Annotated in this window: 48 protein-coding genes and 2 tRNA genes (2 of these 50 cut by a window edge); 16 read left to right on the top strand and 34 right to left on the bottom strand. The window is 52.5% G+C overall.

Annotated elements, in window-relative coordinates; translation table 11 throughout:
• Positions 1 to 455: the start of a sensor histidine kinase gene (locus FOE74_RS13135; protein WP_149099074.1), read on the bottom strand. The gene continues 733 nt to the left of window position 1, outside the view; the window shows 455 of its 1,188 coding nt (coding positions 1-455); it begins with the start codon at positions 453 to 455; its stop codon lies off the left edge, out of view.
• A 182-nt stretch (positions 456 to 637) separates the two neighbouring features.
• Between FOE74_RS13135 and hemA the strand changes: the two genes are divergently transcribed.
• Together hemA and FOE74_RS13145 are read left to right on the top strand one after the other, a co-directional pair.
• Positions 638 to 1,912: a glutamyl-tRNA reductase gene (gene hemA, locus FOE74_RS13140; RefSeq protein ID WP_149099075.1), complete on the top strand. Its 1,275-nt coding sequence runs from the start codon at positions 638 to 640 to the stop codon at positions 1,910 to 1,912.
• 316 nt (positions 1,913 to 2,228) lie between these two features.
• On the top strand, positions 2,229 to 3,182 hold the full coding sequence (locus FOE74_RS13145) for a phosphodiester glycosidase family protein (protein WP_149099076.1): 954 nt from the start codon (positions 2,229 to 2,231) through the stop codon (positions 3,180 to 3,182).
• A 76-nt stretch (positions 3,183 to 3,258) separates the two neighbouring features.
• Here FOE74_RS13145 and FOE74_RS13150 read toward each other — a convergent pair whose 3' ends face one another.
• The 4 genes from FOE74_RS13150 to FOE74_RS13165 form a co-directional block, all read right to left on the bottom strand.
• The gene (locus FOE74_RS13150) at positions 3,259 to 3,945 is read right to left on the bottom strand and encodes a LytR/AlgR family response regulator transcription factor (protein ID WP_149099077.1); all 687 of its coding nucleotides are present in this window, start codon (positions 3,943 to 3,945) and stop codon (positions 3,259 to 3,261) included.
• Positions 3,946 to 3,965: 20 nt separating this feature from the next.
• Positions 3,966 to 5,456 (bottom strand): TlpA family protein disulfide reductase, encoded by a 1,491-nt coding sequence (locus FOE74_RS13155; protein ID WP_149099078.1) that lies wholly within the window; start codon positions 5,454 to 5,456, stop codon positions 3,966 to 3,968.
• Between the two features lie 51 nt (positions 5,457 to 5,507).
• Positions 5,508 to 6,191 (bottom strand): sensor histidine kinase, encoded by a 684-nt coding sequence (locus tag FOE74_RS13160; RefSeq protein ID WP_188686709.1) that lies wholly within the window; start codon positions 6,189 to 6,191, stop codon positions 5,508 to 5,510.
• 585 nt (positions 6,192 to 6,776) lie between these two features.
• Positions 6,777 to 7,085, bottom strand: a complete 309-nt coding sequence (locus tag FOE74_RS13165) for an ArsR/SmtB family transcription factor (RefSeq protein WP_048921996.1) — start codon at positions 7,083 to 7,085, stop codon at positions 6,777 to 6,779.
• Between the two features lie 697 nt (positions 7,086 to 7,782).
• Here FOE74_RS13165 and FOE74_RS13170 point away from each other — a divergent pair.
• Positions 7,783 to 9,009, top strand: a complete 1,227-nt coding sequence (locus FOE74_RS13170; protein ID WP_149099080.1) for a Glu/Leu/Phe/Val dehydrogenase dimerization domain-containing protein — start codon at positions 7,783 to 7,785, stop codon at positions 9,007 to 9,009.
• Positions 9,010 to 9,751: 742 nt separating this feature from the next.
• Here the strand turns inward: FOE74_RS13170 and FOE74_RS13175 are convergent.
• Positions 9,752 to 10,114 carry a hypothetical protein gene (locus FOE74_RS13175; RefSeq protein WP_149099081.1) on the bottom strand — a complete coding sequence of 121 codons (363 nt, stop codon included), beginning with the start codon at positions 10,112 to 10,114 and terminating at the stop codon, positions 9,752 to 9,754.
• Between the two features lie 73 nt (positions 10,115 to 10,187).
• Here FOE74_RS13175 and FOE74_RS13180 point away from each other — a divergent pair, with 73 nt between their 5' ends.
• Positions 10,188 to 11,300, top strand: coding sequence for a mechanosensitive ion channel family protein (locus FOE74_RS13180; RefSeq protein WP_149099082.1), 1,113 nt, complete (start codon positions 10,188 to 10,190; stop codon positions 11,298 to 11,300).
• Positions 11,301 to 11,604: 304 nt separating this feature from the next.
• Here FOE74_RS13180 and FOE74_RS13185 read toward each other — a convergent pair whose 3' ends face one another.
• The 4 genes from FOE74_RS13185 to FOE74_RS13200 all read right to left on the bottom strand — a co-directional run bounded on the left by FOE74_RS13185 (position 11,605) and on the right by FOE74_RS13200 (position 17,110).
• The gene (locus FOE74_RS13185; protein ID WP_149099083.1) at positions 11,605 to 12,441 is read right to left on the bottom strand and encodes a tellurite resistance TerB family protein; all 837 of its coding nucleotides are present in this window, start codon (positions 12,439 to 12,441) and stop codon (positions 11,605 to 11,607) included.
• A gap of 117 nt (positions 12,442 to 12,558) precedes the next feature.
• Entirely contained in the window at positions 12,559 to 13,734 is a 1,176-nt protein-coding gene (locus FOE74_RS13190; protein ID WP_149099084.1) for a serine hydrolase domain-containing protein, read from the bottom strand.
• A 143-nt stretch (positions 13,735 to 13,877) separates the two neighbouring features.
• Positions 13,878 to 14,387 carry a GNAT family N-acetyltransferase gene (locus FOE74_RS13195; protein WP_149099085.1) on the bottom strand — a complete coding sequence of 170 codons (510 nt, stop codon included), beginning with the start codon at positions 14,385 to 14,387 and terminating at the stop codon, positions 13,878 to 13,880.
• A gap of 203 nt (positions 14,388 to 14,590) precedes the next feature.
• A complete protein-coding gene (locus FOE74_RS13200; RefSeq protein WP_149099086.1) occupies positions 14,591 to 17,110 on the bottom strand; it encodes a YhdP family protein in 2,520 nt (839 codons plus the stop codon).
• Positions 17,111 to 17,284: 174 nt separating this feature from the next.
• On the opposite strand from FOE74_RS13200, the gene FOE74_RS13205 reads away from it, so the two are divergent.
• Positions 17,285 to 17,359: transfer RNA gene (locus tag FOE74_RS13205), tRNA-Val, on the top strand.
• Positions 17,360 to 17,564: 205 nt separating this feature from the next.
• Here the strand turns inward: FOE74_RS13205 and FOE74_RS13210 are convergent.
• A complete protein-coding gene (locus FOE74_RS13210) occupies positions 17,565 to 17,789 on the bottom strand; it encodes a hypothetical protein (protein ID WP_149099087.1) in 225 nt (74 codons plus the stop codon).
• Positions 17,790 to 18,145: 356 nt separating this feature from the next.
• Between FOE74_RS13210 and FOE74_RS13215 the strand changes: the two genes are divergently transcribed.
• Together FOE74_RS13215 and FOE74_RS13220 are read left to right on the top strand one after the other, a co-directional pair.
• Complete coding sequence (locus FOE74_RS13215; protein ID WP_149099088.1) at positions 18,146 to 18,349, top strand: hypothetical protein; 204 nt, start codon at positions 18,146 to 18,148, stop codon at positions 18,347 to 18,349.
• Between the two features lie 276 nt (positions 18,350 to 18,625).
• On the top strand, positions 18,626 to 18,865 hold the full coding sequence (locus FOE74_RS13220; RefSeq protein ID WP_149099089.1) for a hypothetical protein: 240 nt from the start codon (positions 18,626 to 18,628) through the stop codon (positions 18,863 to 18,865).
• 231 nt (positions 18,866 to 19,096) lie between these two features.
• Here the strand turns inward: FOE74_RS13220 and FOE74_RS13225 are convergent, their stop codons facing one another.
• The 8 genes from FOE74_RS13225 to FOE74_RS13260 form a co-directional block, all read right to left on the bottom strand.
• Positions 19,097 to 19,579: a GAF domain-containing protein gene (locus FOE74_RS13225; RefSeq protein WP_149099090.1), complete on the bottom strand. Its 483-nt coding sequence runs from the start codon at positions 19,577 to 19,579 to the stop codon at positions 19,097 to 19,099.
• 53 nt (positions 19,580 to 19,632) lie between these two features.
• Positions 19,633 to 21,060: an alkaline phosphatase family protein gene (locus tag FOE74_RS13230; protein ID WP_149099091.1), complete on the bottom strand. Its 1,428-nt coding sequence runs from the start codon at positions 21,058 to 21,060 to the stop codon at positions 19,633 to 19,635.
• Complete coding sequence (gene eboE / locus FOE74_RS13235) at positions 21,005 to 22,279, bottom strand: metabolite traffic protein EboE (RefSeq protein ID WP_188686707.1); 1,275 nt, start codon at positions 22,277 to 22,279, stop codon at positions 21,005 to 21,007. The genes FOE74_RS13230 and eboE overlap by 56 nt, the downstream gene beginning before the upstream one ends.
• A 23-nt stretch (positions 22,280 to 22,302) precedes the next feature.
• Positions 22,303 to 23,490: a 3-dehydroquinate synthase gene (locus FOE74_RS13240; RefSeq protein ID WP_149099092.1), complete on the bottom strand. Its 1,188-nt coding sequence runs from the start codon at positions 23,488 to 23,490 to the stop codon at positions 22,303 to 22,305.
• Positions 23,491 to 23,525: 35 nt separating this feature from the next.
• Positions 23,526 to 24,434, bottom strand: coding sequence for a UbiA-like protein EboC (eboC, locus tag FOE74_RS13245; RefSeq protein ID WP_149099093.1), 909 nt, complete (start codon positions 24,432 to 24,434; stop codon positions 23,526 to 23,528).
• The gene (locus FOE74_RS13250) at positions 24,434 to 25,375 is read right to left on the bottom strand and encodes a TatD family hydrolase (protein WP_225840805.1); all 942 of its coding nucleotides are present in this window, start codon (positions 25,373 to 25,375) and stop codon (positions 24,434 to 24,436) included. The genes eboC and FOE74_RS13250 overlap by 1 nt, the downstream gene beginning before the upstream one ends.
• Before the next feature lie 14 nt (positions 25,376 to 25,389).
• On the bottom strand, positions 25,390 to 26,289 hold the full coding sequence (locus tag FOE74_RS13255; RefSeq protein WP_149099094.1) for an EboA domain-containing protein: 900 nt from the start codon (positions 26,287 to 26,289) through the stop codon (positions 25,390 to 25,392).
• 341 nt (positions 26,290 to 26,630) lie between these two features.
• Complete coding sequence (locus FOE74_RS13260; RefSeq protein ID WP_225840806.1) at positions 26,631 to 28,118, bottom strand: PQQ-dependent sugar dehydrogenase; 1,488 nt, start codon at positions 28,116 to 28,118, stop codon at positions 26,631 to 26,633.
• Between the two features lie 1,753 nt (positions 28,119 to 29,871).
• Between FOE74_RS13260 and FOE74_RS13270 the strand changes: the two genes are divergently transcribed.
• Positions 29,872 to 30,288 (top strand): hypothetical protein, encoded by a 417-nt coding sequence (locus FOE74_RS13270; RefSeq protein ID WP_149099096.1) that lies wholly within the window; start codon positions 29,872 to 29,874, stop codon positions 30,286 to 30,288.
• A 111-nt stretch (positions 30,289 to 30,399) separates the two neighbouring features.
• On the opposite strand, the gene FOE74_RS13275 is transcribed toward FOE74_RS13270, so the two are convergent.
• On the bottom strand, positions 30,400 to 32,643 hold the full coding sequence (locus tag FOE74_RS13275; RefSeq protein ID WP_149099097.1) for a cation:proton antiporter: 2,244 nt from the start codon (positions 32,641 to 32,643) through the stop codon (positions 30,400 to 30,402).
• A 661-nt stretch (positions 32,644 to 33,304) separates the two neighbouring features.
• Here FOE74_RS13275 and FOE74_RS13280 point away from each other — a divergent pair.
• The 4 genes from FOE74_RS13280 (at position 33,305) to FOE74_RS13295 (ending at position 37,300) form a co-directional block, all read left to right on the top strand.
• Positions 33,305 to 33,553, top strand: a complete 249-nt coding sequence (locus FOE74_RS13280; protein WP_149099098.1) for a hypothetical protein — start codon at positions 33,305 to 33,307, stop codon at positions 33,551 to 33,553.
• A gap of 656 nt (positions 33,554 to 34,209) precedes the next feature.
• Positions 34,210 to 35,136: a TerC family protein gene (locus tag FOE74_RS13285; protein ID WP_149099099.1), complete on the top strand. Its 927-nt coding sequence runs from the start codon at positions 34,210 to 34,212 to the stop codon at positions 35,134 to 35,136.
• Positions 35,137 to 35,452: 316 nt separating this feature from the next.
• Positions 35,453 to 35,983 (top strand): DUF488 domain-containing protein, encoded by a 531-nt coding sequence (locus FOE74_RS13290; RefSeq protein WP_149099100.1) that lies wholly within the window; start codon positions 35,453 to 35,455, stop codon positions 35,981 to 35,983.
• A gap of 150 nt (positions 35,984 to 36,133) precedes the next feature.
• Positions 36,134 to 37,300, top strand: coding sequence for a hypothetical protein (locus tag FOE74_RS13295; protein ID WP_149099101.1), 1,167 nt, complete (start codon positions 36,134 to 36,136; stop codon positions 37,298 to 37,300).
• A 764-nt stretch (positions 37,301 to 38,064) separates the two neighbouring features.
• On the opposite strand, the gene coaE is transcribed toward FOE74_RS13295, so the two are convergent.
• The 8 genes from coaE to FOE74_RS13335 form a co-directional block, all read right to left on the bottom strand.
• Entirely contained in the window at positions 38,065 to 38,673 is a 609-nt protein-coding gene (coaE, locus tag FOE74_RS13300; protein WP_149099102.1) for a dephospho-CoA kinase, read from the bottom strand.
• Positions 38,674 to 38,676: 3 nt separating this feature from the next.
• Positions 38,677 to 39,657: a YbbR-like domain-containing protein gene (locus FOE74_RS13305; RefSeq protein ID WP_149099103.1), complete on the bottom strand. Its 981-nt coding sequence runs from the start codon at positions 39,655 to 39,657 to the stop codon at positions 38,677 to 38,679.
• 7 nt (positions 39,658 to 39,664) lie between these two features.
• Positions 39,665 to 39,994: a preprotein translocase subunit YajC gene (gene yajC, locus FOE74_RS13310; protein WP_149099104.1), complete on the bottom strand. Its 330-nt coding sequence runs from the start codon at positions 39,992 to 39,994 to the stop codon at positions 39,665 to 39,667.
• A 14-nt stretch (positions 39,995 to 40,008) separates the two neighbouring features.
• Positions 40,009 to 40,554, bottom strand: a complete 546-nt coding sequence (locus FOE74_RS13315) for a DUF1573 domain-containing protein (protein WP_149099105.1) — start codon at positions 40,552 to 40,554, stop codon at positions 40,009 to 40,011.
• Positions 40,555 to 40,584: 30 nt separating this feature from the next.
• Positions 40,585 to 41,583, bottom strand: a complete 999-nt coding sequence (locus FOE74_RS13320) for an isocitrate/isopropylmalate dehydrogenase family protein (protein ID WP_149099106.1) — start codon at positions 41,581 to 41,583, stop codon at positions 40,585 to 40,587.
• 11 nt (positions 41,584 to 41,594) lie between these two features.
• On the bottom strand, positions 41,595 to 41,900 hold the full coding sequence (locus FOE74_RS13325; protein ID WP_149099107.1) for a YtxH domain-containing protein: 306 nt from the start codon (positions 41,898 to 41,900) through the stop codon (positions 41,595 to 41,597).
• 220 nt (positions 41,901 to 42,120) lie between these two features.
• Positions 42,121 to 43,260: a transcription antitermination factor NusB gene (nusB, locus tag FOE74_RS13330; RefSeq protein ID WP_225840807.1), complete on the bottom strand. Its 1,140-nt coding sequence runs from the start codon at positions 43,258 to 43,260 to the stop codon at positions 42,121 to 42,123.
• A gap of 1,081 nt (positions 43,261 to 44,341) precedes the next feature.
• Entirely contained in the window at positions 44,342 to 45,442 is a 1,101-nt protein-coding gene (locus FOE74_RS13335; RefSeq protein ID WP_149099109.1) for a Glu/Leu/Phe/Val dehydrogenase dimerization domain-containing protein, read from the bottom strand.
• 144 nt (positions 45,443 to 45,586) lie between these two features.
• On the opposite strand from FOE74_RS13335, the gene FOE74_RS13340 reads away from it, so the two are divergent.
• The 3 genes from FOE74_RS13340 (at position 45,587) to FOE74_RS13350 (ending at position 48,261) form a co-directional block, all read left to right on the top strand.
• Entirely contained in the window at positions 45,587 to 47,374 is a 1,788-nt protein-coding gene (locus FOE74_RS13340) for an ABC transporter ATP-binding protein (RefSeq protein WP_149099110.1), read from the top strand.
• Between the two features lie 119 nt (positions 47,375 to 47,493).
• Entirely contained in the window at positions 47,494 to 48,048 is a 555-nt protein-coding gene (locus FOE74_RS13345; protein WP_149099111.1) for a hypothetical protein, read from the top strand.
• A 139-nt stretch (positions 48,049 to 48,187) separates the two neighbouring features.
• Positions 48,188 to 48,261, top strand: a tRNA-Pro gene (locus tag FOE74_RS13350).
• A gap of 113 nt (positions 48,262 to 48,374) precedes the next feature.
• On the opposite strand, the gene FOE74_RS13355 is transcribed toward FOE74_RS13350, so the two are convergent.
• The 5 genes from FOE74_RS13355 to FOE74_RS13375 form a co-directional block, all read right to left on the bottom strand.
• Positions 48,375 to 49,058: a DUF2490 domain-containing protein gene (locus tag FOE74_RS13355; protein WP_149099112.1), complete on the bottom strand. Its 684-nt coding sequence runs from the start codon at positions 49,056 to 49,058 to the stop codon at positions 48,375 to 48,377.
• Between the two features lie 180 nt (positions 49,059 to 49,238).
• Positions 49,239 to 51,260: a transglutaminase domain-containing protein gene (locus FOE74_RS13360; protein WP_149099113.1), complete on the bottom strand. Its 2,022-nt coding sequence runs from the start codon at positions 51,258 to 51,260 to the stop codon at positions 49,239 to 49,241.
• 97 nt (positions 51,261 to 51,357) lie between these two features.
• Positions 51,358 to 53,271 carry a DUF3857 domain-containing protein gene (locus tag FOE74_RS13365; RefSeq protein ID WP_149099114.1) on the bottom strand — a complete coding sequence of 638 codons (1,914 nt, stop codon included), beginning with the start codon at positions 53,269 to 53,271 and terminating at the stop codon, positions 51,358 to 51,360.
• Between the two features lie 30 nt (positions 53,272 to 53,301).
• Positions 53,302 to 55,326: a DUF3857 domain-containing protein gene (locus FOE74_RS13370; protein ID WP_149099115.1), complete on the bottom strand. Its 2,025-nt coding sequence runs from the start codon at positions 55,324 to 55,326 to the stop codon at positions 53,302 to 53,304.
• A gap of 384 nt (positions 55,327 to 55,710) precedes the next feature.
• Positions 55,711 to 56,985, bottom strand: a complete 1,275-nt coding sequence (locus tag FOE74_RS13375) for a carboxypeptidase-like regulatory domain-containing protein (RefSeq protein ID WP_149099116.1) — start codon at positions 56,983 to 56,985, stop codon at positions 55,711 to 55,713.
• A 102-nt stretch (positions 56,986 to 57,087) separates the two neighbouring features.
• Between FOE74_RS13375 and FOE74_RS21570 the strand changes: the two genes are divergently transcribed.
• Complete coding sequence (locus FOE74_RS21570) at positions 57,088 to 57,210, top strand: hypothetical protein (RefSeq protein ID WP_262713746.1); 123 nt, start codon at positions 57,088 to 57,090, stop codon at positions 57,208 to 57,210.
• Positions 57,211 to 57,401: 191 nt separating this feature from the next.
• Here FOE74_RS21570 and FOE74_RS13380 read toward each other — a convergent pair whose 3' ends face one another.
• Positions 57,402 to 57,671: the final stretch of an adenylate/guanylate cyclase domain-containing protein gene (locus FOE74_RS13380; protein WP_149099117.1), read on the bottom strand. 678 nt of this gene lie beyond the right edge of the window; 270 of the gene's 948 nt are visible here — the last part of the coding sequence; its start codon lies beyond the right edge, outside the window — the gene reads right to left on this strand; the stop codon is at positions 57,402 to 57,404.

Raw genomic sequence — 57,671 nt, forward strand, 5'->3', positions numbered from 1 at the left:
TAGCGCAGCTGGGTGAGCAACTCAGAATCCTTGTAAAAGATGTAGTTTTTGAATTCCTGCTGGTAAGAGACCACAATGGGCTTGTGCTGGGCCTTCATCTTCTCAATCTCCCGCTTTAAAAGCCTTTTTTTCCGGCTCTCTGAAATCTTTTCGGGGATATTAAGGTTCTTATAAGCGATGACGTTCTCTTTCTCATCGGTCTGGATCACCGGCACGGAGCGGTTGGCGTCAATGATTTCCTCCTGAATAAACACCAGGTTGTCTGAGTCTATTTCCGCGTTGATCATGTACTTGAGGCCCTTGGCATACAAGTCAATCAACTGCTGCTCGCGCTCAGAAAGCTTGGCTACCAGCAGGTTGGTGTAGATGACGGTAGCCGCGCCAATGACCAGGGCAATGGTCATGATGAGCAGCTTCAGCCTAGATTTCTTGGAATAAATGGAGGTTGGAATCATGAACAAAAACAACGCTAGAAGAGATACGCCTGTCTTCGGATTGAGTTCTCTCTAAACGAAGATAGCAGAAGAAGCGTCTATGCGCCGCAATTTGTAATGAGTATAAATAAAAGAAAGATCTAAAAGTAATTCATTCTTAAAAGATAGCGGCGTAATTTTGCATGCTATTTTAAAACTGCCGTATGCTTCACAATTTCAGAGCCGTCAGTCTTTCTTACAAAAAAGCTCCCTTAGACATAAGAGAGCTTATCGCCTTGGATGAGGGGTCGTGCCGACAGTTCCTGCAAACGCTCAAAAATTTCATTCAGGCAACTGACATTTTAGTGCTTTCCACATGCAACCGCACGGAGGTGTATTATACTTCTGATGATGACTACAGCCACGAGATCGTGAAGCTGCTAGGCATCAGCAAAGGCATTGCTAACATTTCCCAGTACCTGGATTATTTCACCATCGTGAACGAGCACGCTGATGCCGTGCAGCACCTGTTCAACGTGGCCATGGGCCTTGATGCGCAGGTGGTGGGCGACATGCAGATCTCAAACCAGGTGAAACAAGCCTACCAGTGGAGCGTGGACAACGAGGCCGCCGGCCCGTTCCTGCACCGCCTGCTGCACACCATCTTCTTCACCAACAAGCGCGTAGTACAGGAGACCTCGTTCAGAGACGGAGCCGCCTCCACTTCTTACGCCGCCCTGGAACTGGTAGAAACCCTCACCGCTGAGATCGCCAACCCCAACATATTGGTGGTAGGCCTGGGTGAGATTGGCGCTGATGTGTGCCGCCACCTTTCTGACTCCAACTTCCAGAACGTGAAGATCTCTAACCGCACCAAAGCCAAAGCCGAGATACTGGCCGAGGAGTGTGGCCTGGAGGTGGTGCCGTTTGAGAACCTGGTGGAAGCCATGAAGGCCGCCGATGTCATCATCTCCTCCGTAGCCCGCGACGAACCGTTCTTCACCAAAGAGATGGTGAGCCGCCTGAACGTGCTTACCTACAAGTTCTTCATTGACTTGAGCGTTCCGCGCAGCGTGGAGCCGCAGATTGAGCAGATCCCGGGCGTGTTGGTGTACAACATTGACGCCATCCAGAACAAAGCCTCTGAGGCCCTGCAACGCAGATTAGAGGCCGTTCCGCAGGTAAAGCAGATCATCAAAGAGTCCATTGCCGGATTTGAGGACTGGAGCAAGGAGATGAACGTGTCCCCTACCATCCAGAAACTGAAGAACGCCTTGGAGACCATCCGTCAGGAAGAGATGGCCCGCTACCTGAAGAAGCTTTCCCCGCAGGAAGCCAAGCACATGGATGACGTGACCAAGTCCATGATGCAGAAGATCATCAAGTTACCGGTGCTGCAATTGAAAGCCGCCTGCAAACGCGGCGAAGCCGAAACCCTGATTGACGTGCTCACAGATCTATTTGACCTGGAGAAGCAGTCTTCTGAGGCGCACGCTTAGACCCCATTTTCATAAAATCACCGTAAAAGCGGGACATTCCTCACAGAGTGTCCCTCTTTTTTATGCCTATGACAGATGTAGAGACTAGGTACCGCCTTGTCTCCCACGCATACCTGGTCCATGCTGGGATATACGATCAGCAGGGGCAATTCCTGGTGGTTGCCCTTTCCGTTCATCCCCGTGAAGGGCAACTACTAGGGATTGCCCCTGCATTTCAGGTCTCCTTTCTAAAATCAGACGGAAAACCAGCCCCACATAGACGAAGGTTTTACGCCACTGTTACCCAAACCACAAGGTTAGTCTTTATATTGGCGCCATGAAAAGATTGCTCCTCCCCTTTACTGCCCTCCTGGTCTCTTTTGCCGGTTTTGCTCAGGTGAAATGGACTCCCTCCGCGCAACATCAACAAGGCCTTCCGGCAACGGTGAAGGTATTCACCACGTCAGACTCCCTGGATGGCAAACCGTTTAAAGCCTATTATCTGGAAGCCGACCTGAAAGACCCTAAACTGGAGGTTCTTACCCAGGTAGGCAACGGCAAGCGGTACACGCCCCGGCAATACTATGAGCAGGAAACCGGCAACGTGCTGGCCACGGTCAACACTACGTTCTTCTCCTTCGCTGATAACCGCAACCTGAACCTGGTCATCAACAACGGCAAGGTACTGGCCCCGCAGGCATCGGTGCGCCGTAAGAACCCCAAGGGTACAGACACCCTCACCTTCCACCCCACTACCGGCGCCATCGGGTTCTTCCGGAACCGCACCGCAGATGTGGCCTGGGCCTATAACGTGGGCAAGAAAAAGAAAACCATGGCCTTGGCTGCGCCCTACAACATCAACGCAGGGGAGCGCCCCGCCCCAGAGCCGTCTAAACGCACCGTGAAAGGCATGAAACGCTGGAAGCCCCAAGTGGCCGTGGGCGGCGGACCGGTGCTGGTGCAAGACGGCAAACCCCATATCACCGCCGAAGAGGAGATGCGCGGCGGCGCTGGCTTTAGGGGGCTTAATCCGCGCACCGTCATGGGCTACACCCCAGATAATAAATTGATCATCCTCATGGTGGAAGGCCGCCACAAAGGCGTGGCCGAAGGTGCCACCTTGGACCAACTAGCCAAACTGATGGTGGACCTGGGCTGCCAGGAAGCCTTGAACATGGACGGCGGCGGCTCCAGTGCGCTCTACATCAAAGGCAAAGACACCATCAAACCCTCAGACAAAGAAGGCCAGCGGCCCGTACCGGCCGTGCTGGTATTGAAGTATAAAGAGTAAAGAATATCGTTACTTGAAATCCTAAACCCGTTTACTGCATGATTTTCAGAAAACAAGCCAAAATGGGTATTGGCGTTTATAACAGCCGTTGTAAAAGGCTTTCACGGTAGCTGGGCGACACGGGAATGCATTTACCCCCTAACGTGACTTGGTGCCGCTCAATCTTTTCTATCTTGTCAATGGCCACCAGAAAGGATCTATGCACCTTCGCAAACTGCTCCTCCGGCAGTTTCTCCTGCGCCTCGGCCAAGGTCATACGGGTAAGCGTGCGGCGTTGGGGCTCATGGAATGTGAGGTAGTTATCATCGGCCTCAATGTAGAGCAACCCCGTTAAATTGATCCGTTCCCAATCATAGCCCACTTTCACGAACAGATACTCAGGCGCGGGATCCCCGGTAGTTGCTTCTGACTTCTGCTGCTGTTCCTGTGCCCTAGTGCAGGCTTGCAAGAACCGCGGGAAGGTGATCGGCTTCAGCAGATAGTCTGTGACGGCCAAATCAAACCCATCCAGTGCGTACTCTGAGAAAGCGGTAGTGAAGATAATGCTGGTCTGCTTCCCTATCAGTTTTGCCACTTCTACCCCGGTGATGTCAGGCATCTTTATATCCAGGAAGATCAAGTCTATGGGGTGTTGTCGCAAATAGGCCAACGCTTCAGTGGCGCTCACGAAGGTGGCTTCTAATTGGAGAAACGGAACCTTCTGGCCGTGGTCCTGCAGAATGGCCAAGGCAATGGGCTCGTCGTCTAGGGCAATACAACGCATGCGGATGGACGGCTAAAGGGTTATAGCAAAGATTCAATTTGCCTGTACAGAGCTTCTTTGGCCGAGGGCCGTTGGGCTTGGATGGTCACGACATTTCCGGTTTTGTCAATGAGCAGGTAAGATGGGAAGATCATTGTTCCGTTGGCTGCATAGAGTTTCTGAAAGTACTGTTCCAGCTTTTTGTTGCCCAACACGTGCCTACCTGTTAACCCATAGAATTTGATGGTTTCCTGCCACGTCTTCTGTGGGTTGACGCTGTGCTCAAAAGCAATATACACAAAATCAACAGGCTTGCCTCGGAAGCGTTCGTGTAAGGCTTTCGCGTGGGCGAACTCCTCGCGGCAGGGGCCGCACCAGCTTCCCCATAGGTCCACGTACACGACTTTACCCTGGTGCGCTGGCAGAATATCCTCCAACCGCTGAAGGGAGTCGGAATACTGGGTCAGTTGGATGCCTGCTTCGTTTCCTTCTTTCCGGCTCTGCCAGAAACGTTGCATCTGTTGCTCTATATGCTTTCGGTATTTACTGGCCGGAAAACGCGCCACAAAATCATCGTACGCCTCCTGCTGATAGGCTAACTCCCCAGCCAGTATGCCGTTGTTCAGGAAAGAAGCCAGCCCACTTTCCAGCGCAGGTCCGCTTAGCCCGTGTACCAGCGCCTTGTATTCCCAAAAGCGTTCGCCCTTTTCCTTTATTTCGGTTAAAGCCACTGCGAAAGGTTTCTGAAAGATTTCTTCCACCACCTTCGCAAACTCCGCTTTGGAAGCTGCCGACACCTCTAGAAAGCGCGGATAATAGGCTAGCAGCTCTTGATAGAAATAGCTGGGTACGGCAGCGGCGTTGGAAATGGGCTGGGCGGCATGGGCTTTCTGCAATGCCTGTCGCCATTCCTCTCGGCCAGAAGCCGACCGGCTGCGGCCGCCCCACACATTGTTCGCATAGGTGAGGCGCCATAGTTTCGCGACCGGGTAATACTGGATATCGGCCTGGGTCATTTGTATAAACGCTGGGGAAAATACGCGCTTGCGGTTAGCTAATTGGGTAGCGACCATCCGCTGGTTCTGGCCTATGGCCAATAAGATCTGGGCAGGCGCGGTCAAAGTGTCATTCCAGGTCTCCGGCCCCAAGCGGTACCGCGTGAGTCCCAACTCCTGCCGGAATTGGTTTTCCTTTCTGAGACTGCCGCCAAACTGGATGTCCGCAGGAAAGGTTTTCCAATCAATAGAGAGTTCCAGGCTTTTCCGGGGCTTGGCGTACAGGTACACCCTATGACCAGCGTAGTCTAGGAAAATGACTTGGGGCTTTTGTACGGGTAGCGTTACAGCGAATTTACCTTGGGCATCTGGCTGCACCTCTTTGGAATTGGAAGCATGGAACCAAGCATCGAACGGCACGTTAACCGTTATTGCCGTTCCCGGACGGGCATTCTGAATTTGGCCTGAGAGCCGCAGTTGGGCTTGCGCCTGCCCAAAACAACAGCAGCAAGCCACTAGAAAGTAAAACAGTTTCATGACACAGGACTTTAGGTAAGGAAGAAGGGCACCTTAAGAAAAGCAAAAGAGTTAACTGAGGTCCAGATGTAAGCTGACAGTGAACGTGCCGTTTTGGGAGATCTGTAACTGGTGACGCCTTGGGTAGAGCAACTCCAGTCGTTTGCGCACGTGCGCGATACCGGCTCCGTGATCGGTTTGGCGTTCGGGAAGCAGTTGGTTTTCCACGAGTAGGTCCAGCTTCCGGCCTTTCACTTCCGCCCGCAGGCGCACAAAGCAATTCTGCTCCAGACTGATCCCGTACTTAAAGGCATTCTCCACAAACGGAATCAGCAACAGCGGGGCAATGGAGGCTGGTTGCCCGTCATACATGATGTCTGTCTGTAGGCTCATGTTGGCCCGGTCCGGTAAACGGATGCGCTGCAACTGTAGGTATTCCTCCAGAAATCGGAGTTCATGGGAAACATCCGTGAAATTTTGCTGGGCTTCGGTGAGCACGTACCGCATTATGCCTGAGAGTTGGGCTACGCTCTGGGCCGTTTTCTCGGCTTTCTCCTGCAGGGCGGTGCCGTAAAGGTTATTGAGCGTGTTGAAGAAGAAATGAGGATTCAACTGGGCTTTGAGGGCGTCTAACTCGGCTTGGGTGTGCTGGCTTGAGGTTTCTACCTGCCTTAGTTTCTGGTTGAAGGCATAACGAACCAGCGCGTAAAAGAAAGAATAGGCCAACAGCAATAGAAAAGGCACGATAAATTGCATCGCATGTAACCGTAGGTTAAAGGAAATGCCCCCTTTCCACCACACAAACAACACTCCCAGCACTACCCCCAACGCCAGCAATACGGAAGCTAGGATATACGCCCTTACACCTCTTCGTTTTAGAACCAGATGATAATTCACTTCTACCAGAAATGGGGTTATTACCAAGATGAATCCCCCGGAATCAAAGTTGGCGCTTAAGAACCTGTTCCAAGTTGTTAGAGGCGCACCCTCAGCCAGGAACAGAAAGTGTCCTTCTGTGGCTACCCGGTAGGCATACGCACCGGAATCATACAGATTGAATAAAAACCACACCAGAAAGCCATGAAGGAGGGCCTGTTGCCAAATTGAAAGACGGAGAAAGTTGTTGAGCTTCATTTGCTTTGAGGTTATCTGGTTCAAAGCAATCCAACTTTGGGCAGGTCTGCAACTAAATGGGGTGAAGCCCGGCAGGTCTGTGGCGAAATCTGCTTAGTAGAATGCAAAGGGCAAAATAAAACCGTTTCTGGCCTACTTTCTAGAAAAAAGGCTGGAAACGGTTCCGGGGAATACTTACTTGATGGGGGAACTAGGCAAGCAGGAAAGTTACAGGTCTCCGCAACACTCCTCCAGGCAGTCTATCACATCAATCAGCTTGGGGATAGAAAGGGAATAATAGATTTTGGTGCCTACCTTGAAAGACGAGAGAACCCCCTTGTCTTTCAGCGTGATCAGATGCTGAGAGGCAATAGCCTGCGGAAGATCCAGGTAATTATAGATCTCCGTCACAGTCATCTTATCTTCCTTACCCAGAAGATCCACTATGGCCAACCTTTTTGGGTGCGCCAACACTTTGAGCATAGACGCCGCCTTATCTATCTTCTTAGACTCCACTCTGGATAATAAACTTTTCATAAGGACACACTAAATCAGTACTACAAATAGACGCGCCAGCCGCGCCCTTAAACCCGCCCTACAACCCGGCTAGTTTCACACCTGAACATTACGTTACTTTAACGCATGGCGACTTTCCATGTTATAGGCATGACGTCCTGGCACTTCGCTATACGAGTTTACTTGGCTTATTGCAGATTTACGTATAAAGAAGATAATTGGATATATAAAATCCTTAATACTGAAACAGTTCCATATACAGATATAGTCAAAACCCATCAGGCAAGACCCTAGAAAAGCCAATTGGCCTTAAAAAATCTGCAATGGCCCTCTTCCAGGGCCTCTTTTCGCCTCTCCGGCAAAGGCCGCAGAAAGAAGTTCAGGAGCAAAAAAATTTGGGGAACACCTCCTCCCCTCCTTTGCTGGCTCCCTGGTTCCGCTTCTACAGCACGTTTGCCCTTTAAAAGGCACTGCAAAGGAGGTAACGTGCTCATGCCGGGCAAATTGCCCCCTGAAAACCGCCCCTTGTTAAAGTTGCTCATCCTTGCCGCAGTTACGCCCCAATACCTCGGGCTGCCACGCCCAGCTGTGCCGGGAAGCGCCAAAGCGGTTTAGGCCGGCCTTTTCCAGAATTACCCCTGAAACTTCTTTTCTCTTAAGAACAAACAACCGTTATCCTGTACCTTTGCCCCCATAACCCTAAAAACCTCTCCCCGCTATGAAAGACCTACTGACCAAGTTTGAGAACAAACGCCCTGAAATTGTTTTTGAGTGGAAAGATTCTGAAACCGAGGCCGAGGGCTGGGTAGTGATCAATTCCCTGCGGGGTGGGGCAGCCGGTGGCGGAACCCGCATGCGCAAAGGCCTTGACAAGCGTGAGGTAGAGTCTTTGGCCAAAACCATGGAGGTGAAATTCACCGTCTCGGGCCCCACCATCGGCGGCGCCAAGTCGGGGATCAACTTTGACCCAGCAGACCCGCGCAAGCAAGGCGTGCTGGAGCGCTGGTACCGGGCGGTGTACCCGCTGCTCAAGAACTACTACGGCACCGGCGGCGACCTGAACGTAGACGAGATCCATGAGGTGATTCCCATCACCGAGGAATACGGTCTGTGGCACCCGCAGGAAGGCATTGTGAACGGACACTTCAAGGCTACGGAGCCGCAGAAGATCAACAAGCTGGGCCAGTTGCGCCAGGGCGTGAGCAAGGTGCTGGAAGATGTGCATTATTCTCCTTCCCTGGCCCGCAAGTACACCGTGGCCGACATGATCACCGGGTATGGCGTAGCCAAGGCCGTAGCCCATTACTATGAACTGTGGGGCGGCGCCCTCCAGGGCAAGCGGGCCATTATCCAGGGCTGGGGCAACGTGGGCGCAGCCGCCGCCTACTACCTCTCTTCTGAAGGCGTGCAGATTGTGGGCATCATTGACCGCGCCGGCGGAGTGATCAAGGAAGAAGGCTTTTCTTTTGAAGAGATCACCGCCCTTTTCCTGAACCGGGTGGGCAATACCTTAACCGCCGATCACCTGCTTTCTTTTGAGCAAGTAAACGCCCGCATCTGGGACCTTCCCTCCGAGATCTTTATTCCGGCGGCGGCCTCGCGGCTGGTCTCTACTGAACAGGTGGAGCGCATGCAGCAGCACGGTCTGGAGGTGATCTCTTGCGGCGCCAACGTGCCCTTCAAAGACCCGGAGATTTTCTTCGGGGCCACCGGCGAGTTCGCCGACCAGCAGGTGTCTGTGGTACCGGACTTTGTGGCCAATTGCGGCATGGCCCGCGTTTTTGCTTACCTCATGGAGCAGGACGTGGAAATCACTGATGAAGCCATTTTCACAGATATTTCCCGCACCATCCGGCAGGCCCTGGAGAAAGCCCATGAGCGGAACCCCAAGAAAACGGAAATCGCCAAAACCTGCTTTGAGATTGCATTAAGCCAGCTATTGTAATTTGCAAGGCATCAGCAGTCTTATTTTATCTAATACCACCTGCCGTTTGAGAGGTCTTTTAAGAAAAAGGCCCCTCAAACGGCAGGCTTTTTTTGTGGCCTCACTTTAGTAGATCAGTGGTAGAGGAGAAGAATCCCTTTGGGAACTGGGTAATCAGGAAAGGAAAGGAATTACGCGGAAGGACAGAAACAACCATTCCTTGTATTCTTGTCCTTCTAGGTTTCCTTGTCTTCCTGATAGTACCTGGGCAACGAACGGTAATGGGGGCTTAGAAGAGCTTTTCTAGTTCGCCCACAAGATCCTTCCAGAATGACAGAAAAGGGAAATGGATGTATATAAAGATATAGTGTAACTTGTTTCCCAATATACCGCCTTTGTTGGTGTTGTCACCAACAAACCAAAAGGAAGGAACCATTCCGCTTGTTGGTGACAACACCAACAAGGGCAAAAATGCAAAGTGTTACCTGGTTGGTATAGTGTAACTGTTTGCCTATATAGTTGTCTTTCTGGTTAGGGCAGTAGCCTTGCGCGATCCTCTTTTTTTAAGGTGGTTTCCCAGAACTAGCCTGAAAATGTATTGGAGAGATTTCTCACCGCCGCTGGCGCACCAAGATCTTTCAGGCTGCTCTGGCGCTGGGCTTTCTGGATGCAGGAAAGCCTAACTCCTTCACTTCTTTTCTAATTTGTCTTTTGTTGGCCTTGGGCTACTCAGGTACTGGACCGCCCATAGCGGCGATGGGCTTTAAATTTTCTTGAACCCGGCGGCCACTAATTTGGCTACATCCGGCTCCATTACCTTTACTTTGAAGGTACGGCCGGTGGGGCAATGACAGGCGGCGCACGTAATAAGGCCTTCCTCCACCGTTAAGGTGATTTCTGCCACCGTGAACCCTTGGTCTTGGACATACTTTTTCACACAAACCTTGGTGTCTGGGGTATTGTTGCAGTACCCCCAGGGGTTGTTTCCGCACTGGACCTCGGCGTAAGCCAGCCACTGCCCTTCAGAAAGAACGCCCTCTTCCGCGCCAGTGCCTGACACCTGGCAACCCCAAAGGTTGAGGAACAGACCCCAGGCAAAAAGCTGCAATAAGGATTTTCGTTTCATAGATTTGCCCTTTCATTTTAGTGAAAGACCCTTGCCCCGCCTTATTGGTTGCAAAGGGCATAAAGTTTAACAGATGCAAGACCAGGTCATAGATATACTCCGTTTCACCTTTCTGGGGAACACTGTGCAGCAGTACCTTATCTTCATAGGGATCATGCTGAGCGGTTTCCTGTTCAAGACACTCGTTTCCAAGCTGTTTTCAGCTATTCTTTTTAAAGCCGTGGTGCAACGCTTCACCAAGGATGTCACCACAGAAGAGTTCAAGCGCCTGTTGGTGACGCCTTTTGAGGTGATCTCCTTTCTGGTGTTCTTTTACGTGGCTTTTGACCAATTGAACTATCCGCCGGAACTGGGACTACCCGGCAAAGAGGAACTGGGGCTCAAGCGTATTCTGCAGCGTATTTACAGCATTTTCCTTATCTGCGCCCTTACCTGGGTAATCATGCGCCTGGTGGATTTCATAGGCATGATGTTCTCCAAGCGGGCAGCCAGAACCCTCTCTAAACTGGACGACCAGCTGGTGCCTTTCTTCGTGGATTTCTCCAAGGTGATCATCGTGATCATTGGCTTCTTCGTGATTCTGGGCACGGTGTTCAAGGTGAACGTGGCTGGTCTGGTAGCAGGCCTGGGCGTGGGCGGTCTGGCCATTGCCTTTGCCGCGAAGGAAAGCCTGGAGAACCTGCTGGCGTCCTTCACCATTTTCCTGGACCACCCCTTTGTGGTGGGCGACCTGGTGCAGGTGGGCGAGATTACCGGGACCATTGAGAAAATCGGTTTCCGGAGCACCCGCATCAGAACGCTGGAGAAGAGCTACGTCACGCTGCCCAACAAAAGCATGATTGACAAACCCCTGGATAACCTCACCCTGCGCACCTTCCGGCGGGTGAAGTTTGATATTTTCCTCACCCATAGCACCACCGCAGAGCAACTCCAAGCCATTGTAACTGACATCCAGGCCTTGATAGATGGGTATCCGCGCACAAACCAGGACGGCCGCATCCGTTTCATCAACATCGGTCCATATTCCAAAGACATCATGGTGCTGTACTTCATTGACTCCGTTGACTATGACATCTACATAGACGTGAAAGAGGAAATCAACTACCAGATTGTGGAAATCGTGAAAAAGCACGGCGCTGCGTTCGCTTTCCCTACGCAGACGGTTTACCTGAAACGGGAAGAGTAGTAGATTTGGAGATGTGGGGATGTGGAGATGTGGGGATGTGGAGATTTGGGGATGTGAAGGTTTGGAGATGTGAGGAGGAATAAATCAGAACTCAGGATCAGTAGGGACCATCCCTTGTGGTTGCCCTTGTGCACGCTACCTCTATACAGGTTCGTGAAGAACACTTCAGCTTAAAGTCTTAAGGAAAGTTATTCCGGGCCTTGCCCGATGTAAAAGCAAAATCCCTGTTTGGGGCTTATTTTTGTGAAATAGGCCTCTAAACAGGGATTACTTTTTAACGCGGATTTTTTACGCGGAGACTGGTTTACCAGCCGGAGCCTCTGCGGCCTCCGCCCAGGATACCGCCCAGCAGGCCACCCAGGCCACCGCCGCCCATTCCAGAACCGTAGCCGCCCCGGCCGCCCAAGCCACCCAGGATAGAAGCCATGGAGCCTAAGCCGCCCATGCGGCCCCCGCCGTACATGCCGCCTCGGCCGCCCATCATACCGCCGGCCATTCCGCCGCCTAAGAGACCGCCCAGCAATCCGCCTAAGCCTCCGCCCATGCCTCCTCCCATCATTCCGCCTCCGTATCCGCCACGGCGGCGGTTCATCATGCCACTGATCACGATAGGGGCCAACACGCCTAGCATACCGGTCACCATGGCTGGCGAGATACCAGATTTCTTGAACATATCCCCGAACCCGCTTTTGTTCAGGAACGACTGGGAGGTTGGGTCTTCGCCCTTCTCCTGCGCCTGGTTGGCCTTGTCTACAAACTGGTCCAGGATGCTGAACTGGTTCTGGTCAATGCCCAGGTAGTTGCTCACCTCGGCAATGCGCTTTTGTTCATCACTGGTATACTGGCCGTCAGATTTGGCGAAACTGATGATATCAGTGATAAACGAGAACCGCAGGGGACTGCCTTTGAGAACGTCAAGGCACCGTTGCAGGCTTATCTGCGAGGGGTTCCTGGCAATAGAGATCACTTCCTGCTGGAGGTTCTCAGGCAGTTCTGCCGCTTCGCTGGTGAGTTGCAGAAACTGTATTTCGTCTTCAGACACATGCCCGTCTGCCGAGGCAATGGTCGCTAATGCGCCCAAATAGGCTCCTTTTTCCTGATCAGAGTAATCTTTCAAAAGAGCGGTGGTTTCTTCAGCCATAGTTTCAAGGGGTTGGTGTAGAATAACACAAACGACACGGCTTAAAACGAGTTGGCGTTTAGGACTGGTTTTTCTGAAAACCGGCCCTAAACGCCAATGCAGTTCCCTTTCTGGTTCTTACTTCTTTACGGCCGCCAGAATACGCTTGAAGAACTCGTTCCCGTTGGTGCCGTGCCAGCGCCAGACCACCACCAGGTCATGCTCCGGGTCTACCCAGATAGTGTTGGACCCGGCCCCCAAGGCGGCAAAGCTGGTGGCAGGCGCGTCTGGCCACTGTTTTTTCTGGGTGTTCAGCCACCAGAGGTACCCGTAGTCAGGGCCGTGCGGACCGGGCGTGGTGGCTTTCTTCACCCATTCCTTGGAGACCAGTTGCTTGTTCTTCCACTTGCCTTGGCGAAGGTACAGATAGCCGAACCGGGCCTCGTCTCGGGTATTGATCCACAGGCCACCGCCCCAGCGGGTACCGCCGCTCACGCTGGGCAGCTGTTTGCCGTTCACGTCTACGTACGAGTTCTTGTAGGGCAGGTACTGCCACGTGTCTGAGGCACCGATGGGGTCCATGATCTGCTCTTTCAGGACCTGGGGCAAGGGCTTCTCCCAGAGGCGCAGCAGCGACAGGGAAAAACGGTTGATGCGCACATCATTGTACTCATAGAAAGTACCGGGTTCTTTGAGTTCGCGGGGTTTACGCTCGCCGTTGCCAAATTCTTCCTTGCCCACAAAGGTGTGGCTCTTGCCGAAGAGTTCTCCCTCCCACTCACTGGTCTGCTGGGCATGGTGGTGCCAGGTCACCTTGCGGTTGTGTTCTGAGTCATAGCCGCCGTCTTTGATGTAATGGGCCACCGGGTCATGGACGTCTTTGATCAGGCCTTTGTCCAGGGTCACGCCCAGAAGGGTAGATAGAAAGCTCTTCGCGATGCTGTAGGTAGGGTCGGCGCGTTTGGTATCGCCCCACTCGGCCACAATGTAGCCGTGCCGCAAGATGATGCCGTTGGTGCCCGCCCGGTCTTTAGGGATAGGCCCCAGCAGCTTCCCGAAGGTTTCTTCCTGGGTAGAGAAATCCTTCGGCATCTTGGTTTCCTGGGTCTGGGCGTATAAGACCGCCTGGGCCAGCAGTTCAGGATCCAGGCCCACTTGCTCTGGTTTTCTCACCTCCCATTTATCGCCTTTCTCTGGGTAATAAACCTTAGAATTGGCCTGGGTGGTTTGGGTGCTGGTGCCGGGGTTGTTCTGGCAGGCGAAAAGCCCGAGCCACAAGAGAAAAGGAAGGAGACGGCAAGGGATCTTTTTCATGGATTAGGCAGATGCTAGGCGGTATACAATATAAGAAGGTTTGGGCAGTCCCCAGCAGAACAGACACTTTCTGCTTCTACGTGAAAAGCAGTTTTATCAGAAGAACAGGTGCTCAGAAGCAGGGCAACCGTCTGTCTTGAACCCTAACGGGTGATGGAGAACCGGTGTTCGTCCCAGATCTGGTCATTCTTGAAGATGGCTTTTTGAAAGACGCCCTCTTTGGTGTACCCATTCTTGGCCAGCACCCGCATAGAGGCTTCATTGTATTCAAAGATACCAGCGTGCAGGCGCATGAAGCCCAGCTGGTGCAGACCATACGCCGTGACAAGTTTAACGGCGGTGGTTCCAATGCCTTGGCCCCAGAACGGTTCGCCAATCCAGTACCCAATCTCAGCCGTCTTGCGGTAAACATCTGTTTGCCCTACCAACCCGATCACGCCACACAACTGCCCCTCATACGCTATAGCGAAGGTCATTTGCGGGTCTTCCTGCCCCGTCATCTGTATGAAGGCTTGGGCATCACGCACGGTATACGGGTGAGGCATCAGGTCCCGCAGGTTGTCCCAGATCTTTTTGTTGTTGGCTAAACTGGCCAGCGCTTCCTGGTCCTGGTCGGCCAACGGCCGAAGAATTATTTCCCCTTCCTGTAGCATAGGTATTTCTTGAAAGGTGTAACCGAAGTCTGGGCGTTTAGCGCGTGTTTTCCGGAGAAAGGCAGAAAACTGCCGGGTAAAAGCGACCCTGTTTCCTTTTTCCGGCCTTGTTTTTCAAAAGTCCAGCAAAACCGCGTCTGGTGCCGCAGCTTTGTTTTTAAGGCGTTACCTGAAAACCAGCAGTGAAACAACCAACCCGGTCTCTAGAACTCAAAGTACTTGGCCGCCGGCTTTACCTTTTTCTCTTCCGGCCTCTCTTCCGGTTTCTTTTTACCCTGGAAGATTTCCCTGATCTCCTTCTTCTCGCGTTTCAGGTCGGCGGCCACCTTTTGGCGGACCCGCTGCTGGTCATAGGCTACTTTGAAGTTACCTTCCTGGCCTTTGACGGTCAGGAACAGGTTGGGGTTGTTTTCTGCTCCCGTGGCAATCACCCCAAAGCGTTCGTCTTTGTCGGGCCGGTGGTTTTTGAGCGGAAGGCGCACGCGGTAGTCCATCTGCTGGTCAAAGGTGTGCGTGCCCGAGACCGTGATGGTGGACAAGCGCCCGGCGTTGGACTTGATCTCCATCTCCGGGATGTAGACCGTACGGTTCCGGATGTAGAAGTTGTTCTTTATCTCTGAGAACCGAAGATGGGCTAACTCCCCGCGTTTCACGAAAAGGCTGAGCTTTTGCATGGGCGCGAAGTTGAGCAGTTGCCCGTTCCGGAGGATGGTGTTGACCTCGGCCCGCACCAAGTCTGTGCGCGGCGACAGGTGGTGGTCAAAATAGGTCTCTGAGTTGATCTGCGCCGTCAACTCGCCGCGCAGGTGGCGCTGGGTGATAAACTGCTGCCCGAAATCCTCACACACATAAAACAGGCTGTCTACGTTGATGTTCTCCAGCGTGGCCACCGAGGTCACCTTGATCAGGGGCCGGCGGGCATCCATGCGCCCTTGCACCTTGAAACGCCCTCCTACGGCCTGTATCGCCAGGCCGGGCGTTGAGATGACCTGGTCCTTCAACTGGACCTTCCCCTGCAGCTGGCGCCCCTTAAACCGACGGAACTGCACCCTCTTCACCGTGGTGTTCAGGTCAAGCTCCAGCCGCGCCGGCATGTTGAAGCCATACGCCTCTGCTTTCCCTCCCCTACCGGCCGCCGCACCTGAGCTTTTGCCCTCAGATGCCGCCAGTACCTGGTTCAGGTTCAGGAACCGCGAAGAGACATCGGCCTCTATTTTGAGCCGCTGCCCTCTAAAGAAAACCCAGGCCAACGCGTTCCGGAAAGAGCCCTTGACCTGCACATCGGTGCTACCGAACATCCCTTTCAAGTCTGTGATAGCGATATCATTGCCCCGCAACCGGAAGCTGCCGGTAAGACCCGTGAGCGGCAACGGGTGTTGCCGGAACCGCAGGCTTACCTGCTGCAGCGAGGCAGTGCCCGCCGCCTTGACGCCAGAATGGTAAGGATTGGCCCGGAAAGCACGCAGGTTGCCCGCAAACGAGAACTGCACCTGCGCCTGTCCACTCCCGCTTCTGAGGTGTTTTACCGGAAAAAGGCCTAAAACGTGGGCTACGTCTACCTGCGCCCTGGCCTGCAACCGCAGCGTAGGATCAGTAAAGTTTTGGTACACCACTTCGCCGCTGAATGGTTTGCCGTGGAGGCGGCCCTGAATCTTGCGCAACTCCAGCAGAGAGGTCTGACTGCTGCGTTGCGCCCCATTGGTGAAGCGGCCCTCTAAGGAAACCCGCTCTATCTTCTCTTTGAGCTCTGGGTGGTAGAAGGTAGCGCCGCGCGCACCGAAGGCAAAATCCAGGAACGGGCTCTTGCGTGAAGACACCTCGCCCTTTACCTTCCCTTTGAAGTAGACTTCGCCGTTGCTTCGGTACTGACCCCACTGCCGGGAAATACGCGGCGGCAGCAAGGCCAGAATAGACTGCACATCTGTGTTCTTGCCGTTGACGTGCAGGTCTACCCGCGTTTTCTGGCTATAGGCAATCTGGCCGCCCACCTGGTACACGGCTTTGGCTATCTGCAGTTCTGAAGGCTCCAGGGCAATGGTCTTCTGCTGGGTGTCAATGCTGAGTTTGCTGGCCAGGGTAACCCGTTTCTCTTTCAGGTAGTCGTTCTGCCCTATGGCGAGGGTGTGGATGAAGGCATCTCCCTGGGCTTTTACCTGCAGCACCGGTCCCTCCAGGGCCAGGGCCGCGGTAAGCGCATGCGCCTGTACGCTGAACTTCTGCTGGCGAGGGGCATCTTGGTACACCACGTGCACGTTGCGCAAGCCTATGTGCTGCAAATCGAAATCCAGGGTCTCGTCCTGCACGGTGTCGGCGCTCTGGAAAAACCGGTAATTCACTTTCCCGTTCGGCAGCACCCTGGCGTACACCTCCCCCTCTTCCAGGTGCAGCTCCCTGATGCGGTAGCTGCGGCCCAACAGATCCCAGGGCCGGAACGAGGCATAGACCTTTTTCAGCTTGGCCAGAGGCACCGTGCTGCCGGGCACCGCCTCTGTCACTTCCACCTGCTGCAACCGGATGGCCACCTGCGGAAAATGCTCCCACCAGGTTACCTCTATCTTCTCCACCGTCACCTTGGTCTTGATGTGCTGGTTGGCCTCGGCTATAAAAAGCTGGATGATTTTATCCTGGTAAACCTGTAGCAAGCCCATGGCCAGGGCCACCATGAAAAAAAATCCGGCTACCGCGAAAAAAAAATACCGGACTAACTTTTTTCTACTTCCCACAAACTTTCTGATTTTCAGGCGTTAAATATACACCCCCTGGGGCAGGCCTCCAATGGTGAAACGGTTTTGCAGAAAATTTAAGTATTTTTTCAAAACAGGATTTGGTAGTTAAAAAAACAACCCCCATATTTGCATCATCAAAACGGGGACAAAAGGTCACCAAAACAAAAAGAAGGGGTGTTAGCTCAGCTGGTTCAGAGCATCTGCCTTACAAGCAGAGGGTCGCTGGTTCGAATCCAGCACGCCCCACTTCAAAAGCCTCACCTACCCGGTGAGGCTTTTTTTATGCTCGTTCTTTTTCAAACACTCGATCCATCCTTCCCTGGAAACAGCCGCCTTATCTTCCAATAAGAGTACCGGGCACCTTCCTTATTTTCCTGTGGCATTTAAGCTTATAAAGCAGGAAGCCTGTTCTTGTTGAACAGGCTTCCTGCTTTGATTCATTTTCCTTCCTCTATTTTACGTACTGCTCCTGCCCGGTCTTCCTGAGAAGGCCCAGGCCATGCAGGGTCTGTAGCAGGTTATCTATCTGTTGCAGGCGCTGCGGTTGCTGGGGTTTGGCCACGGGCTTGAACTGCTGGTACAAATCCTGGGCAGTGGCGGGGCGCTCCTGAGTAATTTTGCCAAAGACCTTGAGAAAACCCGGCTTGAGAATGAGAAGACCGCCAGGATCCTGCATGCGGATAAGGCCTGGGAGCGGCCCAGCGGGCTGAAGTGGGGGTCGCTAGGGAAGACGGGACAGGGATAGAGAGCCGTAGCTTCTATAACAAGGCTGCGGCTACGGCCTGGCTCCTCTCATAGCCTGCCCCACCCAACCTCCGTTAAGGCAATACAGATGTTCTCTGATTTTTCAACCTTGTACTCTAAAGAGACCGATAACCTTGTCCTGAAACCCATGGCAGAATGCGCCCCCTGTGAAACCAATCCTGGGTAAGGCCCGTCACCCATGTTGTTCGATGAAAATAAGGCTGGCATACCAAGAGAAAAGCCCTTCGATGCCAGCTGTGTAGTCATTAGCGAGAGGCCCTTAAAGCCGTGGAAGAGAACCTAAATGCCAAAGCAGAGGCATTTAGGGAGAAGAGATGCAGAGAAGCAGTAGTCACCCCGCAGACCCCTTATAGGGTGATGGACGGAGGGAGAATCCTTGGATACCTCGATTCCTTCTACAAGGCCCAGCAGTACGGGCTGTGCAACCTGATAGGCCAAGGGTTCACCGGAGAGAAGTACGGGGACTTATAGTAGAATACGTAGACAATTGCTTAACTAAAGTCAGATATAAGTATGAAACACAAACAAGGCTTTTGTTTGTGTGACTTTGTGTAAGGAGTCTAAGGTGAAGATGTTGGTAAAAGTCTCCCCTAGTATAAAAAGGCTTTTATCTGTGAAGGTAAAGGTGGTAGATTCCTGAATCTTGTAATTGGACGAAAAACATCTTCTTCCAAAAAGGCTATGCAAAATCGGAAGACCTGCCATCACCAAGCCTACAAATAAGTTGACGAAAGGGAAGTCTACAAGATGGCCTACTACGATTCGGAATACGCCACCATGAAATACTTTGAGCGGGGAAAGCTCGTCTTCATCCAGTACCATGCCTTCACGCCGAGCGAGGAACTGCGGAAAATACTGGCAGCCGTGTTAGAGTTGGTATCCACGAAGGAGGTGGTGTTGGGGCTGGGGGGCAGCCGCAACATGAAGGTAATTCGGCCCGCCGACAGAGTTCCAGGAAGTAGAGTCCACTGGGAAGCAATTCCTTAATACCCTTGCCCGCCGAGCGCAGCTAGGAGGAGGTATGTTTAGCAGTTCATTTTACCCTCGAAAAACTGCAGGCTTTATATGTCTCGCCCGGAAAAGTCAAGTGGGAACAATAACCACCTACCCAGTCCGACTCAGCCAATTCAAATGACTTCTGCCACCACCGCTCCCTCATTACCAACCATGCATATTGGCTTCCCTCTCGTTGTTGAGGTTAAAAAGAATGTCATTTATCTACTTACGACATGCAAGTAGTTGGATACGACGACTCATTTCTTCGCCAATCTCCAGCAAAGATTGCTTTTCATCTTCTGTAAAGTCATAAGGTACCGGTTTGGCAATCCCAAGGGTACCATAGAGTTCCCCATCCAGCAGCATGGGTACAGCAATAGACCCTTCTACTTTCGTTTCTTTTGCCGCAGGGCGGGCCACACCGGAGTCATCCTTCTGTAAGTTGCACATCTCTACAGCCAGTCTACGTTCTGCAGCTATTCCCGCCATACCTTTGCCTATTGGAATCTCAGTCATTTTAGGCAGTAAAAAGTCAGGTATGCCCTGGTGTGCCTGTAGTTTAAGAAGCTCAGATTCTTTATCCAAGGTATGGATAGTACCTGTAGAACAGTCAAAAGCGGATATTATATCAGATAACAGCTGCTGCCAGTTAAGCTTAGAATCATCTTGCCGGAGAGTTGCCAGAATAGTAGAGGTGGTTGCCATAAATTCTCTCTTTTTAATAATAGATACCTGATCGTCAATAAAAAAGTGGACTTCTATTTCTTCAACGGGCTTTCATGATACGTTGGACGGGATTCCTGTTGTTGCTTTACAGCCAGATGGGCCAGGATAAGCTGAAATACCTCTGTGGCCTGTATATCCGCCGAAGGTACCAGTTCTTTCTTATTTGAAAGGAATACGGGCCATTCTGCTGTCGAATCGGGGATACGCCCATGAGAGCCTTTTACCAAAGTGGCATCCAGTGGAATTATGTCCATTAGGGTTCTGAAGCCTAGCTTCTTTTTTAGCAACTTGCCCGCCACTAAGGGCAGCAGGAAGGTGATTTTCGGGTCGGCGAACATCTCCACTGGGTCATAGCCTGGTTTCTTATGGATTTCTACGGTGCGTGCGAAGTCAGGGGCTTTTTTGTCATCTAGCCAATAGTAGTAGGTAAACCAAGCTTCTTTGCCGGCTACCGCCACCAATTCCCCGCAGCGGTGGTGCCCCAGGCGGTATTTATCCCGTTCCCCGCCAGCCAATACCTCCTCCACGCCCGGGACCTGAGCAATAAGCTGTTTTATCTCCTCTATCCTGTCTTTGTCTTTTACATAAATATGGGCCACCTGATGGTCTGCTACGGCAAATGCCTCACTGGCACCTGCATCTAGTAGCTCAAGGCCACGCTCCTCACGAAGGGCAATAAGATTATGCGCCCGCAAGACCCTGTTCAGGTGTACAGGCTGGTTTACCTCAGAGATACCATACTCGGAAAGTACGACCACATTCGCCCTCCGCGATTCATAGAAGGGTATCAAATCAGCTAAGACGGCATCTATCTCCTGCAGGTCAGTGGCTATGCGCGGATCTCCCGGCCCTAGGCGCTGCAAATTGTAATCCAAATGGGGAAGATAAATGAGCGTTAAGGTCGGGTCATATAATTCATCAGTTATCTTGGAGGCGTCCGCTATCCACTTGCTGGATTTGATAGATGTTTTAGGCCCCCAATAGTTGAAAAGAGGAAACATCCCCAGCCGCTCCTGCAGAGTGTCTCGCAGGCCGGCCGGATGGGTATAGCAGTCGGGGAGTTTCCGACCGTCTGCCAAGTACTGCGGCCTGGGGGTGAGGGTGTAATCGGCGGTAGAATACATGTTGTACCACCAGCCCATGTTGGCGCAGGTAAAGGACGGATCCGCCGCTTTCGCCGTTTCCCAGACTTTCGCGGCCTGTACCAGTTTGTTCGACTGCCGCCAAAATTTTACTTCGCACTCCTCCCGGAAGTACCAGCCGTTCCCCACGATGCCATGCTCCTGAGGGGACTTTCCTGTCAGGTAGGTGGCCTGGGCGGTACAGGTCACCGCAGGGAAGACGGGCCGGATAGCAACCCCGTCAGCCTGCTTCGCCACCCAATCAGCCAGGAAGGGGGTATTTTTACCTATCAGGGACTGCGTGAGCCCCACTACGTTTAAGACTACCGTCTTTTCCATCCTCATCTAGGTTAATGGTTTTCATGACCCACTCCAACTCTCGCCGGATGGATTGCGCTAAATCTACCTTTAGTCCTTCGGGCAGCACTTCCCACGTATAGGTCTCTACCTCCAGGTGGTTCGTGACCTGTCGGCTCCGGAGATAAGCCAATACCTGCACGATATCCTCCTGGGTCGATTGCAGCCCCTTGAAGGAATCCGTGAAAAGGGGTATATGGAAATGTGTTCTCCATTCGATAGCGTCGCTCCCTGGAAGGGAATCCAAAGCAAGGCCCAGGTCGGGATAGTGGGTGAGGCTGCCAGCCGCGTCCCTGGCCACTACCTGGTGCAGGTACGTTGACTCGGCGAAAGGGGCAAGCATTTCCCGCAGTGTTGCCCTTCCGGTGCCATCGGCCGGAACTTGCGCCTTCAGGGCGGCGCTGAGCTGGATTTTCCCAATGCCTATCCCGGCTGCTGTTAGCTTGGCAAAAGCTTCTGCCGGCTGCTCATAGGCCAGCGCAAAGTGGCAGACATCATAGCATAATTTCAGGTGCGTTAATACTGCCTCTTTTGCCTGTTGCTCATTTAATCCTCTGGATAAAACCAAATCTTCAACTCCTGCTGGAAGCAGCCAGTCATGGAAATACCTAATTACTTCCCCACTATTCTCAAGGAAACCGTCCGGTTCCGGTTCAATATCAATATGAATTAATTTGCCTGTTTCTTCTTTGATTAGAAGCAACTCATTTACAAGGTCTATCAGGTGAGCGGTTGCACTACCTAATACGGCCTCTTTTTCCGAGGTGCCTGAATGCCAGGGCTTGTAGGACAGTGGGGAAGTAGAAATGCCTCCATCCACCCCTTCCGGCAGAAGCGCGGCCAGAATATGCGCCAGCCGTTTCGAATAATCTAACCGGGCAGAGGTTGTCCAGTCAGGTTTGTGCACCTCGTCCTTTACGACCTGGTTATGGAAACCTCCGAAGGGAAAGCCGTTCATGGTAAATATATAGAGGTCATTCTCCTGTAGCCAGGTACGGAAAGCAGTCAAAGTACTATTTTCGGAAAGTTCCCGGCTGGCCAGGTCTGAAAGGCGCAGCCCTATGCCAAAAGGTTTGTCCGGGGATAACTCTTTTTTCAGCGCCGGCAAGTACCTCACCAAGCTATCAAACACATCCCCCCAGGCCTCACCCGGGTGGATGTTCGTGCAATAGGTTAAATGAAACCTGTCTTGAAGATGCATCACTTGGAGTTAAAATGAAACGATTACGCCGTCACACCAACTAGACTGGAAGGTTGCCACTTCCGTAACTGGTCCACAGCTTCAGCTATCAGCGTTTCATTCAGGTGATGGACTTCAACCCCAACGCCAATCTTCTGAAGCAGCATGATGGTTAACTGCCCACCCAGGTGCTCCCTGAATTCCTCCAGCCCCTGCAGTATATGCAGCTTTCCGGCCGACGTTTCCAGACTCTGGGAGAGCGCAGGGATATAGAGGTCAAAGCCCAGTTCGCACAGCAGGCTAAGGATGTCATTGCATTCCTTTTCACTGAGCATGCCCGCCAATTTGGAGTACATCACATCTAAGGCAATGCCTATAGCTACCGCCTCCCCGTGGCGCAGCTTATAATCTGTCATCTGCTCGAGTTTATGTGCGGCCCAATGCCCGAAATCCAGCGGACGGGAAGAGCCGAATTCAAAAGGATCACCACCGCCTATATGCGCCACATGCATTTCTGCGCAGCGAAAAATCAGGTCTTGCATCGGTTCCATCTCCCGGGCAGCCAGTCTCCGTGCATTCTGCTTTATCTGGAAATAAAAGGAGGCATCTTTTATAAGGGCCACTTTGACTGCTTCCGCTATTCCGCCGCGCCAGTCACGGTCTTCGAGCGTGAGTAAAAACCCGCTGTCGTTTAGCACGGCGAAAGGCGGCGCAAATGTTCCCAGGAAGTTCTTCTTGCCGAAGGCGTTCATGCTGTTTTTGACACCTACACCGGAGTCGTTCTGGGAAAGAACAGTGGTAGGCACTCTGATAAGGCGGATGCCCCGGTGTGCGGTGGCGGCGGCAAAACCAACCATATCCAGCACGGCCCCACCCCCTATGGCCACCACGTAAGAATGCCTGCACACCCCAAAATCATTGATGGCCCCTAGGACCCGGCCCAAGAGGGCCGGGTCGTTCTTTGCGGCCTCCCCCCCCGGTACCAGTACAGGGGGATTCACAGCGGATATAGCAGCAGCATGATGTGCCGTATAGGCGGCGAGCTGCCCTACTAATTGTGGATGCGCTTGGGCCACCCCTTCATCCAGAACAACGAGCACCTTATGAGGCCCAGGGCTGTTTTGTCTCTTTATAAGGTCAACCAGCAATGGGTTATCCAGATGGAAGAGGCCTTCTGTAAAATACACTCCGTAGGTAAAGGGTACCTTAAATTCCTGTACAATTGATTTCATATGGGAAAGGGAGATTAGATGCCGTTCCAGTTAGCTTAAGTTATGGCGAATTTTTTGGCAATGAAGCGTGAGACTGGAAGAAGGAGAAGCACCAAAATCCCGTATTGCCAGCCGGCAAACCCAGCTGCCATGCTGGCATTCATGGCAATCAATGCCAGTACACCCGCCTTAACTGCCTGCATAACATAGGCAGGCTCTTTGGCTGGAATTGCTTTTAACAGTGGCGGGAATATGAGGTAGGCAAACAGCAACAGGAACGGCAAGCTGTATAACACGTTAAACTGCGGCAGCAGGGCCAAGCTGATGATTCCCCCTATAACCACGCCATAAAGTAAAACGGCTCCCTTGAGAGCAAACTGGTTGCCTCCGTGCACTTCTCCACGGCTTACCATGGTAATGGCGGAGATGTACACGACCGGAATCAAGGACAGATACCAGAATTGCTCTACAGCGGTTGGAATGGCACTGATGCCCAGAAGCAAGTTGCCCCCGCGGCAGGCGCCCATGTTCACAGGACCGAGAACGGGGTGGTGTTTCCCCTTCCAGTCATACAACAAGGCACAGGCGGCGATAGCACTGGCGATAAATGCGCTTAGCACAGATACCTGCCCGGCAGCCAGAATCCCAAGCGCCAAGAGCAAAGTCCCTAGCATGGTAGCTCCCAAAACGGTGGCTTTCCCGCTTGGGATTGGCCTTTCAGGACGCTCTATCCGGTCAAGGTCAGCATCGAACACATCATTAAACACAACCCCACCCCCGTAAAGGCCTATAGTGGAGAGCACCAGCCACAGGAGAGAGGCCAAGGCTATAGAGGGAAAGGAACTACTCTCCCAAACTGCAACCGTGACCAGCGCTCCAGAGGCGGCGAAACCCATCATAATGTCGGCTATGGCCGTCACGATATTGGCAGGACGCATTAGCCTGACATAGGCAAGGATTCCCATTACTGCACTATATTATCTTCCAACAGGTTCGTCGATACTATTTCTCCGACCACAGGCGCCTGCCCGCCCCGTAGGATAGAGTTATCCGAGAATTTATCGCGCTGGTCTATGGTTACCTGTTTCAGCCAATCAGACTCTTTCATCTGGCCGCTCTGCCCAAAAGCATCTAAGGCATTCTGGTAGCACACCAGGCGGACATCTTCTTTTGAAATGCCTCTTTCCAACATTAGCAAAGCGGTCTTAGGCACCGATAGCGGATCACTTACCCCCCAGTCAGCAGAGCTGTTTACGATAATCCGTTCTGTGCCATACTGCTTCACAATCTCTACCATCCGCTCGTTCCCCATTTTGGAGTTAGGATAAATCGTGAATGCTGCCCAAAAGCCTCCGTCTAGGGTGTCTTTCACGGTTTCTTCATTGTTGTGATCCACTATTACCATGTGGGGCTGAAGGCCATGCTCCAGGGCCACTTCAATGCTTTTTATGGTGCCCGCCTTCTTGTCGCGGTGCGGTGTGTGGATCTGCACCGGCAAGCTTACCTCTTTGGCCAGGTCCAGTTGCAGCCGGTAATACTTGTCTTCGGCGGCCGTCTGGTCATCGTAGCCAATCTCGCCTACGCCAACCACGCCTTCCTTCAGGACGAACAATGGCAGAAGCTCCATTACCTGCTCCGCCAATGCTTCATTGTTCGCTTCCTTTGAGTTTAACCCTATGGTACAGTAATGTTTGATGCCAAATTGGCTGGCCCTGAACCTTTCCCAGCCTAACAAGCTACTGAAATAGTCTTTAAAGGAGCCTACCTGGGTTCTCGGCTGACCCAGCCAGAAAGAAGGTTCTATGATGGCCACAATGCCGGCATCGCGCATCCGGGCATAATCATCGGTGGTGCGGGAGGTCATATGTATGTGTGGGTCTATATACATCATGGTTTCGGGAGTCATGGTTTAAGTAATGGTTAGATTGCCGTGAGTGATTTCTTGCCGATGTAATCCCAGCTAAGCTCGCCTGTTTCTATTCTTTTTTTCAGGGAAGGGCGCGCTTCCAGCAACTCTTTCGCCTTCACAAAACTGCCTTGTGAACAAGCCAGAGCCGCCGCTTCCTGTTGAAGGGGATCTGGGTGGGAGAATAACTTTTTGATGTCACCTAAGAGAGACTCGTTTATATAAGGTCCTACAAGCCTCCAAAGCTCAGGAGTTACCAGCCGGTTCGCGGCCCACCGCTCATGGGCGTAATCCGACAGGATACGGGCAAGCGTGGGATTGCTGCATTTTTCCAAGCCATAGATGCGGTACAATGGCTTTCCAGTAAACACCGTCTTCAGCACCATCTGGTTCCAGGCCCCCTCCTCCAAGTAATCGGCCGGATACGGGTTATCCAGGGCGATGGCATCGAATACGGTACCCATGTTGGTTCTGACTCCTTCTGCCGCCCTGAGCCTGAACGCCTCCGGATAGGGCAGCAAGGGCAAGCTGGCATATAAGGCCACCAGCTCGCCCATCTCCGCGGTACTGAACAGCTGATCTGTTTTGGTTAGAAAGGTGCCTTCGTCCCGGGATGGGGTGGCGAGCAGAAGGAGAGTACGGGCGGTCTGGGCCAAGGTCCAGTTGGAGGGGTCAAAGCCAGGGCGAAGGGCTTCGGCCTTTTCCAACTCAGCCTTCTCCGGGTGCAATAAGCCCCTGCCCGTAAAGCGGGGTGCAGCACTAAAGGCAAGGAATAGTTCCTTTGGGGAGTCGGCCTCACTTACCTTCTGTATCTTCTCCCCTAGCCAGCCGACCGCTTCCGGTGAGGCCTCCTTTTCATACAGGACAGAAATAAAACCAATGAGTTTCTCTATATCCGCTTGCTGCATATTCATAGGGAATCAGATTTAAGGTTACCTCAGTTCCGAAGGGATGACAATGAAATATAGGGTATCCTAATTTACCAGGCCGCTTTGTGCGCATACGGGCTAAGGTGCTCCGAGTTGGCTGCTCCTTCTTACCTGGTCTTGAGCCGTTTAAACGGAAGGCCGACCGCCAGAGCAGGCACGGAAAAGGCGATAAGAAAGGTAGTCCGCCCCTGATTCCGAAGTCTTTTCTACATGTCCTACTTCCAGGCACATACAGGTCTCTTCGTTGTCTGCCTTTTCCTTGGGATTGCAGGGAGACGGATTCCCCTGCACGCAGTGGTAAAGGGGAATCCAGGGCATATATCCCGCTACTTTTTAGGTTTCTGAACCCTTGGTGGCAAAGCTGAGAGGTCCGCTGGAGGCCCGGAGCCGGCTACCCCGGTTTTACTGATCCGCCAAATCACCCCTGTACCGGGTATTGGCAACGGGAAAGGCCCTGCCGCGGCCACATCGCCATGGATTACCCCTATGTCCACCACATAGAGAGCCTGTCCGTCGGAGGAGAATTTCGCCTCTACCGGGTGCCTTGGGCCGGCGGTGGAGACATGCTCAAAACCTTCGGGGCCCGGGGCCCCGTTGCTCAGGAACGGGGCTGCTTCCTTTGTCGCTGGGTCTATCCGCACCACCACATATCCGGTAGCGGGGTGCGGATCCCCTGTGATGGGAGTGGCTGAGCCGAACTCTGCCAGGAACATATGTCCTCTGTAGCCAAATGTATTATTGGTGCTGAAGTCGAATTTTGTGGAAGCCGCATTCTCGGGACGCGTGAGCCATGGTTTCTCGACAGGGGGGTGTTCGGCCATCAAAAACTTAAGTTTTGGCCCCCGCGCCGAGCGGAACTGCGGGTCAGTTACCGGGATACCGCTAGAGTAATCGGGGTAACCATACCAGCCATCCTGGCGAATCTGGTAGATGTTGTCTTTGGCGTTGGCAATGGGACGGCTGCCTCTTTCATCATAGCCGTTGTCTGTCACATACAGCTGGCCGTCCGGCCCCCACATCACCCCGAAGGGGTTACGCAGTCCCCAAGCATATACTTCCAGCCCTGACCCGTCAGCATTCATTCTCATGATGGTCCCACTCGCTTTCACTTGTCCCTTTACAGTGCGCCTGTGCTCGCCAAAGGGCTGGAAGCCCCGGGTGCGGACCAGCAGGGAGGTCTCCCTGTTCCGGTTAAAGATACTGGTGACGGCATACGTTACATTACTCCCCAGGCTGAGCAGGTTACCCTGGCGGGCCAGGACATTGCTGGGCTGCGGGGTCAGGAAGCTTTCGCGGCTCAGTTTGATGTCTTTGGCCGGAATGTCATAGACATCCGGCCAAAGCAGAAGCCATATATAGGGATAGGCGTTATCCAATCCCACCACCCCTGAGTTGGAAGCTACGCCCTGCCCGAAATAGATCTTGCCATCGGGTCCCACTGTCATCTGGTTGTTGAAGTGGTCCCCGTAACTCGGGAGGCCCGTGACCAGGTCTTTTACGACGCCATCGCTTCCCACCGTGGAGATTTTTCCCCGGTGGGAAACATACAGTGAACCCCTATTCCAGAGAATATCAGTAATTGGGCCCAGAAAGCCGTCAGCAAACAGGTTCATCTTCCCTTCTGGGGTGATTTGAAAGACCCGGGCCGGCGCAAACGGGTCCCCATACACGTAGCCGGCCTCTGCCACATACACGTTGCCGCCTTCATCAAAATCTATGCTGGTGGGCCAGTTCAAATCCTTTATAAACACTTCAGCCTTGTAGCCTGGCGGAACCTTGGCGGCTACCGCATCCGGCACCGGGACTACAGGCATCTCTTTGGTGAGGATACCTACCGGGACGGAAGGCTTTTGGACAGTACAGGCAACTGCTAGTGCGCAGGACAGAAACAGATAAAAGAGGTTCTTCATAGCTATATATAATTATTTGTATATATTATCATTCAATTTAATGGCGTATAAGCAGGTGGAAATATGGTATAAATGGTATAAGCTTTTAAAAGATATCAGCCTCTTGGCCAGGGAGTCAGATAGCAGAGCCGAATTCCAAAACAGCTCTATAATTTATACGGTTATCTAGGTGCTCCTCCTAAATGCATTATTGAAGCATCATATACTAGCTTGAACCTTACTATACGGAAACTCCAATATTAGTTTTCCAATAATACAAACTAATGCTGGAAACGCAGAATATAGGTTCATGGAAGGCTTATAAATTACAGTAAAAGCGATTTGTAAAAGCCTTCTTCTTGATGCGTCTCTAAATATACATTGGTAAAAGGATGCGGTGTGGCTACGCCTTCTTCCATGTTGTGCTGCACGTTCCACTGTTGGGCCTTTAGGCAGTCGGAGTGCACACGATACCAGCGCTACCACGTTAGCCTCTGAGAACCCATAGGCTGTTCTCCTTGAAACGGTAATCTGCTTTTAATTCAACAAAGCCTCCTCAAATTACTGAGTGTCCATATAGTTGGCGTACCCTCTAAAGGAATCGCTTCTCAAAGAAGTAATTAAGGAATCTGGTCTGGGTTTACACTGGCCACCTAAATCTACGATGGCAGATAATTTATGACGTGATTAGGAATACCTTCAGTTAGCACAGCACTATTGAGATAGCGCTGTACATCGGCTAGTACTTCTACTTGGAATAACTGCAACGCCTTTATCACCTCGTCTAAGGTTCGGGTGGAATGCCCGCCCATATGGTGTTAATGGATAACCCCTTGGTTTTATCTAGCTTGAATAGAGGTATACTGCACTTGCCACAAGAGGTGATGAGTACTCTGCCAGGCCCCCAATCTCCCTTTGTCCCCTGCAATAGCCCGGTTTACAGAAAAGGCCCAGGATTTTCATTTAGCCCAACTATTACCTATATTATTGCGGTGTGAGCCACCCTTATCCAACTAAATTTAGGCAACCTTGGAGGAGTTCAGCATGCTTACTGGATTATTACAGCAAGGTAGGCAAAACCCGTATCCTCTCAAAAATCTTAAAAACCAAAACTCTGCGGTTTTATATACGCCGGAATGGAGCCAACGAAAGGGAGTATCCTACTTGAAATCCAGCAATTCCTTAACGGGCATTTCCAACGCCTCACTGATAGAGAAAAGCAAATCAAGGATTAAAGCATTTCTTCCTTTCTCAATTCCTAGCCCCATCCTTCAACCCTAAGTTCCCGGTTCTTACGCTCCATCGCCATTTCAGGTGTTGAATCAATAATCCGCCTGGCAAACGCACCCGCACCTGTCAGCAGAAGGCTCCAAACCTGATATCCTCTTCCTCATCGCTCCCTGTAAGAAGTAAACCTCCCTCGCGTGACATTAGAGACATTATATACCAGGCATTGAGCCAAGCCTTGGAGGGAGTATGGGAAAGCTTCTGAAAGATGTTTATGGGCATCCTTTCATCCTTTTTGGTAAAAGATTAGTACCTTAAGATAGTAAGGACATAAAACTCTGAGGCAGTGACTAGTTCTGATATAAAAATCTTTCTGCCGGTGTTCCTGCTTGCCTTTACAGGGGTCTTCCTGATTTGGAGCTATACCTTCAAAAAAAGGATACAGAAGGGGATGGAATACTACGCCTCTCCTTTCCATCGGGTGAACCATCTGTTCCTGGCAATGCTGGGTTTGGCGGCTGTTATTGTGGGTGTCTATACCTTCATGCCAGAATACTATCTACTGTTGGTACCTATTGACTCCCTTGACAAGCCTCTTATCAATGACTTGGGCGGTCTCATTCTGCGGGTGGCTTTGTTCTGGCTTCTCTCTTCCATGATCCACACCTATCTCCTTTTCGGGACAATCAGTGCGGAGAACCCAAAGAAGTCAGTTGAAGTCTATGCCTACGCCCAGAAGATCGTCTTGGTCAGCATAGCTTTCATGTTAGTGGGCTTAGCGGTCACGATCTCCAGCGTGGGCGCTTTCCTTCTTAGCTTGATTGGCTTGTTCTCCTACTACCGGGCTTTTCTTAAAGGCACTTCCTGAGCATTGGAGCCGCTCCAACTACAGGGGTGATTTTTCTTGTTTATAAGTGCATTAGCTTTCTATACTGCTTCCATCAAGGAAAAGACTTATACCTGAAGTAAAACCAAATGCTTAGGCCTCAGTTACTGTTGGTTTCATGGCAGGTTCCTCTAAAAGCTTGATGCGGGAGGGTTTCCCAACAATCCACAGGATGTCCCCTTCCACAAAAGCTACCTTTGAATCAGGGTTCATCATCTTTTTACCCGCTCTTTCAATTCCCACAATCAAGCCATCTGTTAGCTCCCTGATACCAGATTCTCTTATGGATTTATTCAGCAGGGGAGAAGACGAAGATACTACCAGTTTCTGGAGCTTGACATCCTCTTTCACGGCCTTCATATTGACTCCTGGCGGGCTCTCATCCAGGACAAACAGCCGAAACGATTCTATGTTCTCGTCCACCCCAAATACATAAATCTTATCATAGGGGTAAATCCTTTCGTATCGGGTAGGAGGCATAATGGTCCGGTTTCCCCGCTCAATGACCGCTATGTTCACGCCGAATTTTTCCCTTATCTGGAGTTCCTCTAAGGTGCCGCCAATAATGGCAGAAGATGGGCTGATGAGGAAACTGGTCAGGTGCGCCCCCCAGGGAGCAATCTGGTGGTCATCGCTTATCTGACGGTCATTCAGGTTAGAGTAAAAACTATCTTCAATGCGGGTATAAAAATTCTGCACCTTCTCAGAGAAAAGCGCCAACAAGGCAATGATGCCCACCCCCGCCAAAATAGCGACCCACGTAGAGAAGAACTGGTTTAATAGAACCACACATATCAAAACGGCTACCCCAGCCCGGGCAAACTCCAGCACGATGATAACACTGTGGTATTTCCGGTTGGCCCAAAGCCGGCTATGCGCCTCTTTATGGGGGTGGTGCCGGGCCAGCGCCCACAGGAACGGGGCAATCAGCACCAGGGTCACGATCGTAGTCCAGATATCTGCCCGTATTCCTTTCTCCGCATTGGCCACTATAAAGGAATAAAGATATCTGTCTGCCAGCATGGTGATGGCAATGATGACAATGGCATACACCACCATGTTCCGGACATAGGATTTCAAAACCATTTTCCAATCACTGGTGGTATTGATGGTATAAGCCCCGGTACTATAGCGGTTCAGCAACGCCTTCCACCGCTCTGGCAACACTGACTCCACAAAGACATACAGCGGCTCAGAAAACCGGATCATATAAGGCGTAGTGAAAGTGGTAAGGGCCGAAACCGCCACCGCAATAGGGTATAAGAAATCACTCGTGACTTTTAAAGACAACCCCAGCGTGGCAATGATAAAGGAGAACTCCCCAATTTGAGGAAGACTCATGCCAGCCTGAACCGAGGCTTTGAGTCCCTGCCCGGCCAGAAGGCCGCCCCCGGCAACACTGAAAACTTTCCCTAATATGGTGATACAGGAAATAAGGGCAATAGGACCCGCATACTTCAAAATCATCTCCGGATTGATAAGGATGCCCACAGAGACAAAGAAGATGGCCCCGAACAGGTTTTTTACCGGCCCTACCAAGTGCTCAATCTTCTCAGCCTTGGTGGTTTCCGCCAGAATGGAGCCCATGATAAAGGCCCCCAGAGCCGGGGAAAAGCCCGCCTCGGTCGCTAACTTCACCATTAGAAAACAAAGGGCAATAGCCACTATCAGCAGGGTCTCATCATTCATGAGTTTACTGGCCCATTTCAGGAAAGTAGGTATCAGAAAGATTCCTCCCAGAAACCAGACGGAAAGGAAGAATCCTAACTTCAGCACGGCGGCCAGCATCTCTGTTCCGGCAAACTGCTGACTTACCGCCAGGGTAGAAAGGAGCACCATCAAGAGAATGGCGACTAAATCTTCCACAATGAGCACCCCAAACACCAGGCCGGCAAAGCGCTGCGATTTAATCCCTAGCTCTTCAAAGGCCCGGATAATAATGGTGGTAGAGGAAATGCATAGAATTCCGCCCAGGAAGATACTGTCCATGGTAGACCATCCCAAAAGCTGACCAGTGAGATAGCCTAGCAGGAGCATGATCACTATCTCTACCAGGGCCATTATAGAGGAGGCCCCGCCTACCTTCGCCAGCTTTTTAAAACTAAACTCTAACCCCAGACTGAAGAGGAGGAAAATTACTCCAATCTCGGCCCAGAGCTGTATATTTTGGATTTCTTTGATGGTGGGGAGGTGGGCGAAATGAGGGCCTATTAACATGCCCGCAATGATGTAGCCCACCACCAGAGGCTGTTTGAGCCGCTTGAAAATCAAGGTGGTAACTCCTGCTGCGGTAAGCAATAAGCCCAAGTCAGTTATGAGGGGAGGCAGGTGTACCATAACTTTCTAATAAATTAGAACCGTTCAGGGCTCCATATTTCATCCAAAAAGACCAAAATCCTTTATCCCTTCTTTTCAAAAAATAAAGCTTTTACTCTACAAAACGAGGCCATAGGTAGAAGACAGATTCCTGATTATCCAGAGATTTTTACGGAACGGCACCCAACCGTTCACGGCATTATCTAAATGGATATACGCAAAGTTATAGATTTAGGCAAACTACCTCTGCCCGCAAATAACCAGTTTTGCATCCTTTGTAGAGGAGCACTTACAGCGGACCAATCAGGAGGTGGTAAAAGTGTCTCTGAGAAAGTAGCGGGTCTTAGCACGTCTATCGGTGACCGGCCTGAATCACAAAAGGCAGTAAGAGCCAATAAGGTTACTCCCCGAGGATGTTCAGCCTATTTGTAACGATCCGCTCTCCAAGGCAAAAATAACACTAGAACCCCTCCGGTTGCGTTGCTTATGAGAACTGCTGATAAAAACTACTCTTTTTGGGGTACCGTACACCGGCGTCAATGGAAGAACTATCTTTTAGCCATTTGCTGGTTAATTTTTTACCGGGTTCTTCGTGGCAAGTACAGCGTCTATGGTTTTATTGACTTCTATGGACACTGTATGAGCAGTTCCCCCTATCTTTGAACTTTAAACTTAAGAACCCGTGAACTATTCCCCATTCCTCGCTCTATTTATTCTTGTGGGCTCCTCTTGTGATACCATCACAACAACGGCTACTGATGCCGCCTCCAAGGCGGCCAAAGATATCGCTAATACTGAGTTTGAACGCCATACTGGTATTGATTCAGTATCCACCAGAGTCGGCTCCCTGGACACGCTTGACGTAGAAGGTATCATCAAGCGTGAGGTGAACCGCGAAGTGCAAAAACAGGCAGATGAAATTTTGCGTTGATGGGCTAAGCAATAGTTTCTAAGGGGCCCTGCTTAAGGTATGGGTGTGTTAAGGCGAGAAGAAACCCAATTGACAAACGTACCACAAAGGCAGATCAGGATGTGACAAGACGGTCTGGCCCTATAGGCTCACCTGGCGTTTTCAAGGAGTTTTGTAAAAAGCAGGCTGAAAAAAGAGATGGCTACCAATGATATTCATCATTACCGTGGCTATTGTTTTGACGTCATTTGTCAACTCCTTCATCGCTTTTGTCAAAACGTCAGAAAATTACGTTTTGGGCACGCTCAACCATACTCGCCTACGGGGTGAAACCCCAAAGGAGCTCTCCTTGCAGGCACTACAATGGGAAGCGGTTCCTCATAGACTGCTTTCTTTTTTATGCTCTATAAGAAGGCTCGCCAGAGAAATGGAAGGCAAAAACCCGGGGACAGGGCGATTTCCGCTCACAGATACAGGACAGCGGCGCATGTGCAACTTCTGAAACCGAGACAGAAGCCATCCTTCCCAAACGGGGAGGGATACCACCATTGATCCTGCCTCGCACTACTAGCCCAGACCAGTCTACCTTGGCGCCCGCAGCGGTTCGCCTACGGCAGGGATAGTATCACCTACTTGTCAATCTATCGTTAACATCACCATTGAAATAAATTGTAAGAATGGAAGTGAATAGCACCTTTTGGATTGGGTTCAATCTTTTTGTCCTCCTTATGTTAGCCTTGGATTTGGGGGTCTTCAACCGCAAAGCGCACGTCGTGTCTGTTAAAGAGGCACTGATCTGGTCAGGGGTTTGGATCTCTCTGGCTTTGGTTTTTAACTCCCTCGTTTATTACTGGTTCGGGGAGCACAAGGCGGTTGAGTTTTTAACAGGGTATGTTCTGGAGAAGACTTTGAGCATTGACAACATCTTCGTGTTCGTGTTGATATTCAAGTATTTTCAGATACCGTCTATCTACCAGCACAAGATCCTATTCTGGGGGATTCTGGGTGCCCTGGTCATGCGCGTGATTTTTATTTTCGCCGGGGTGGCGTTGATAGAGAAATTCCACTGGTCTATTTACCTGTTTGGCGCCTTCCTCATTTATACCGGCTACAAGATGTTTGTGGAGAAGGATAAAGAGATGGAGCCAGAGAAGAATCCTGTCATAAGGTTCTTCCGGAAAATAATGCCTGTCACAGATCAACTGGAGGGTGATAAATTCTTTGTAAAAAAAGCAGGGAAGGTTTTTGCCACCCCCCTCTTCCTGGTGCTCATCCTGATTGAGATTTCTGATCTTATTTTTGCCGTTGACAGCATTCCGGCCATATTGGCCATCACCCAGGACCAGTTTATCGTTTATACCTCCAACGTTTTCGCCATTCTGGGCCTTCGCTCCCTTTATTTCGCCCTGGCCCATGTGATCCACCGGTTTGTGTTCCTTTCTACAGGACTGGCCTTTATTCTAATTTTTGTAGGGCTTAAAATGGTAACGATAGACATCTTCAAGGTTCCCACTTTCATTTCCTTGATTGTCATCGGGTTTATCATTACGGTAAGCATTGTATTTTCATTGATAAAGACCAAAGATGCAGATAAGGCCAGTTAGAGCGCTGGGCACAGCAGTATAGCACAACAAAAAGGCGCAGGAGCCCACCTGGCAGGCGCACGTATGGCTACAATAGGCAGGATTTTCATTGCTGGAAGGAGGAAAGGCAAGTTGAATGCAAGCCCAGACGACCAATTTCCTTTGCTGGGTTGCCCCCAGCAAGGACACTGGCCAGGGCCGGGAAACGTCACCGTGCGCTCGGGCAACATGGGTCGTGTAGGCCTTCCAGCAGTATAAAGAGGGAATAATACTTCGCCTACCGGATTTGGCCCTGCGCTGAAGAACTTTGTTACACCGCCTAACTACACCAACCCCCATGGAAGGAACCGACCGCACCATCTGGACCATTGGCCATTCTACCCGCAGCCCCGAGGAGTTTGTGGCCGCCTTGCAGTCTTTCCACATAGAGGTGCTGGTGGATGTGCGCCGATACCCAGGCTCTAAGAAATATCCTCACTTCAATGCCTCAGCCTTGGAGACGTACCTGCCCGAAGCCAGGATAGACTATAGGCCACAGCCCGAGTTGGGCGGCCGCCGAAAGCCCAAACCGGACTCAGCCAACACTGTCTGGCGAAGTGAATCGTTCAGAGGCTACGCCGATTACTCCGAGACCCCGGCGTTTGAGGAAGGGATAGAACGTCTGAAGGAAGTGGCCACCGATAAGCGCACGGCTTACATGTGCTCAGAGGCGGTGTGGTGGCGCTGTCACCGGGCCATCATCTCTGACTACCTGAAGGAAAGGGGCTGGACGGTGCTCCACATCATGGAGGCCGGCACCGTGAAAGAGCACCCCTTCACCGCCGCCTACCTGGAAACGCATCAAGCCGGTGGCAAGCCAGGAGAATAAGGACCTTTCTTCTCACAGGCCTCTTTTGCCAGGCAACCCAACCTGCTTTCCCTTTATGCTTTCAGGAAGTTTTTGCGGAATCTGCCGTAAATCAGGGCAGACGGGTGTGCCGCCAATTGCGTAGTTTTGCGTTCCCTAGCCCCACCTACTATGCACTTGATAGAAGTTAACAACGCGGCCACCGTCAAAGCCTTCCTGGACCTTCCTTCTACTATCTACCAGGACCACCCTAACTGGATTCGGCCCCTGGACAAGGACATTGAACAGGTCTTTGACCCTAAGCAAAACCCCAACTTTCAAAACGGCACCGCCATCCGCTGGATTCTGCAGAACGCCCAGGGGCAGACCATCGGCCGCGTGGCCGCCTTCGTGAACAACAAGACCAAAGACGCGTCTGAGTACGTGACCGGGGGCATGGGCTTTTTTGAGTGTGTGGAAGACCAAGCGGCGGCCAATACCCTGTTCACCGCCTGCCAGGATTGGTTGGCCGCGCAGGGCATGGAAGCCATGGACGGACCTATCAACTTTGGGGAGCGGGACCGGTGGTGGGGACTGCTGGTGCAGGGGTTCACGGAACCTAACTTCGGGATGTTCTACCACCCGCCCTATTACCAGCAGCTGTTTGAGAGCTTTGGGTTTCAGGTGTATTTCAAGCAATACACCTACTACATGGACACGCACGCGCGGTTCGGGGACAAGGTCTACCAACGCTCAGAGGCACTGGACGCTACCCCGGGCTACAGTTTCGGGCATCCTTCCAAGAACAACCTGGAGAAACTGGCGCAGGATTTCCTGGAGGTCTACAACAAGGCCTGGTCGGGGCACTCGGGTATCAACGAGATGACGCTGGAGAAAGCCATGAAGATGGTGAAGAGCATGAAACCCGTGATGGTGGAGCAGCTCATCAACTTCGTGTACTTTGAGGGCAAGCCCATCGCCTTCTTCATCATGCTACCGGAGCTGAACCAGATTTTCAAGCACCTGAACGGCAAGTTCAACCTGCCCGCCAAGCTCAAATTCCTCTACCACCGCTGGCGTTACAACAAACGCACCGACAAGAAGGTGTTTGGGGTCATTTTTGGGGTGGTTCCTGAGTTTCAGGCCAAAGGCGTGGATTCCTACCTCATCTGCCACGCGCAGGCGCCCCTGAACGCCTACGGAGCCCGCGAGATTGAGATGAACTGGGTAGGGGATTTCAACCCCAAGATGATGCTGGTGACCCGGGGCCTGGGTGCCCGCATCTACAAGACCCACGTTACCTACCGCAAGATTTTCGACCCGGCTAAACCGTTCACGCGCTACCCGATTATCAAATAAGCTTTGCTGTTTTAGTAGGGCTGATTTCTGAAAAACAGCCTTAGAATGCAATAGCCCCTATAGAATTGGGTTTTTGGTGAGCAGGAACGGCAAAAGATGCTTTGGATTGCGCAGGTTCAGCATCGCTTAAGACATGGTGCATGCCTTTTGCCATGGCTGGCGTAGCGACTGCTTATGGCAAGGGCCCTTATGCTACTCCGTTGCATAGCTGCCCTTCGTGCGCTCACGGCCGCGAGGCCCCGTCTTCCCCTCTCGCACTGCCCTTTCGGCCTGAGCTGTCTGTTCCGCTCAGTGATCGTCTATCCAGGGCCAAAAGCGAGGCGCGCTCGGGAAAGACTGGAACTGGGGAAAGTTAGTAAAGGCGGTAAGGAGAACCCTGTAGAGACAACGGCACCGCCTTGTCTCCCACGCATTCCTTTCTTTTGCCCCTACGCATTCATTCGTTGTCTCCTACGCTTTCCTTTCTATTGCTCCTTGGCATTCCAGATACTCCCTCTTTGAAGGAGGCAAAGGGGGATGTTTACACCTTACGAGTACTTCTTCCCTTGGCTGTTCCCAGGCTTCATACCGCCCGCTCAAAAGACCTTGTAGTGTCTGCAAGACCTGCGAGTGTCTGTGCCAATATCGTTTCAAGCCTATTTTCCCGAAACCACCGCTAAAACAAAGCCGTCTTTCCTCGCTCAGCACTTTTTAAAGGGCTGGAAAGAGAGTAATGTGGAAAAAATCTCCTAAAAGGAATGTTCTGAAAAAGTAAGCCAGAAACGTTAAGAAGCGTCTTTCTCTGAAGCCAACCTCAGGAAAGTCTCATGCAGTTTTACCACCTGGGGCAGCACCAACTGGGCATCATCGTTGTACAAAACGAACTGGGACCGGTGCACTCGCTCTTCTTCGGGCAGTTGCTTGGCCATGATGGCCTCCACCTCGGCAGGGGTGCGGTGAGGGTCGCGTTGCAGGGTGCGGGTCTGGCGCAGGGCTTGGGGAGCAGAGACGGTGAGCACGTGGTCTACCTGGGTATAGGCTGAAGACTCAAACATGAGGGCTGCCTCTTTCAAGATATAAGGGGTCTGTTGCTGCGCCACCCATTGGTAAAAGTCTTTGCGTACCTGCGGGTGCACCAGGCCGTTGAGTTTGGCCAGTTCTTGGGCGTTGTGGAACACTTTCTGGCTGAGGTAGGTGCGGTTCAGGTGCTGCTGGGCATCAAACGTCTCCAGCCCGAACGCCGTGATGAGCTGGGCCCGTAGTTCTGGATCATGGTTCATCACCCACTTGGCGCGGCTGTCAGAGTCATACACGGGCACGCCTAGCAGTTGGAAGCATTTGCAGACAATGCTTTTGCCAGATCCAATTCCGCCGGTGATCCCTATTTTGAGCATATGTTATTGGGGAGCCAGGGAGATCTTCACCTTGCCGGGCAGCACCGCCACCTGTCTGGTATGGGGCGACTTCTGCAGCACCGTAGGCACAATGGTGGAATCTGCTGAATTGAATTTCAGGAAATCCAGGGCCACCTGGAACAGGTCGGGCTGGAGCAGGTCACGGTTCTGGGGCAGGTACGAATACTGGAGCACCACAGGCCCGTTCACCAGCTTTAACCGGTATCCGGCGGGGAAGTTCTGCAGAATGGGCTGCATGGGTATCTCCTTCCGCTCCAGGGCGGTGACTTTGAACTCCACTTCTGCCTCGCTCACGTCTGCCTTCACCAAAGAAGTGAAGTCATGGATAAGCAGCACCTCTCCTTTGAAAGGGGCCGTCAGGCTTTGGTCAGGCGGGGATAACAGGAAAGGGTTGGGGAATTGGTCCAGGATCAGTTTAGGCCCGGTAAAGGTCACCGAATCTGGCCGTATCTTGACTGCCCCCGTGAAGGCGTGGCCCGGGGCAACGTTTATTTGTGTGGTATCAATGGCCAACGGGAACCTGCGGGTCACCAGTTGGTCAAAGTCAAAGCTGATGGTGTCGGTAACCACGAAGTTCAGGTTCAGGCCGTCTAACACGTTAGAGATGGCCGGCCGCAGCACATGCCCCGGCAACCGTTTAATAGTGGGCAGGTTCCGGAAAGTGATCTCGGCTGGCTTTACATTGAACATCAGGCTCTTCCTAAGCAGCTTCCATCCTTTCCCGGTCACGTTGATGACCACCTCTTCCGGCAAGGGCTTTACCGGCAACAGCGCTTTGGGGTCATATTTGAATTGGATGGGGTAAGAAACCTGCGTGGTATAGCTCTTGTTCAGGGCGTTCAGGAGCCAGAAAGTAGCCGCCGTCAAAAAACAAAGCAACACCACCCTCCAGTACTGTTTCTGCTTGGGCGAAAAAGGCCTCAGTAACCAGAGGAGGGCGTGCTTTGTTCTGTTGAATGGCAAGGGCGGTTTACGCGTTAGTAGGTTCTGTGTTGGCGTTCACCCGCGAGGTAGCTTCCACGGCAATGGCTACTTTGTCAAATTTCAGCTTGATGCCTTTGTCAACCTCAATCCAGACGGTATCATCATCAATGCTGAGCAGGCGGCCGTGCAGCCCCCCAATGGTGACCACGTTCATGCCCCGCTTCAGCTCTTCACGGAACTTCTTCTGGTCTTTGGCTTTTTTCTGCTGCGGGCGCACCATGAAAAAGTAGAACACCAGAATGATCAATCCAATGAACAGGAAGTTGGAATACAGGTTGGCCCCTTCTGGGGTGGCTTGCAATAAGATGGTTAGCATAAAGGGTTCTTAGATTATAAACGTACAGGTCCGTTGGCTCCTGCCTGGGGCACTGCGCCGATGACGTTGGTTTTGATGGTCAACTGGTTAACCTGCGGGTCAGTATTAGCCGTGATGGTGATTTGCTTGGACTGCTGGCCAGATCTGCCGGCCGGGTCATACTCCACCTTTATGGTGCCGGTTTTGCCGGGGGCAATAGGCTCCTTGGGCCACTCTGGCACGGTACAGCCACAGGTGGCGGTCGCGCTCTCAATCACCAGCGGGGCCTGCCCGGTGTTGGTGAAGGTGAACGTGTGGGTTACCTTTTTGTCCTGCTTGATGTCGCCGAAATCAAACTCGGTTTCCTTGAAGGTCATGGCTGGCTTAGGGCCGGTGGGGTTCACTTCTTCCTGGCCGGCTACATTAGGGTTGGTGGCCGGATCGTTGGCGGCTATGGCACTTCCTTCAGAAGCATTCTGCGCCGTTACGGTAGCGGTTTCTTCGGTGGAGGCTTTTTTCTCGCAGCTGATAGTCCAGAGACCACCTGCCAGGAGCAATGCGATTACAAATTGCTTTTTCATAAGGGGTTACCTACGTAAGAATAGGACAAGTTACAAATTAGAAATGATATGCTGGGCAAATTCTGAGGTAGAGGCGGTGCCTCCCAGGTCACGGGTGCAGCAGTTTTTATCCAGCAGGGTCTTCTCCAGGGCGTTTTCAATCTGCCTGGCCTTGTCGTGCAAGCCCATGTGCTCCAGCATCATCAAGGCAGAGCGCAGCAAAGCGGTGGGGTTCGCCAATCCTTGGCCCGCAATGTCTGGGGCCGAGCCGTGCACGGCTTCAAAGATGGCCATGTCATCCCCAATATTGGCACCGGCCACTACGCCTAGACCGCCTACTAAACCGGCGCACAGGTCAGAGAGGATATCCCCGAACAGGTTGGTGGTCACCACCACGTCAAACTGCTCTGGCTTGCTCACCAGCTGCATGCACATGTTGTCAATGATCTTGTCATCCCACACCACGTTGGGGAATTCCTTAGACACCTGCGCGGCGGCTTCCAGGAAAATACGGCCCGCTGATTTCAGGATGTTGGCTTTATGGGCCACCGTCACCTTCTTGCGGTTGTGTTTCTCTGCGAACTGGAACGCGGCTCTGATGATTTTGTAAGAACCCTGCACGGTCACCCGGGCAATGGAGTCAGAGATACCTAGGCGCTCGTCAAACGTCTCCAGGCCGGCGTACAACCCTTCGGTGTTCTCGCGGAACAGCACCAGGTCTACGTTCTCAAAGCGGGTTTTCACGCCTGCCGTGGTCTTGGCCGGGCGCACATTGGAATACAGATCGAATTTCTGGCGCAGCTGCACGTTGACGCTCTTGAAGCCCTTGCCCACCGGGGTGGTGATGGGGCCTTTCAGTGCGATTTTGTTTCGTTCTAAAGAGTCAATAAGGCGTTGGGGAATCAACTCCCCCATGGCGTCAAACGTGGTTTGTCCGGCGTTTTCTTCTTCCCAGGTAAGGGGCACTTGTGCGGCTGCAAAGATCGCCTTCACGGCTTCTGTGATCTCAGGACCTATCCCGTCGCCGGGAATAAGGGTAACGGTTGTCATGGTCAAGGGGCTTATATTTCCTTCTTACTGTTTATTTCGTTAATAAGCGTATCTACGTCCATCAGCAGACGCTCCGCCTTGTCACGGGCATCTTTGATGACGCGCTGCCCTTCGGTTTTGGCGGCAGAACCTTGCTCTTCTCTTCCAGCAATCAGGTCATTGGAAAGCTCCAAAAGTCTGGCGCGGTATTTCTCTAATTGAAAGCTCAGTTTGTCACGGGTTTCCCGGCCTTTCTCCGGCGCAAACAAAATACCCAGCACCGCACCTGTGGCGATACCGGTGGAAAAGGCAAGGATAGCATTGGTTTTTTTGCCCATAGTTTTAGGTTGTGATAAGTATATAAGACACAAGTAGCAAGATGGCAGGCGCAAGACGTTCTCCCGGGCCTTCTGCATCGGTACTCAGGAAAAGCCGCGGCGCTTACGGTGCCAGGGCTTCTTCTGTCAGTTTCTGTTTCAGGGGTAGTTTCATAAAAACACGCCTGAAACCGGGGCACTGATAGCCCTTCTTACTCATACGAACGAAAACCTGCCGGGATTATTTGTTGTCCAGCAACCCTCTACCAGATTTCCGGATGGCACCGCTCGCGATCAGATCCTGCGACAACTTGTCTAACACCCCGTTGATGAACTGCTTGCTTTTGGGCGTGCTGTACACCTTGGAGATGTCAATGTACTCATTGATAGACACCTTCACGGGAATGCTTCTGAAAATGTGCATCTCGCAGAGAGCCATCTTCAGGATGATCTTGTCCATGAGGGCTACCCGCTCCACGTCCCAGTTCTGCACGCTTTCGGCGATCATGACCTCGTATTTCTCGTCGTCTTTCAGGGTCTCGTAATAGAGTTCCTCAAAGAACGCCTTGTCGTCATCCCAGCTGGCAGACAGATCTAACAGGGCCAGGTGCTCATCGGTGTTCTCCTCCAGCATCTTGATGGACTTGTTCACCAGGTTCTTCACCACAGACTTGTTCTCTACCCAGTTCAGGTCTTTCTCCTCAAACAGGGTCTGCAGGTTCTCGTCCTTAAAGATAACGTTTTTGAAGATATGTTTGAGCAATTCATGGTCTTGCTCATAGGTAGGCTCTACTAGTTCCAGATAGGCCAGCACTTCCTCGTCTTTCTTGAGGTTGTTGCGGTAGATCTTCTGGATCACCTCCATGTCTCCGGCCCAGCTCAGGTTTCTGCGGATCACGCGCTGCTCCAGGAACTTGTTGGCCAGCAGTTTCTGCAAGGCTTTGTTCTCTAGCAGTTTGCGCAGGTTCACGTCTTTCCGCTCTGTAAACCGGGTGGCGGCTTTCTGCTCTTCGCTGTCAATCTGGTGCAACAGTTCCTGGGCTACCAACAGCGTAAGCAGGTACCGGTCATAGATTTCCTCAGCGGCGGCCAGCATCTGGTTCCCGAAGAATTTTAAGTCTTTCTTGAGGGAGTTCTGGTAGAAGTTCACGGCCGCCTGGGTGGCGTCTAAGATCTCCCGATCTTTTTCCTCGGTGTCAAATTTGCGGGTTTTGTACCACTCTTTGAACAGCAGACTGGCAATCTGCTTCTGCCCTTCCAGCTTTCTGCGGTCCTGGGCCTCAATGGCCATCAGGTCTGGGGCGAATCTGTCCGCAATCAAATCCAGGGCCAACTGGTAGTCTGACCCTTCTGCCTGCACGTAGGCATAGATGGCTTGCATCGCTTTGATTCGGAGTATTCTGCGGTTGAGCATGATAATAAGGAAAGAACGTGGTGAACGTGAAAAATACGGTAAAAGTTGGCGTTTGAAGCGGCGGCGTTACAGGCTGTACGGCCTTACCCCCTATTCAGCCGCAAAGGTCCGAACTTGTAGAGGAAGAAACAAACGGTCCTTCTTTTTAATTTCCAGTTCCAAAGCGTCCCAACTACGCCAGCGTTGGCAGGAAACGACTTGTGTTTAGAGCCTGTTTTGCGGAAAACAGCAGAGAAAATCCGGGGCACTCCTACACCGTTCCCTTTTGCCTTTTGCTCCCTGGCGGACACTGACCAACTGGCGCGAGACTATGGTCTCGTGCCCAAGGATGAAACGAGTCTCCAGACTCGCCGGGAACCACCGGCAGGTATTTTGTTCCGCAGATGGCTGGGGGTTGGGTTCTGCTCTTCTATGCACGAATTGGCTTCCTGTGATTGGAAGGAAGGACCATAGACACTCGTAGGAGCTCCGCACACTACGAGGTCTTTTGAGCGGACAAGGTTGTAATGACAAGCCTCCTTTTACCGCAGGGTTGATTCATTCCCGAGTTTGCTTGATGTTACGTTAGCCAAATTCGGTTTAGGGCTTTCGCCTCACGGAAGTTTAAAACTTCCGATCATTTTAGGTCCAAGTTGAAAACTTGAACCATGTTTATTGGTGAATGAATCAGCCCTATCCTGAGCTGTAGGAGGGCGCTCAGACGGGTGGGTTGTGAAAGCGGTCATGGAGTAAGCCATGCATGGTTTCGCTGCTGACGCAGCGAAGGGAGTCAGGAGACTCCCCATCATCTGGAGGCACGAGTCTGGAGACTCGCGCCAGAGCGAACAATGCGCCAGAAAAATATGCAGCAGAGGAGGACTCGCGCCAGAGGAAATATCGCACCAGAGCAGGACCCGCATCAGAGGAGGTATGCTACCAGAGAAGATTCCTTACCAGAGGAAATCCCTAAATAGAAAATACCCTAAAACGAGAATGCGTTCCCGGCCCAGCTCCGAAGAACCAGACCGACAACGCATTCACTGCCCTTGTTCCTTTGGGGGGAAGGGGATTAATAGGTTTGCTTGATTTTAGCCATGTCATCAATACGCTTCTGCGCTAATTGGGTGGCGGCTTTCTGCGTGTGGGTGTTGTCGGCCTCTGCTTTGGCGAAGATGTTCAACGTGGTGTTGTAGATCTGCTCGGTCTGCTGCATGGCCCACTCGCGGTTCAGCTTCTTCACTTCTGAGTACACGTTGATGATACCGCCGGCATTGATGAGGAAGTCTGGGGCGTAAATGATTCCCTGTTCCACCAGGGCGGGGCCGTGGATTTCCTCGTTCTTGAGCTGGTTGTTGGCGCAACCGGCAATCACCTGGCACTTCAAGCGGCTAAGGGTATCATCATTGATGGTGGCTCCCATGGCGCACGGGGAATAGATGTCCACATCCAGGTCATAGATCTCGTCTAAGCCTACCACGGTGGCGCCGGTATTGGCAGAAATACGCTTTAAACGCTCCTGGTCAATATCCGTGATGAACAACTGGGCATTTTCTTTGGTGAGGTAGTCAATGAGGTAACCGCCTACGTGACCAGCGCCTTGCACAGAGATTTTCTTGCCGGCCAGGCTGTCATTCCCCCACGCTTTTTTAGCAGCGGCTTTCATGCCCATGTACGTGCCATACGCCGTTACCGGTGATGGGTCACCGCTGCCGCCCTGCGACTCTGGCAGACCGGCTACGTGTTTGGTTTCCATGCCAATGTAGGCCATGTCCTGGGTGGTCATGCCCATGTCCTCGGCGGTGATGTACTTGCCGTTCAGGTTATTCACGAACCGCCCGAACTTGCGCATCATGGCCTCGGTCTTGTCTTTCTTGGAATCGCCTATGATCACGGCCTTTCCGCCGCCCAGGTTCAGGCCTGAGATGGCAGATTTGAAGGTCATACCGCGTGAAAGACGCAGCACATCGCGCAGCGCTTCGGCCTCACTTGCGTATGTCCACATACGGGTACCGCCCAGAGCCGGGCCCAAAACGGTGTTGTGCACGCCAATGATCGCTTTCAGGCCGGTTTCCTGGTCGTGGCAGAAAACAACCTGCTCGTGCTGATATTCGCTTATTTGGCTGAAAACAGAAGACTCCTGCTCTGTAAGTAGTTCTTTAACTTCCATCATGATTTGTTTACCTTGAATACCAACTGGGCTTTGTTAGATATTGGGGAAGCTTATTGGTAATTTTGATGCAAAATTAGATTTATATTTTTGAAGACCAAGGAAATCCTAACAAGTGTTAGTACGTATTTTCTTTAAACGCAGCCCGTGAAATCACTTAAATATTTAAATAAATATCTGCTCAAATATAAATTCCGCTTTTTCTGGGGAATTGTGTTTGTGATCGTCTCCAACATCTTCGCCATTATCCCCGCCCAGGTGGTGCGCCACGCCTTTGACCTGGTGCGCGAGGGCATCACCATGTACCAACTGCACGAGGGGTTTTCCCAGCAGGAGCGCGTGTATGACTCCTTCGCCCGCAGCACCTTGTTCTATGGCGGCGTGATCGTGCTCATGGCCCTGCTGCGCGGCATTTTCCTGTTCTTCATGCGCCAGACCATCATTGTCATGAGCCGCCTCATTGAGAACGACCTCAAGAACGAGATCTACGCCCACTACCAGACCCTGCCCCTCTCCTTCTACCGCCGCAACAACACCGGTGACCTCATGGCCCGCATCTCTGAGGATGTGAGCCGCGTGCGCATGTACCTGGGCCCGGCCATCATGTACGGGGTCAACTTGCTGGTGCTCTTCCTGATGGTGATCCCGTACATGCTCTCAGTGAACGTGGAACTGACCCTCTACACGCTCATGCCGCTGCCCATTCTCTCAGTGAGCATTTACTACGTGAACAACATCATTGAGCGCAAGAGTGACGAGATCCAGAAAAGCCTGAGCGGCATTACCACGTTTGTGCAGGAGGCGTTCTCGGGTATCAGGGTACTCAAGTCCTTTGTGCGGGAGCAGGACTCACATGCCAACTTCACCACCGCCTCTGACACCTACCGCAACAAGTCACTGGAGCTGAACTTCGTGAATTCGCTCTTTTTCCCGCTTATCCTGTTCCTGATTGGCCTGAGTACCATCATCACGGTGTGGTACGGCGGCAAGGAAGTGATCAACGGCAGCATCACGCCCGGGGTCATTGCCGAGTTCCTGATCTACGTGAACATGCTCACCTGGCCGGTGACGGCCCTGGGCTGGACTACCTCCCTGGTACAGCGGGCGGCGGCCTCGCAGCAGCGGATCAACGAGTTCCTGAACACCAAAACCGACATCGTCTCCCGGAAGAACCTGGAGAAAGAGATCAAGGGCGCCATTGTCTTTGACGAGGTGGATTTTGTGTACCCAGACACGGGCATCCACTCCCTCAAGAAGCTGTCTTTCCAGATCAACCCCGGTGACACACTGGCTGTGATCGGTAACACCGGCTCGGGTAAAAGCACCATTGCGGCCCTCATCTGCCGTTTGTATGACGCCACCGGCGGCCGAATCCTTATTGATGGGGTAGACATCAGAGACTACAGCCTCACCAGCCTGCGCAGCCAGATCGGGTACGTACCGCAAGACGTGTTCCTGTTCTCAGACTCTATCCGGAACAACATTGGGTTTGGGGTAGACTCCCTGCCTGAGGAGAAGATGTTGCAGGCTGCCAAAGACGCCGATGTCTATGAGAACATCATGCGGTTCCCGCAGCAGTTTGACACGGTGTTGGGCGAACGGGGCATCACCCTCTCCGGCGGGCAGAAGCAGCGCGTGTCCATTGCCCGCGCTCTGGCCCGGGAGCCTAAGATCCTGATCCTGGATGATTCTCTTTCGGCGGTAGACACCAAGACGGAGAACGCCATTCTCAACAGCCTGCAGCGCGTGATGGCCAACCGCACCTCCATCATCATCTCGCACCGCGTGAGCTCGGTGAAACTGGCCAACCGCATTCTGGTGCTGGACGACGGCGTGGTGGTGCAGCACGGGAGCCATGAAGAGCTCATGCTGGAGACCGATGGACTGTACCGTGCCCTCTATGAGCGTCAATTGCAGACCGAGGACATTGATTAGCCCTGTTTAGGGCCTGTTTTTAGAAATACGGGCCCTTAACAGATAGGCTTTCATTCACCAGTTGGGCAACAATACCTACGTGGTTTTAGAGTAACTTGAGGCGTCAACTTCCTCTGGACATGATCAAAAGAGCCACCTCAAGCCTCCTCCTGCTGGTATTCAGCCTGCTCCCGCTGTTACCCTCACAAGCACAAAACCACTTACAAGCACAGACCCAAAAGGAAAACATCCAAGATCTTATAAACCAGTTGGTGACTGCCCTCACTGACCAGGGAGCGGTGGGTATCTATAATACTGTGTACCGGGTAGGTTATATAGAGGTGGACCAATGCCTGCTTACCTACCAGGTCACGGAAAATCTAAGACGCACGCACGTGGTCTCGTCCAAAATATACAAAGTAAACCTAGCCGGGCTCACAGTTGATGTACAGGCCGAACGTTCGCTTTCTCTTTCAAATGATCTCTATCCAGCTACCGTGACTGTCATGCGGCAAGCTGCGCCGTATCAAATCCAAAAACTTAGTTTAAGTGATTTTCAGGTAGGAGTAACCGACCCGGGGTATCAGGAATTAAACCATACCTTTGAATCCACTTCGGCGTTTTTCCCTCTTAATAAAAACACCAGCCAGATCAGGGACTTACTCTTGCGGCTATCATCTGCTTGCCAACAGTAGCAGAGCGGCATTTCTGGCCTGTTTTTAGAAAACCAGACCCTTAACAGAAGAAACCGGCACAAATTCTTTAGAAGAAACGGCGCCCCTCTTTCGCACCATTTGTTTTTTTGTTTACTTTGCAGCAGATACTAGTAACCATCGGGATGTAGCGTAGCCTGGTATCGCGCCAGCATGGGGTGCTGGAGGTCGCAGGTTCGAATCCTGCCATTCCGACAAAAAGCTCGTTGTTCTTCAGGAGCAACGGGCTTTCTGCTTTCTCACCGGCGCGTTCCTAGGCTGTTTTTAGGGAAACAGGGCTAAAACTGATCTTCTCTCAATGACTCCCTCTACTCCATCCGCCCAAAGTCATGGCGCAGCACGAACATGGTAAAGTGGACGTGGTTGCCACCGCGGCCCACTAGCTGAGACATCCACATCCCTTCCAGAGTAAAGTGCTTGTTGAATGTGTAGCCCAGGCCGCCATAGACCCGGTTAGAGTCAAAAGGCTGGTCCCGGATAATCACCCGCACCTCATTCCGGAGGATGCCGTACCAGGGGCGCTCCTCCTGCTCTTTAGGGCCCAGCGGGATGCGGAGCGCCAGCTGGTACCGGAGCCGGGTATGGTAGCCTTGCCGGAGCCAGCGCTCCTCTACCTGGTAGCGGTGCGAGATGCCCACGCCGCCCACGCTCCCCCGCAGGGTGAGGTTCTGGTAGAGGCGGTTTTCATGGGTAAGCTCTGTTTCTTCTTCGGTAACGTAGTTGCGGTTGAAGAGGTGGGCGTATCCTGCCCCCAGCGAGATGGGGACATCCTTGAAGGCATGTTGCACCTCTCCCCCTACATAGCCCACCCGCGGGTCTTTGAAGAGCTGGTAGCTGCGGTATTGCAGGTGTGCGGTCACCGCCCACTGCGGATTGATCCAGTAAGAGCCGGAGTATTGCCACCAGTGGTTGAGTCTATTGGATTGACCAAGACTCTGCAAGGCCATCAGGAACCCACTTAGCACAAAGAACAGAAATGGCAGTGCTCTCATCTTTTCTTTCTTCCTCCTCCGGTAGCGTTTACTTTAGAAACTCATAAGACAGTATCTTCTTTACGGAAGAAGCCTTGCGGTAAGGCAAGGCTTCCTATATAAAAAGCTGATTCTTGAGAAGGTCTGGGAATGGAAAATCATTTCCCCTTCTCTTGCTGCCAAACCACCCCAAAAGGCGAGCTAGCTCTTTTTCTTCAGGACTATCTTTTCAGCGTGCTTGGCCACCATACGGCTGTAGAACTCACGCAGGCTAGCGTACTCACTAGGCTCGAAAAAGGTTTTGCTGATGTTGAGTTTGCTGATGACTTGCAATTGCCCGTTCACCATTTGCGCCACGTAAGTGAATTTGGCGGCATTGCCCGGCAAGGTGATACTGGCCGATTGCGGCATCTCCTCCAGGGCATAGCCTTGGGGCAGGTCATAGGTAAAAACGTAGGTCTCGTCTACCGGCGTGGAGAAGTCAATGGGAAACTGGCGTTCCGTGAGTTTGAAGGGGTTTTCTCCCTGGCCGTGCGTGAGCATGGGTGCGAGGTACAGGAGGTCAGCGGCCGCCCCGTCTCCGGTCCGGTTCAGCTCATATTCCTTCTTCAGGGACTCTTGCAGATTGTCCAGGTTATGGATTTTCACCCCCTGGCGTACCCAATCTGGCCCGGCGTTCACAAAGTCTTTGATATAGGTTTCCTGCCCCTTGGCCCTGATGGCGGAACGGGTGCGCAGAGCCGGCACGCCCAGGAAGTTCTCCGTCAGGGTGCCGGTCACCTCACCGGTGGGCTGTAGTTTGAGCCGCCCAGACACCATCTGCATGTTCTTCTCTACGCCTGTGAGGGGTAGCCATTTTCCGGCGGGGGCCTGCACTACCCACCCTTTGCCGTTCAGGCAGCGCAAGGGCAGCATCCCGAAGGGCAGGTCTTTTTCGGTGGCATCTAACAGGTAGTTCTTGCCGCCCACTGAGGCACAGGCAATCACATAGTCAAACTTGCTGATCATGGGCGAGTTCTCCAGCGGCCGGCCGTTGTCGCGGGTACTCACCAGCATAGGATTGGCTTCTACGCCGGCCTCGCGCAGGAGAGCGGTGAGCAGGAGGTTCACCTCTGAGGAAGAGCCCTGGCGGTTGTCAAAGGCTTTGCGCAGGTTGTCGGTGTAGATGCGGTGCTTGCCGTCCCAGCGCATGTTGTTTTTCACGTACTCTACCACAGCCTTCATTTTGGCCAGCGAGTCGGTTTTGCCGGCCACTGCCTCGGCTACTATCTTCTTCAGGAACGCGGGGTTGGCCAGCTGCCCCCCGAATTCTTCTTCCTTCAGGAGTTCTTTGGTGAAGCTCTCCCAGTCTCCGCTGGTGAACCTGGGCGCCTGGTCTGGGTACTGGATCTTGGAAAGCTCAAACTCCAGCTTAGAGACATAGTCTTTGGCGTTGGACAGGTACGGCTCAGGGGTGAAGGCCGGCACATCTTTCATGGCCCACTGGTACTGCACCACCGACATGGAGAGCGAGCCTCTTTGGTCAATCTTGGTGATGCCTACATCATCTTGCCAGGTGACGGCCACCGTTTTTCGCTCAATTTTGGCATCTTTGATGTGAAACGGGTGCACCCCGTACTTGACCTGGCTGTACTCAAAGAAGGGCACCATGCCTACCCGGTACTCGCTCCACTTCACCGGAATGGTCTGCTGGAATTCCCACTCGCGCAGCAACTTGATGAAATCTGATTTGATGGTATAGGTCAGTTCTATGACCGAGCCTACTTTCACCCCGGGCATGGTCAGTTTCTTGAGGTACCAGTTGGCATTCTGCTTTTCGTCAAAGATGGCTTTTTCATCCAGTTTCATCTTCACCATTTGTCCGTTCTCCCAGTTGTAGGTGAAGCCTTTCACGTTGAGCACCTCTTCTTTTTTGCCATCGGCCTGGCGGTAGTAGGGCACCAGGAAATCAGCTTGGTCAAGGCCGTTCTTTTTCAGAATCTTGATTCTGACGATGCGCCTGAACTGCACCTGGGTGCCCTTGGTGAACAGGAACGAAGACTCGCCCAGGTCATAGAGCACCACGGCGGCGGCACTGGTATCCGGGGCGTAGGTGGTCATCTTCAGTTCCTCTGGCGTAGGCTGGCCCAGCTTGAAAGGATCATCTGCGTAACTGGGTGTGGCCATGCCTACCACCAGCCAAAGCAGGGCTAGCCAAGGCGTTAAAAGCTTTTTGGTTTTCATATAAACTCTGGAAAACAGACTGGAAATAGAAAATAAGGAAAGAACCCGCCCGCAAGGGTGTTGCGGACGGGCTCTTGTGCGCAATAGTCTCTTTTGGTTAAGTGGTCTCGGCGGCCAATACGACCTGCTGCTGGTCTGCCCGCGACACCTGCTTCAGGAAATTGACCAGTTCCATGTATTTCTCAGCGGAGTGCCTGCTTTTGTGCATGGTCAGTTGGCGCACATAGATCAGTTTGGTGCCCTGGATCTGCACCTGGGCCTGGTACTCGCCAAAGGCTGAGGCGATCTTGACGGGCTTGGGCATGTTCTCCGCTTTGTACCCGGCCGGAAGCTCGTACTCCACGCTGTCTACGTCATGGAAAGACATGGGCCAGATGACATCCTGCTTGCGGTTGGCGCTCACGGCGGGCACGCTAGTCCAGCGGTTCATGAGGTTGGGCGTGATGAACAGGCGCTTCCCACTCACAGAGGCCAGCTTGGGCAGCACGAGCTGCAGCTTCTCTTTGACCTGCGGCTCGTCTTTCACTTTCTCCAGCTGGTAGTTTTTGATCTCAAAGGCCGGGATCTGCGTGTTCCGGTAGAGCCATTTGAGCTGTTCGTCTGGCTTATAGCTTTGGATGATGTGGCTGCGACCCTCATGCTGGATGCCGGTGAAACGGGTAAACACCTCACCAGTAGCCGCACCCTGGGCATTGAGCTTCACCTGCACAGCCCGTTTCTGGGTATTGTCTAAGGCCGTGAACCGCGGAGTGGCCACCAGTTTCCCACCTTCCGGAGTCACAAGTAAGGAATAGCGATCTCCTGTATTTGAACCGGTGTAGCCCGCATCATCGGTTTGGCTCGTGCATTCCAGCCAGACAGTGTCTTTGGCCATAGGCACGCACAACACCACGTGGTTGAACTGCCGGCTGGGAAAGTCTTTCATAACCGGCCGGTTGTCTGCCCCCCCATAGATGATGGCGTAATGACTGGGGATTCCGGCTACGTCCAGAAGGGCTTTGGTGTAGTTGCTTAAGGCTTTGCAGTCGCCGTAGCCTTTGCTGTCTACCATGGTGGCCTCAAATGGCTGCCACCCGCCAATTCCTAACTGAATAGACACGTACCGTGTCTTGTTCTGCATGAACTGGTACACCGCCTTGATTTTCTCCTTTGGGTTGGCGATGTCTTTGGTGAGGGCCAGGATCTGCTGTTTGGTCTGCTCAGGCAACTGGTCACGGCCCTGGTTGAGCTTGTTGTGAAACTCGCCCAAGGTTTGCCAGGATTGCATGGTACCGGCGTAGCCTTCCACCTCAAAAGCAGTGGGCGCGGTTTTCACGGCCGGCACCATGTCTATCAGATCAGGTCCGTATGGTTCTTCCTCTACCGGAGCCAGCGCCTTCACCTGCCACCGGTACACCTTCTGGTTGCCTTCCTGGGCTACCTTGCCCGGCTCAGGCAGATGCGCTTCTTTGTAGCGCAGTTCCAGCCCCGCAGGCATGTTCACCTGGAAAGACGCCTGTTCCACCGCTACTTTCTCCGCTGAGATTGGGTACCAGAACGGGTAGAACAGCATGTTGCTGGTAGTGGTCTGGTATTCATATTCCACCGTGTAAGGGTAAGCGACATGGGCCAGGACGGCCACCTTTACCCGGTTGTCGCCAAAGAGGGTGCCTTCGCCGTTGTCACTGTAGTCTTTGATGTCTGAGGCTTTCAGCGTGCCCGCTTTTTTGCCCATGGCGTCATAGACGGTGCCTTTGATAAAGTCTACCTTCTCCAGTTTGTCATAGCGCACCACCAGGCGTGCGTGCTTTTTCCCGTCTTCGTTGAGCACGGTCACCACGGCCCTTATCTTTTGGCTAGCCGACTTGGCAGAATGAACCGTGAACGTGGTTTCCTCGGTGCGGATCACGGCATCAGCCCCTTTGGAGAGAGCAGGGTTGATGGTGAAGGCCGCATACGTGGGTGTGTCTCCGGCCCAGGCGGCAGCGCCCGCCAGGAGCGAGAGCAGGAGCGCGATCAGTCGTTTTTGCATGGTTTTGTGAGAATTAGGCCTGAAACCTGATTATCCTTTCTTTTTCAACACGATCTGTTCAGCGTGCTTGGCCACCATCTGGGTGTAGAACTGCTTCAGGTATTCGTATTCCTCGGCGTAGAAAACGGGTTTGGCAATGGTCACTTTGCTCATGACCTGTATTTTGTTGCCGTTCACCTGCAGCATGTAGGTGAACCTTCCGCCGTTTTCCGGCAAGGCCAATACCACGTTCTTCGGCATTTCCTCTACCGCGTACCCCTCCGGGATGGTGAAGTTGCACACGTAGACCTCTTCCATGGCGTGCCCGAAATCTACCGGGTACTTGCGGTTGCCGTTCTTGAAAGGGTTGTCCTGCTCCTGCTTCAAGAGCATGGGGTTCAGGTAGATGATGTCTTTGGCCTGGTCGTCTCCCACGCTGGCCACCTCATACTGCAGGCCGAAGGGCTTGTGCAGTTCTTTCAGGTTCTGCAGCGACGGGCTCTTGCGTTCCAGTTGGTTCTGGCTGTTGGTCAGTTTCTCCAGGTATTTGCTCTCGCCGGCCTCCTGTACGCTGTAGCGCAGGTTGCGGGCCCAAAGGCCACTCCTTGACTCGCTCACTTTCCCGTTCAGGATACCGGTAGGAAGCACTTGCAGGTCTGCGTTGACCAGTTCAGTGGTACGGTCTGCAGGCTGAAGCGGAATCCAGTCACCGGTGGTCTTAGAGATAAGCCGGCCTTGCCCGTTCAGGCAGCGCTTGGGCAACAAACCCAGGGGCATCAAAGGATCTGTGCCATCCATGAGAATGACCTTGTTGCCTACCTTGGCATAGGCCACCACATAGTTGAACTTGCTCAGAACCGGTGAAAAAGGCGCGCGGCCATTGTCACGGGTACTGAGTACCACCGGATAGGCCTCAAACCCGGCATCGCGCAGCATGGCCACCAGCATCAGGTTGATGTCGGCTACGTTGCCGGTCTTGGTGTCAAAGGCCTTGCGCAGGGTACTGGTGGCATACTTGCCTGCGTTTCCGTTCCATTTCACAGATTTCTTAACAAACTCGTAGATGGAGTTCAAACGGGCCAGGGTGTCAGTGGCTGCCGGAAGCGCCGCTACCTCGTTCTTGAAGAAACCGGTGCGGTTCAGCTGCAAGCCAAAACGTTCCTCGGTCAGGAGCTCCTCATTGAAGGTGTCCCAGGTGCCGGCGTATCTTTTGGGTATCTGGTTGGGGTAACGCTCCCACTCCAGTTCAAACTCGATCTTTGACACGTAGTCACTGAGCGTGGTGATGTAATTCTCCGGCGCAATGGCGGGCACATCTTTCATGACCCAGCGGTGGTTCACGCAGGTAGCATTCACGGTCTCAGAACCACCGGCCGTACGCCCAGAAGCATCAAAGGTACTGTTCCAGCGCACGGTGAAGTTCGTATTGCCAGGTAAAGCCTCATTCACTACGAAAGGCTCATAGCCCTGGGTCACCTGCTTGTATTCAAAATACTGCGGAATAGACGCGCGGTACTCACTGTGCACCACGGGTATGGAATACTGGAAAGACCAGTCGCGCAGGTTGAAGACGAAGTCTGAGGTTACGGTATAGGAAATCTCCAAAACGGAGCCTTCTTTCACAGCTGGCAGGGTGAATTTCTTGTTGAACCAGTTCGCTGACTCTTTCTCATCAAAGATGGCTTTGTCTTCCATCTTCACCTTCACCATTTTGCCGCCTTCCATGTTATAGGTAACGCCTTTGATATTGGTGACGGTTTCTTTGCTACTGTTGCGTTGGTAATACGGCACTACCACGTTGGCCCAGTCATAGGCGGTCTTCTTCAGGATCTTGATGCGGCAGACCCGCTCAAAATTGACCTGGAATCCTTGGTTGTAAGAGAAATAGGAACGGCCGTAATCGGCCAGGATCACAGCGGCGGCGCTGGTGTCTTTGGCATAGACTTTCATGTCCAGTTCCTCTTGGGTCACCTTCCCGAACTTAACGGGGGCTTCCTGGCCAAAGGCCACCGAGGAAAAAAGAAGAAAGGCCACGGCCAGAAATGACCGCATGTCAAAAAGGGTAGAAGTGGGCATAGGGCAGGAATAGTTAATGGTATATAATGTGCTAGATGACTAGGTATTCGTTTAAAGGATAGCTGTGCGTATAGGCCACCAGTGGCCGGGCTTTCTATTATATTTCTTTCAACTGCCGGGTAGAACCCCTTCCAGACAGGATAATGCAAGGGCTATTTATTTGCCCTGCGGGAGACAAGACGTGGAAAAGACGTTCCACCTCCCCTTCTTCGCGGTTCCACCGTCTCCTGCCAAAAATTATGCTTTTGATTATTTTCTATAAAAATGAATACAATATGTAACTATTCCTACTAAAAATCGTTAGGCCGGCCTGGTTTTTGCAAGATTTTATTACAAATCCGTCCTATTTTCATTAAAACCCCGTTTTTAAAGCCTTGGGCAGACTTACTCTGTCTGGGTGGGCTCATAGTCCAGCGGAAGCATCTCGGCCAATTTCTCAAAGGCCCAGTATTCTTCCACCACGTGGGAGTAGGGGTTCAGGATCATGCCATTGGGCTCAATGTAGGTATAAGGCTCCAACAGGGTAATAAGCGAAGTCTGCGGGCCGGGCGCCCGCCGCTTTGCGAAGGCATTCTGGTTAATGTAGTTGGGTTCCTCCTTCTCCTTGGCATACACCACGTTTAAATGATCTTCAAACTGGAGCCGCAGTCGGTTGCTCTCGGGTTCCCGCACCACCAGATGCCCATACGGAAGGGGGTCTTTGTACAGGTAGGCCACGGTCTTGTCTAACCTGGACATGCGCCCCCAGTAGCTGAGGCTGTCTTCCTGCCCGCCGCTGCCCGCATAGGTCACCGTTATTCCGGGTTTAGAGGCGGCGCGGGCCCGTTTTAAACCAGCCTGAATCTCTTGCTCCGGTGGTCGGTTGGGGTTGGGCCGCCGCTGCAGTTTCCGGACGTTGAAGCCTTCTGCTTCCAGATTTTGCGTGTAGAGGGCCCGCGTAAAGTGCATGAGCGAGCCGTGGTACGCTTTCAGCCGCGCTGCCGCCCACCGTTTCTGCTGGGCCTTATTGCGGGGCTTCAGTTCTTCAAACCTGGGGTGGCCAGCATGGAAAACCTGCCCGTTTTTAAAATCAGCCCTGAAATCCTCCAGCACGAAATGCAGCCGGTAGCCCAGTGCCCTGTTCTCGATCACCAGAGGCTTAGAGGCCTCGGCGGTCAGGACCCGCTCCCGGGCATCAAAATGGAAATAGAGCACATCTGCGTTGGTGATCTGGACCTGCGCCGCATTGGCCGACTGCCCGATAAAGTTTTTCAGGAACACGCCGTAGTTGTGCCGCCAGTTGGTGTCTGCGCGCACCACCACTTCCTGCAACTGGTTGGCCTTGGGCACCACCTCAAACCGAAACGAGAGCTGCTGCCCCGCCTGCAGCGTGAATTTATGTGAGAGTGTTTCATACCCCAGAAAAGACACCACCAGCTCATGGCTTCCGGCGGGCAGGTTGGTCAGTTGGAAGGTCCCGTTCTCCGCGGAGTTGGTACCGAAGGTGGTTTGCGCGATAAACACGGTGGCAAAGCCGAGCGGTTGCCTGCTCTGGGCGTCAATCACAGTGCCGGCCACCCGCCCAAATCCGCCCTGCGCCTGCGCCAGCTTTGAAAGACTCAAGAGCAGCAACACGAACAGGAAAGGCAAACGAACAGGGAACGGAACCGGAAGGAACATAGGCGTGGCGTAGCCCAGGAAAGATACACAACCGCCTTAAATTCTGCAGGAACCAGGCTCTGATTTTAACCTACTTTAACTAAAACAGCCTCTAAACACCCTGTGAAGCCATCTCTTGCCCTGCTCTGGACTATTGCTGACCGAAGGTGTTCCACGTGGGAAAGCCTCCAAATCCGGCCCTTCTTCCTGGCCAAGCCTTTGCTCAAAATCCTGGAAGGCGACTAGGCCAGTACGTGCTTTCCAAGGCGGGCCAAGACAGGGCAGCGGCCACCTTCTCTGGGCGCTTCCCGCAGAGACTTTACCAGCTGATGGGCAGCGCACCTTATGGACAGCGAAACAGATGAACCAGACGGCAGATTAGGTCAATCCCTACATCTGCCATCTTTTCCTGAAAACAAGCTTAAAACAGCAGCCCTTTACTGGGGCTGGGGAACGGTGGCATACTGGTACGGCTTGCCTATGAGCCGCACCTCAAATGCACTGCTCACCCCCTTCAGGTTAATGCGGGCGCAGCCCGGCGCATACGGCGGATGGGGCAACAGCTGGTACGCCCGCTCAGAGATGACAAAGCTGTTGTTCAGGTCTTTGGTAGCCGCCTGCAGACGGGCCGCCACGTTCACCGGGAAGCCCATCACCGTCAGGTTGTTGTTCAGCCCGATGCCCACGTTCCCGTACACCACCTTGCC

Source organism: Rufibacter glacialis (genome assembly GCF_008271745.1).
In the GTDB taxonomy this organism is placed as follows: domain Bacteria; phylum Bacteroidota; class Bacteroidia; order Cytophagales; family Hymenobacteraceae; genus Nibribacter; species Nibribacter glacialis.

What these genes read in the sequence shown, in the direction of transcription:
- FOE74_RS13160 (WP_188686709.1), bottom strand. Translation starts at nt 6,191, where the DNA reads ATGCAATTTATCGTGCCTTTTCTATTGCTGTTGGCCTATTCTTTCTTT.
- FOE74_RS13260 (WP_225840806.1), bottom strand. Translation starts at nt 28,118, where the DNA reads ATGCCTGTAGTCCCGGTGCCGGATGCGGTAGCCGCCAAGGTTCCGCCA.
- FOE74_RS13185 (WP_149099083.1), bottom strand. Translation starts at nt 12,441, where the DNA reads ATGGCTGAAGAAACCACCGCTCTTTTGAAAGATTACTCTGATCAGGAA.
- FOE74_RS13320 (WP_149099106.1), bottom strand. Translation starts at nt 41,583, where the DNA reads ATGACAACCGTTACCCTTATTCCCGGCGACGGGATAGGTCCTGAGATC.
- FOE74_RS13285 (WP_149099099.1), top strand. Translation starts at nt 34,210, where the DNA reads ATGGAAGTGAATAGCACCTTTTGGATTGGGTTCAATCTTTTTGTCCTC.
- nusB (WP_225840807.1), bottom strand. Translation starts at nt 43,260, where the DNA reads ATGCAAGCCATCTATGCCTACGTGCAGGCAGAAGGGTCAGACTACCAG.
- eboC (WP_149099093.1), bottom strand. Translation starts at nt 24,434, where the DNA reads ATGGGAATCCTTGCCTATGTCAGGCTAATGCGTCCTGCCAATATCGTG.
- FOE74_RS13190 (WP_149099084.1), bottom strand. Translation starts at nt 13,734, where the DNA reads ATGAAAAAGATCCCTTGCCGTCTCCTTCCTTTTCTCTTGTGGCTCGGG.
- FOE74_RS13240 (WP_149099092.1), bottom strand. Translation starts at nt 23,490, where the DNA reads ATGAAATCAATTGTACAGGAATTTAAGGTACCCTTTACCTACGGAGTG.
- FOE74_RS13195 (WP_149099085.1), bottom strand. Translation starts at nt 14,387, where the DNA reads ATGCTACAGGAAGGGGAAATAATTCTTCGGCCGTTGGCCGACCAGGAC.
- FOE74_RS13150 (WP_149099077.1), bottom strand. Translation starts at nt 3,945, where the DNA reads ATGCGTTGTATTGCCCTAGACGACGAGCCCATTGCCTTGGCCATTCTG.
- FOE74_RS13335 (WP_149099109.1), bottom strand. Translation starts at nt 45,442, where the DNA reads ATGATGGAAGTTAAAGAACTACTTACAGAGCAGGAGTCTTCTGTTTTC.
- FOE74_RS13255 (WP_149099094.1), bottom strand. Translation starts at nt 26,289, where the DNA reads ATGAATATGCAGCAAGCGGATATAGAGAAACTCATTGGTTTTATTTCT.
- FOE74_RS13360 (WP_149099113.1), bottom strand. Translation starts at nt 51,260, where the DNA reads ATGAAAACCAAAAAGCTTTTAACGCCTTGGCTAGCCCTGCTTTGGCTG.
- FOE74_RS13375 (WP_149099116.1), bottom strand. Translation starts at nt 56,985, where the DNA reads ATGTTCCTTCCGGTTCCGTTCCCTGTTCGTTTGCCTTTCCTGTTCGTG.
- FOE74_RS13275 (WP_149099097.1), bottom strand. Translation starts at nt 32,643, where the DNA reads ATGGTACACCTGCCTCCCCTCATAACTGACTTGGGCTTATTGCTTACC.
- FOE74_RS13365 (WP_149099114.1), bottom strand. Translation starts at nt 53,271, where the DNA reads ATGCAAAAACGACTGATCGCGCTCCTGCTCTCGCTCCTGGCGGGCGCT.
- FOE74_RS13210 (WP_149099087.1), bottom strand. Translation starts at nt 17,789, where the DNA reads ATGCAGGATCCTGGCGGTCTTCTCATTCTCAAGCCGGGTTTTCTCAAG.
- yajC (WP_149099104.1), bottom strand. Translation starts at nt 39,994, where the DNA reads ATGCTAACCATCTTATTGCAAGCCACCCCAGAAGGGGCCAACCTGTAT.
- FOE74_RS13155 (WP_149099078.1), bottom strand. Translation starts at nt 5,456, where the DNA reads ATGAAACTGTTTTACTTTCTAGTGGCTTGCTGCTGTTGTTTTGGGCAG.
- coaE (WP_149099102.1), bottom strand. Translation starts at nt 38,673, where the DNA reads ATGCTCAAAATAGGGATCACCGGCGGAATTGGATCTGGCAAAAGCATT.
- FOE74_RS13170 (WP_149099080.1), top strand. Translation starts at nt 7,783, where the DNA reads ATGAAAGACCTACTGACCAAGTTTGAGAACAAACGCCCTGAAATTGTT.
- FOE74_RS13250 (WP_225840805.1), bottom strand. Translation starts at nt 25,375, where the DNA reads ATGACTCCCGAAACCATGATGTATATAGACCCACACATACATATGACC.
- FOE74_RS13180 (WP_149099082.1), top strand. Translation starts at nt 10,188, where the DNA reads ATGCAAGACCAGGTCATAGATATACTCCGTTTCACCTTTCTGGGGAAC.
- FOE74_RS13315 (WP_149099105.1), bottom strand. Translation starts at nt 40,554, where the DNA reads ATGAAAAAGCAATTTGTAATCGCATTGCTCCTGGCAGGTGGTCTCTGG.
- FOE74_RS13290 (WP_149099100.1), top strand. Translation starts at nt 35,453, where the DNA reads ATGGAAGGAACCGACCGCACCATCTGGACCATTGGCCATTCTACCCGC.
- FOE74_RS13230 (WP_149099091.1), bottom strand. Translation starts at nt 21,060, where the DNA reads ATGGAAAAGACGGTAGTCTTAAACGTAGTGGGGCTCACGCAGTCCCTG.
- FOE74_RS13220 (WP_149099089.1), top strand. Translation starts at nt 18,626, where the DNA reads ATGGCCTACTACGATTCGGAATACGCCACCATGAAATACTTTGAGCGG.
- hemA (WP_149099075.1), top strand. Translation starts at nt 638, where the DNA reads ATGCTTCACAATTTCAGAGCCGTCAGTCTTTCTTACAAAAAAGCTCCC.
- FOE74_RS13225 (WP_149099090.1), bottom strand. Translation starts at nt 19,579, where the DNA reads ATGGCAACCACCTCTACTATTCTGGCAACTCTCCGGCAAGATGATTCT.
- FOE74_RS13165 (WP_048921996.1), bottom strand. Translation starts at nt 7,085, where the DNA reads ATGAAAAGTTTATTATCCAGAGTGGAGTCTAAGAAGATAGATAAGGCG.
- eboE (WP_188686707.1), bottom strand. Translation starts at nt 22,279, where the DNA reads ATGCATCTTCAAGACAGGTTTCATTTAACCTATTGCACGAACATCCAC.
- FOE74_RS13345 (WP_149099111.1), top strand. Translation starts at nt 47,494, where the DNA reads ATGATCAAAAGAGCCACCTCAAGCCTCCTCCTGCTGGTATTCAGCCTG.
- FOE74_RS13370 (WP_149099115.1), bottom strand. Translation starts at nt 55,326, where the DNA reads ATGCCCACTTCTACCCTTTTTGACATGCGGTCATTTCTGGCCGTGGCC.
- FOE74_RS13270 (WP_149099096.1), top strand. Translation starts at nt 29,872, where the DNA reads ATGGAATACTACGCCTCTCCTTTCCATCGGGTGAACCATCTGTTCCTG.
- FOE74_RS13355 (WP_149099112.1), bottom strand. Translation starts at nt 49,058, where the DNA reads ATGAGAGCACTGCCATTTCTGTTCTTTGTGCTAAGTGGGTTCCTGATG.
- FOE74_RS13145 (WP_149099076.1), top strand. Translation starts at nt 2,229, where the DNA reads ATGAAAAGATTGCTCCTCCCCTTTACTGCCCTCCTGGTCTCTTTTGCC.
- FOE74_RS13175 (WP_149099081.1), bottom strand. Translation starts at nt 10,114, where the DNA reads ATGAAACGAAAATCCTTATTGCAGCTTTTTGCCTGGGGTCTGTTCCTC.
- FOE74_RS13325 (WP_149099107.1), bottom strand. Translation starts at nt 41,900, where the DNA reads ATGGGCAAAAAAACCAATGCTATCCTTGCCTTTTCCACCGGTATCGCC.
- FOE74_RS13295 (WP_149099101.1), top strand. Translation starts at nt 36,134, where the DNA reads ATGCACTTGATAGAAGTTAACAACGCGGCCACCGTCAAAGCCTTCCTG.